Genomic DNA, 54657 nt, shown 5'->3' with positions numbered 1-54657 from the left:
GATCATGTCTATGCTTGCCTTAATGATCTTTTGAAACTGCAGTTGATTAAGAGAAGTCCTTTTATGATGCCTGGCAATGCTATGATTCATGGCAGAAAGCCAGGATATGTTTATGGTAGGGATGAAAAGGCTATTTACAATAAGATTATCAAGCTCATGCCTAAAGAGGTTAGAAGTGCTTACTTGCTTATTTCTCAATCTAATGAAATCTATAATATTGATATGATGAAGGAGCGTTTTAAGGTTACTTATAATCAGATTAAGAGCTGGTTTGATTATAGATTTATCAGTGTTGGTTGGATCAAGGTTGTAACGTATAAACAGCGAAGGTATTATTTTAATAGGACTATGCCTGAGAGTTTTGTGTTGCAGCAAGCTCCTAAATTGCATAAGGATGAAGTTGTTAAGAGTATTCTTGACGTGACCACTCTTGGTAATGGTTTTGAGGAACAGGCAATATTTTATTTTGTGATGTATTTGATGACTCGGTATAACTTGCAGATTCGTTTGAACAAAGATTTTCCAAAGAAGATTCCTTCATGGTTTAATCCTAAGGATATCAAGCGTTATACTGACGAGAAAGAGAAAAGGCTTTGTGATGTTTGGAGGTTTGATTCAGAGCCTATTGATTACTTAGTGTTTTGTTATGATCAATTATTGAAAGTGCCTATCTTTGGTTTTGCTGTTTCTATTAAAAGAGATAAGAAAGGCAAGTATCTTGGAAGTGCTGGTAAGAAGTATGTTACTTCTATGGTTGGCTGTCTTTCTCATAGCAGGAGTCTTGATATGAAGCCTATTCCTATGTCTCATAAGCTTACTCCTGTGCTTATCATGAATAATCCTAATGGCGCTAAATTGTTTGAGTGGGCTAAGCTTACTGGTGTCTTGCTTCTTTGGATGAAAAAGGTTGATCTTCTCAGAGCATTCTGTAATGGTGTTGGCATCAAGTATGAGAAAGACTTGGAGCTTGATAGACTTAGAAGGTTTAGTGAACTCTTTGATAAATACAAAGGACATGAGGATGTTGTTCTTGGAAAGTCCAGTATCAAGAGACTTATTGGCGAGATAGGAGAAAAAGAATTGGAGGCGATATCTGATGAGATTGAAAAGTCATCTACAATATGAAAGAGATTTTTGTAACTTAATGAATGAACAAGGTTTTCATACTGAACGAGTTGCAGCATCTGGCAGACGTAAAGAGTCTGTCTGCGATGCAGTATTATTTACCTTAAACAAAACGTATCTTGTTGAGGTAAAAAGCACAAAGGAAAAAAGCTTTTCTTTAAAGAGAGGTTTGCATGGGCTTTTGCCAGTATGCTCTAAACATAATGTTTTACCATTACTTGCAGTTTACTTCAAGAGCGCTCATTCTTCTAAAGGAAAAGGCAAGTGGTTGTTTAAAATAATTAATGATAATCTGGAAAAGGTGAGTGTTAATGATGGATGTGATGAACTTTAAGCCACAGCTTGTTGGCGATGGAGATGTTGAAGTATTCATTTACAATAATGATGCAGTTGCAGTTGAGCCAAAGATAGATGGGATAAGGATATTGCTTGAAAGAAAAGGCGATGATCTTCGTTTCATTACTCGTAATGGTAAAGACTATTCAAGCAGGTATTTGTCTATTGTTGATAATCTTAGAAAAGGATTGCATATTAATGATGTTGTTCTTGACGGAGAAATTGCAGTTGTTAAAGATGGTAAAGTAATGGGTCCTCACAGAGCCATCTCAAAGAAGTTAGAAAAAGGCGAGAAGCTTGTTTATTTTGTTTTTGATATCTTAGAAGTTGATGGACATGATTTGACTGAATTAGATTATGTCAACAGAAGACTACACATTGGTCTTGTAGTGGAAGAGAATGAAAGCTTGTCTATCATACCAAATACTTTTACAAACACCATTGTTGATGTCCAGAGCTTATACAAGAAATTTATTGAGTCAGGATTTGAAGGAATTGTTGTTAAAAATCTTGAAGAGTACAGACCAAACTCTCGCTTTAACTGGATCAAGCTAAAGCCAATAAGAACAAGAGATGTAAGAATTATTGAGAAGAAGAAAACAAAAGACGAGAAAGCATTTGTCTACAAGTATGTAACAGAAGAGGAAAAGGAAGGCACAGTAATGAGTAAAGATGATTACGAAGTTGGTTCAGTAATCGAGCTCTCTTTTAACAAAGGCAATTTTGAGAAGCTAAGATTTCCAAGAATCGTGAGAGTGAGGGATGATAAGTAAGTTAATAAAAATTTTGAGTGCAAACATAATATAGTCCATCATATGCACAGCCTACTGCCAAAATGGAGTATTTAGATTCTAAGATATTTGCTCTATGTCCTGGACTATCCATCCATGATTCAACATGGGCTTTAGCAATACTGTCTGCATCGCTTGAAACATAACCCATTCCTTCAACATCACCAGTTGGCATTTTTCCTATATTTTCAGCAATGCCATCTGAATACCAACCACCGCCTAATTCTTTATGTACATTATATCCATGTCTTATAGCTCTGTCAGTTGGGTCTTCGCCCTTAAGATTGTCATGTGAAAAGAAATCATTTTCAACCATATCTAAACTATGATCTCTTGCAACAGTAGCTAATTTAGAATCCCATTTTAATGAGGATAATCCTTTTGATCTTCTTTCAGCATTAGTATATTTTAAAATAGCTTTTTCTACATCCATTGTTTTATCAGATATAGGATCAGGATCGACAACCTCTTTGATTTGTTGAGATACCCCTTCAGTGATGGTACTTACACTTTTCTTACTGAACAGACTATCTTCTGAAATTTCATCTGAGATTCCAAAAGGAAATAAATTAGAAAATTTAACCTCATTATATTTCTCAATCGCTTTATCAAAAATAGTATCCTTATGTTGATATCCTTGCCATACTAAAAGTAAAATTAAGATTAGAACTAAATATTTAATCCAGTTTCTTTCTCCTTTATACCAATATCCTATTCTCTTTATGAACTTCCACAGATACTTAATCAAGAAAAATATATTCATCAGAATTAATGCCCCTCCAAGTGGAATAAACCATAAGATAATCTCATTCAACTTATCAATATTAGAGTAAATTATTCCAAATGATACTGATAATATTGCAATCCAAAACAGATTCATGAAGAAATTATTCCAATTAGTGTATTTTCTATGTTGTCTTCGATTTAACCAATATTTTGCTTGATGATATTTACGCTTTGCAAATCTAATAATATTAGTTTCAGTTGCTTGATAAGATTGATGAAGTTTGTTGTGTGATCTGTGCTGTTTTCGTTTACCTCCTTTAAGATTATGAAATAAATTTTTTCTTGGCAATCCAGTGCAGTGATGATCCTCAGGAAGCCTATGTGAGCTACAGTGATGTTGTCCACAAAATTTGCATTTGAAAGGAAGTTCTCTTATCTGAGTATTACATTCATTGCAACGAACCATTTTATTTTTCTCTCTTATTACACTTAGCCTCATGCTCTAATAAGTCCTGTAACTTGTTATATTGCTTACCACAGAATTGGCATCTCCCTTCTCTCGCTACTGCTTCTTCATACAATCTATTTACAGTGATATTATGATGAAATTCTTCTGTAATTTTCTCAGTCATATCTTTCTCTAATTTGATAAAATTGTTGAATAATTCTTTTGCAGGTTTTGATTTTTCGGAGTTTGATGATTGAGGGATTCGCTTTAACCTGCTTTTCAGAGTGGGATGTGTAGAGAATAGACTCCACTTATCATTAAGCATAACTTGTTTTTGAATTTTCTTAGCGTTTTCTTTAGTATACCATGTATGGACATTTTCGTATATATTTACAAAAGCTTGTCCTTGATTTAATAATTGAATCATAGAGTTATATCCAACTTGTGTGAAGTATCCAGTATAACTAGAATAGTTTAACAACCCCTTATGAAAATTTGTAGAACCTGCAACTTTAGATGCTACATAATCAGCTCTATATTCCATTTGCCTGGAATAATAATAATTAATTATTCCAAAGAAGAATCTATAAACTTTGTAAAATAACATAACAACTAAACCAATTATTGCAAAATTCATTATAGGGATTGCATCATACCATGCTTTTCCAAATTCAGATGATTTCTCAAGAGAATAATCAACTCTCCAAAAAAATCCTCCTATAACCGTATCTTTTCCATAAAAATGCCCCATTTCATGTGCTATAATAGATTGGAATTCTTTTTCTGAAAGTGACCTTATAGAAGCAATCCCAATAGAAAGTCTTTTCTTAAAAAAACCACTAACACTTATGCTTGGATCTGCAGTTAAATAAATTTCATCTGGACAGGATACATTAAGTTTTTCAGCAGTTTCTTCCACTAATGCAATTAATTTGGGATGTTCTTTTCTCTTAACAAGCACACCTATTGGTTTATTTTTGATAAACAAAACAAAAATTAAGGGAATTAATCCAATTCCTAAATAAATCAAACCACCTAAATAATACAATATTACATACAACCCAATAAAAAGAGATGTACTCAATAAAAGACCTAAATAAATTTTGAGTTTCAAAATTACTGGAATTTGTATGTCTTCATTTACCATTTTTAATGCTTGTATTTTTTAGGATTTTTTTGATGTCCTTGTTGTTGCTTTTGAAATAAAAAATATCCACCTATAACGATCCCAATCAATACTAAATAAAACAATATTGAGAACATCGAAGAATTATTTATCCAAAATTGTGCATCGTTAAGATTTCTTTCTGCTTCCTTAGTGCTTCCAGAATTAATATTTTGGATTGCTAAATCCATATTCTTTTTAAGACCTATACTTCCAGGAAATGAAAAAACTTTTGGAATACTTTCTGCAGACTGCTCAACTTGACTATATTTTTTTAATACTGCGAGTTTTTCTTGTAAAGGTCCATCAAACAATTCTATTGCTTCCTCAGAGTTCTTTAACGATTCTACTACATCTCCTTTTTCAAGATTCTGATTAGCAAGTTGAACTTTCTCCCTTACAGTATTAAGCTCCACTATATCCTCTCTATCTATATTTAATTCATTTAATTTATTTGAGATTTCATTATATTTCTTAACTGCAATTTTTGCATTATCATGTTCTAAATTATATTTCTCAAAAACAATAGTAGGATCTGCAGTGCATTCTTCATCCAAATGAACAAGTAAATAATTATTTAACTGCTTATCATTCTTGAAAGAAATTGATGAAAGACCTTTTGTAAATTTGTTTATTTTAATCGCATGATCTGGACAAATTTTATCTAACTCATCAACAATTGCAGATTCCACAAGAAGTTTATCAGCAACTGTTTCATCATTCATAAATTCAATAATTTCATTTGTAGTCATAAGGTCAATAGAATCTCTAACATCGTTAAGAATTTCAGTTACACCTTTTGTACTAAGTCCTTCTTCTTTCATTAATGTGAATGCTAGATTTGTTAAAACACCATTAGTCCACCACGATTCATATGTTTCTGTTCCATATGTATTCAAGATAGCACTATTAATAATTCCTCTCAGAAGATTTATTTGAATTAAATCATCATCCCCGACAGCAATTATTCCTGTTTTAAAATAAACAGTTCCGTCTTCATAAGAAACAAGGGCATTATCTCCATCAAGAACTTTATCATTATTACTTACAAAAGTAACATAATACTTACTTGGAGAATTTAGATTAAGCCTAGTTGAAATTTTACTTAATGTTGGTTCTAAAGCTTTAATATTTCTCTCAATTAAACTTTGATATACTTTAGGTCCTTCAACCTCAATTAAATCTGACTTATATGAAAAAAGTCCTGTCTTCTTGGATGATATCTGAAATTCGTACTCAACTGTTGTAATCTCATCTTCTTCAATGTTTGTTATTTGGTGTTCAGTGTATCCAGAAGGACAAATATCTAGGTTTTCTAATTGATCTGAAATACTTTTATAATTTCCCCATCCATCTATTGTAAATATTGGTTCAGGATAGATTGGCTGAGGTATTACAATTTTATAATCTTGATAGTTTGGATAGTCAAGTGTTCTCCAATCATCTTCAGGACTACTATCATAAGAAGCAACATAACTACTCGCTGAAGTAGGGGTACACACATATACTTCTTTTTCATATCCTGATTCTTTGTAATAAGGATATTCAAAAAAATAATTTTCTTGATATCTAACTGTTGTATGATCTGGTAATTTTGCAGTAAATCCTATTTCATAAGGTTCATTATACTCTATTTCTTTGGTTTTTACAACATAAATGTCTGATCCGAGATATTCTGAATCATAAGTCCCAGTTATTGCTCCGTCTGAATCATAAAATTTTACATTATCATAATCCTGAGGAACTAATAAAGTCATCTCTTGAGATTCTAAATAATAACCATAATCCACTGCAGCACCATATTGGTATTTGTATGTTGTTTTTCCATCTTCATCAATAATGAATATATCTCTTTCTACATCTGCTAAAACAACATTAGAGAATAAGAATAAAGAGATTAAAGTAATTATCAATAATTTTGATTTCATTTTCTATCACCCCTGAAATATTTTTCATAATTTTCATTCAGCCAAAACTGGTTTTGTCTGCCTACTTTCTTGTATCTTACAATTCCTTCGTGAACCATTTTAAGAAGATGAACTTGAGCAGTATTCCATGATACATTAGCTTCTGCAGCTATATCTTCCGTTGTTGAATGCCAATCTGCTTTTTTTAGATATTCTAGTATTTTTTCTCGTGTTTTCATTTTAATCCCCCTTCAACTATGATATGTCATAAGACATATATTAAATATGTTATATAAATATTTCGAGATTCAAACCAAAACATTTATATACTTCTGTTTACTTTTATACTCATATGCTTACAAAAGTAAACGATATGGATTTGAGAATATTAAACTTGTTCACGAAAGGCTATGATAAAGAGTATTATATCAGAGAGGTCGAGAAGCTTCTTGAGGTCAGCTCTAGAACTGCCCTTGTAACGCTTGCTAAGCTTGAAAAGAAGGGCATTTTAGAGTCAAAGACCAAGGGTAAGATCAAGACTTATTCTATAAAGAAATCTGGATTATCAAGGGAATATTTTGTTTTAACAGAGCAGTATAAGAGAATCCAGTTCTTAGAAAAGAATCACTTGATTAAGGAAATTCTTGAAAAAGCAGAGGATTACCTGCATGGCATAGTCATATTATTTGGAAGCTATGCTAAAGGAATCCAGAAAGATGATTCTGATCTTGATCTATTCATAGTGGGCAAGTATGATGAGGATAAGATCAAGGAAGTTGGCAAAAAGTACGGAATTGATATAAACATCAAGAGTTATCCTATGAACCTTTTTGAAAAGGAAATTGGTAGCGATATCCTACTAAAAGAAGTCGTAGGAAATCATATAATAATAAAAGATGTAGAAGGATTTGTCTGGAGGGTTGCAAAATGGATCAAATAAAATGGTGTCTAAACCAAAAGAAAGGAATTGAGCTTGTCGAACCAAGCGATAATCTTAGAGATGCTTATCTCATTAAGTCAGAGGAAGCATTGGAAACATTAAGATCAACAAAAGTAAGAGACTGGCAATTGACCACTGCTTATTATACTATCTATCATGGAATCTATTCTCTTTTGATGAAGATGGGAGTTAAGTGTGAGATTCATTCCTGCACAATAGAATTTACGAAGAGATATCTCAAAGATCATTTCACGCCAGAAGATTTTGAGCTCTTAGACAAAGCATTTTCTGCAAGGATTGACTCGCAGTATTATGTTAATCGAGAAGTCCCTGACCAGAACTATAATCTTATCATGAAAAAAGCTCCTGCTTTCCTGGTCAAATGCAAGAATATTGTTTTAGAACAAAAAGAGATAGAAAAGATTAGAGAGCAAATCAAGGCTATGCAGTAAAAATGGTTCATTATCTTATTGAATTTCGGTTTCATGGAAAAGCAAAATATGAGATTAAGAAACTCATACATGAAGTTAATCGTAAATTCAGATTAAGAACCAAAAGAGCTATCCCTCACATAACTCTTGCAGGACCTTTCTCAACAAATGATGAGAAAAAATTGATTGGTGATTTTAACAGGCTTTGTTCAAATAGTCCTTTGATTAATTTTGAGATAAGCGGTTTTAGCGCATTTGAAAATAGCAAAGTGATATTCTTAGACGTTGCTCCAAGCAAAGAGCTTGACGAGTTCAGATGGAATCTTTCAAGAAAACTTCAATCTTATTGCAACTTAAAACCTTTTGATTATGAAAGAGAGTTTGCGTTTCATTCCACTATTGCGATGAATTTGCCTGAACAAAAATTTCAAAGCATAAAAAAATATATCAAGAAAAAACCAAAACTACATTTTAAGCATGTAATGGTTAGAGCTACTCTTCTAAAAGGTGGATTCATATTAAGAGAATATGACTTCTTATTGAGAAGACCTTTGGTTCGAAGGCTTGCAAAAGACAAGAGAGTCTACTCTCAAACAGTTGAGTTATTAAAGGCTCATTTTGAAGATAAGTTTAATCCAAATGATTTCGTTAATCAGTCTCTAAAAGCAAATGATAAGTCTATTATTGCAAAGATTAAAGACTTTTTTAGTAAGCCGAAAGTTTTTGTAACTTCTGACTTGCATCTTGACCATACTAATATTATCAAGTATTGTCAAAGACCATTTCTTAGCACAGAAGAAATGAATAAGACGCTCATCAATAATTGGAATAATACAATTGGGAAAAAAGACTTAGTTTATTTCTTGGGTGATCTTGCTTTTGGTACTGGAAGCAATTCAACAGATTACTGGCTTAATCAACTAAATGGTAAAGTAATATTCATAAAAGGAAATCATGACAGATCAAAAAAAATAGAGTTCCATGAAAATTATATCTTGGAATACAAAGGATTCAAATTTTACCTTACGCATACTCCTGAAAATGTTCCAAAGGATTGGAAAGATTGGGCTATTTGTGGGCATCATCACAATAACCATCCAGAGACTTATCCTTTCATCAATAAGAAAACTAAGCGAATAAATGTTTCTGTTGAATTGACAAAATATAAGCCAGTAGAACTGGACAGCATAATAGAAGAAATAAAAGAGTAACAATCGTTACAATCATTTTAACACTCCGCCATTATAGGAATCTTATAAAAATCTTTTACGTTTTGGTGGAATATTGTTCTTTTAGTTTTGTTAAGCCGAACACTCCGTCTCCTACTCTCATGAATACGTTGTGTGTGTCTCTTAGCATTACTGCTATTACTGTTCTTTCTGGTGTTTTGCCTTTTGTCGCTTTGATCTTGAGTATCTCTTTTGTCAAGTCTGTGTAGTGCATTGGCTTTTTTTGTTCTAGCAAAATCTTTTTTGCTAGGTTGTAAAATGAGTCCTTCTTTTCCATCCTTATCAAACCTCCAGTTTTGATGTGTTGATACTCTAAGAGGTTTATAAACACCGTCGAGATTCAATCTAGCCTTTGGAATCGCTAGATTTGTCTGTAGGAAACAAGTAAGAAACATACTTCTTATTCAAAGAATATTTCTTATTCAAAAACTCTAGAGTATCAAGATCTTTTTTAGAATAAGTTAGAGATGAGGCAACCTGCTTAGAAAAATCCCTATTGCCCTTCATCTCCTGCAAGAGAAAAAAACAATAACCATCGCTTCGTTTAGAACAATTACCAACTGCAGGACAATCAATGCAACGAAGAAGCAAATGAAGATTTGAAGAGTTTTTTCCATGCTTTAAGTTCTTTAGTCCATTGGCAAGACTTTTCTTCTTAGATGAAATCTTTCCCCCTTTTCTTCGATCTTCTAAAGTAAAAGTGTATGATTTATCTTTGAAGTTGTCAAGTCTATTCATTTATACATTGCCTCTTTTACATCAAGAAGTTTTTCCATGAAAGGTACAAAATGAGCCATAGCTGTTTTACTATCTTTGTCTTGCATCTTTGTATAATCATTGACAAAGTCTGAGATGAAATTATCAAACTCTTCAACTGTTGGCAATTCTCTTGCTTTCATAACAGAATAAATCATCTTAGCACTAAACAATTCACACTTTTGATATGGCTCTTTTGTTTTAAACATACAAGGAAAAGTAACCTTGCACTTGTCACAAGTCTTTATTCCTTGCGAATATTTGCCATTCTTCATTGCGTTAAGTCTTGCAGAAAGGGTTCTTTTTAGTGACCTTGTCTTTCCACCTTTAACTCTATCTTCATGTGTTAGTACATGAATTTTTCCTTTAAAATTCTTCATATTGTTTTCCATTGTTTAACCTCCGTTTTCGCCTGTTAGAACTATCAGAAAATGTGTTTTTTGTCTGTTCGTTTCAACAATTATTCGTTTATGCCATCTTCTTTGACAATTAGAACTTCCTCGCTTAACAGACTCAACACAAGGATATTTATTCTCAGCCCGTCTTAATGCACTCATTAGCTGTTTAGTAGTCATTCTTCTAAGAGCAGGCATAGTAGAATAATCAAAAATAAGATGTTCTGAACCAAGATAATCTACAAGCAAATCAAAACATTTCATACAAATATTGTAACTGTTTTGCATTTCAACAAAATTAGTGCATCTTGGATTAATGCAGGGATGCGTTTTTCTAGCAACATAATTCTTTTCATACATTTCATATTCAATACTCATTTTTTTAATCCTCCAAATCTAACATTTTTTGATGTTCTGTGTCTTTTTCATCAGAGACATATTCTTCTGTTACAATCAGTTCTTCACATGTACTTTCTGACATGTCATTTTCGTCATAATAAGTACTAGAATTGTCTGGTTCATCATCAATATCCTCACCATAATCCTCAAAATCAATAATAAAAGGTATAATTTTATGATCTTGATAGATTTGTTTAGCATGATCTGACTCTAACCATGCCTGTAACAACATGGTAATATTAGTAATATTAACAGGTAGTGCTAGGTTGTTACTGGTCAAATGTATAGGTCGAAGCATGACTGTACGTTTATTGACATACTGATCTTTGTAGATTTCTATCTTATTTTTGTCTGCTAGTTTTCCACACCAGTCACGAATAGTCTTGACTGAACCTATCTTCAAAGCTTTCTGTGCTTTATGTCTAAGGACCCAATCAAAATACTTTTCCTGAAAACCCATTATTTTTATTTCTTCTTTGTGCTTCCCGACATTTTCTTCAACATACTCTAATAATCGTTGAAGTCTGTGATCTATGCCAGAATAGGTTAAATTGACAAGATCAGCAAATATTTTCAGAGCATTGATGAAGTCAGCTGGTTCTGCATAAATAAACTTCATATCACTAACATACTTAGATTTTCTTTGCAGTTGATGAAGCCAGGCATTAGCTCTGGTCAATGACATGATCCTTTTTACATCTCGCTTAACTCTGTCTTTTCTAGTGTCAAATATTTCTTTTCCATCAACTTTTTGAGACAATACTTTGCTGTAAGGAATAATTACTTGCACTTCTTGATCAAGCAATGAGATAGAAGTAGCTATCCATGAATCTTCCTGCTTATTCTTTTCAAGATAATATTCTTCATCACTAGCCTTATCTAAGACATCGTCAACAACAATCTTATTCTTCTCCCTGTAGCCTCTGATTGGAGCAATTACATATCTTGTCTCCATCTCTTCATCTGACTCTGTTTCTGTTGTTGCATAAAGCAGTGTCTTTTGTTTTTGCTCGTTACGAATAGCTGTTTTAAAACCAGTTTTAGCATCTTTCTTTAATGTGCAGGTTCCACCTTCTGCAAGTTGCTTGAATGTTTCTACTATGCTTGAATTTGCTCCACCTTCACGATGTTTATTGATTTCAGAAAACGCAATGACCTTCTTATCTTTAACATCATCCTCTAAACTAGGACTTGTCAGTCTTGTTCCTTTCATAACATCATCTTTAGGAAAATGAGCAAGAACCGTATCCATAACATTATCTTTTCCAGAACTGCTATTCCCTTTCAAAGCACAACTGCAGTGGTCTCTTGCATCTCGTAAATAACCTGATGCAGCAACAATAAAAACAGCTAATTTCTCCTTATGATCTAGCTTATGCCTTTTATCTAATTCAGCATGAATGTGTTTTAAGAGTTCAGGAGATTCAAATCTAGGATCAATTCTTGCATTAATCTTTTGATGCTCAGCTAAAACTTCAGGATCATTCATTTCCTTTATGATCTTATTTAATGCTTCACTCATTTTGATTCCCTCACTAAAGTCTTCACTTTTCCTGTCTTAAAATGAGGAACATTTTCAAGAGCAATCAACACATTACCTGAAGCAATTTGAGGGTCACACTGAAACTTAGAAATAAGATGATGTCTAATCTTATGCATGGACTTTTCAGTGTATTTCACAAGATCATCATCAAAAATATGAATGTGATAACCTTTAGATCCCGTTGAATAAGCCTTGTAAGTAAAACCATAATTGTCGAGCTCATCACAAATCTTATTCAATCGTTCTTCAGAAATATTATCATCCATGTCAAGAATGATCTCGCAAGGTAAGACTTGTCTACAGTTAGCTTTGTTTAAGAACTGAATTCCTTTGTCAGACTTCATTAATTCATTAACTGTTTGTCTCTTGCTAAACTTCTTTTCCTCTCCTCGTGCATAGCCCCATGCAACCTTAAAATCTCCATACTTATTAGCAAGATTCACAAGCCTTGTAGAACTTTCTGTGGTGGCAGTTTCAGCAATCTTATCCATTATGAACTACCTCCATCCTGATAACTCTTGATAACGGAATCAGATCTTTATCATCTAATACAATTGAGAAATCATCTTGTGATGTTGCAATGCCTTCTCGCCAGGCTATTTTTTCTCCATCATCGAAGAATACTTTTACCTTCTTGCCTTTCATTTTTTTCCAACGCTCCATCAAATTTCATCTTTATTCACTCTCCAGAACAATCAAACGATTGTTTGTAATCTCATCAACTATGATTCTAAAGCCGACTCTTGTCTGCTTCACATTATTGAATCTGAGAAATGAAAGGAAATGTTTAGGTATAGGCAACTGGTAAGTTTTTGTTTTGCCTTTGATACATTTGTATATTCTTCTTGGTGGCATTTGAAAACCATCAAGGTTATCAAGCCAAAAACCCAGTTTCACTTGCTGATCTTCAACAACTGGTTCAGGAACTTGATAATCAATATCACTTAGATGAGCATGTCCAATGATGCTCGGGATATTGTAGCAGATACTTTCTCCTGCATTGATCAGGGTTTTCTTGAATGGATGTTTGTACAGTATCTGTTTTGGTTTGATTTGTCTCATTTTTGCATTAGTTAGGTATTATTAAGAATTGTTAGTTTTTTTCTTAATAATATTTACTATAAATCACAAAACCTAACGATACATGACAAGATTTATATATTAGTAAAAAATAACTAAGTCCAATGGAAAAGAAATATAACCTACTAGAACTCCTCAAAGAAAACCAAGAAGGAGACCCAGACTATGTAGAAAGCTGTCTCATGAGCCTAACTTCTCTAGAAAGAAAAATAGTCTTTATCCTACAGCAAGCAAATGAACCAATCAAAGTATCAGAAATAAGAAACAGAATGATAGAAGCAGAGATAAACAATATGAGCAAAAACTCAGAGAAAGCCAAGAAAATAGAGAAGATCAAAAAACAAATCTCAGGAAGACACAAGATGCTAGCAGAAGTGGACAAGATACTAGATGCCCAATTGCCTAGCTTCAAAACAATAGAAACAACACTTGAACAAATGCAAAATGACAATATTGTAATTGCCAAAACAACAGGTGGAGAACTATCAAAAAATTACTGGTTTATCCACCCTCAAATAAGATCACAGATGATTAAAGCAAACAAGAACCTCAAAAAAGAACAAAATGAAAGACTCTTTGGGAAACAATTCGCAAAGCTTATTCCAGTATGATTACTAATATTACCAAAACAATTACTAAAAAAGAAGATGAAGACAATGGACAAAAACATGCCTTATAATGCTAAAACGGGAAGAATACGACTAATAGCTCGACTTGAAAACAGTAAAGCCAGAATGAATTTCTGGTGTTTTTCTTTGTTTTCGTCGATAAATACTATCAATTCCTTATTCTAATTCTACCAGTTTGTCTATGTAGTCTTTTAGACCTATTTAAATCTTTTCGACTGGACTCTAGTTTCCATTACAAATCTTCATTCTGGCATAATTCTACTAAAATAATATTAAGATAAAAATAGAATTATATTTCTTAGGAGAAAGCGTGTGATGATTTCGCTTTATGTATGTCTGCGTCTTTCCCTAATTGTATAGTGTTTTGATGAATCGAACTAGATGGCACTATGCAAAAATGAACAAGGAGGAAAAAATAAGATGAAAGTGATAAAACATTTTGTGCAAGAGTTTGGGGTAAGATCTATTAAGCCTCGAAAGATGGGGAACCAGTATGCTTTTTATGTTCCCACAATAGATGCTGCCAATTTTTTTGGTAAGGAGTTGGAAGTTTTTCCACTAAGGTATATTGATGAGAATGAAGAGCTTGGTCTTGTGTTCTATCTTGATATGCCTGATGATTATTTCTATAAGCCGTATAGTGTGTATAAGTTGAAGCGACCATACAAGTTAGCTGATGGTGAGCCTAAGATGACGTATAGTTACTATGTGCCTATCCCTAATAAGATGCTGTCTGATATTGGTATTGAGAATGGTGTTCCAAGAATCATTGAGATGAAAGGTGGTTATCTTCCTGATGGTAAGAAGGTCATCTTGATTCAGAGAAAAAAAGTCAGAACAGAAAAGAGGTGGTGATAATATGGATCCAAAATATGAGAATGACTTGATAAGCATCACCATTTCAAGAAAGAAATTGAGTGAGCTTCAGTATCTTATTGATGAGATGCAGTTTCATCTTGGTAAGATAATTGAGGACAAGAAGTTTGAACCTGTTCTTAAACAATTTAGTGATTTGGAGTGGCAAGTTCAGGAATATAATAATCTAAAATCAATGAAAGCTAAAGCGGAATCTTTTGCTCAATTTTTGAAAAGATAATAAGGTTTGATCATGATGAAATCAAAGAAGGCGAAGGTATATTTTGATGATGGTGAGAAGATCTCTTATCGTGAGGGTGTAGTCTCTTGTGATGATGAGTTTTCTATTACTCTTGATCATCGTCATGTTATCCCTAAAAGTAGGATTGTCCGGATGGAGGTTTTAGAGGATGGTCTTTACTGAAGGGGAACGTTCATCGTACCTTGTCGGATTATGTAATAAGTATGGTGACTTTAAGGTTGCTAAAGGTTTTGTCCGAGGAGACAAAAAAACGTTTACTAAGCGAAAGAATGTGCTTGAGTTGTGGCAGTCAGATGAAGGTATGAAGTTTTTAGGTGTTGCTAATTGCCGTCAGATTCTCAACTCCGAGATAATTCTTGATATGGATGAAGATGCATCTGAAAAACGAATGAATGATATCTGTGATGAGCTTGATACGTATGGTTTTTTGTATAAGGCATATTTTAGTGGTTCAAAAGGGTATCACATTCACATTTTTGAGAATTCTTTGATGAAGTATTCTCATGTTTCTCGTCAGAAGATTAGAGGTTATTTGATTTCTAAGTTTAAGTGTGATCCTCATATGGCTTCTGATAATGTGTTGATTGCTCTTGAGGATACTGAGCATTTCAAGACTGGACAACCAAAGACATTGTTGAGGGAGTCGAGATGAGTGAGGCATTAAAACGATTGGTCTTTGAGCTTGATGATCCTGATGTGGTTGCAGAGTATAAGAGGATTAATGCAGTTCTTGATATGAAGTTCTTTTCTGATGAACTCTTAAAAGAGATTCATCTTGAACTTGACAAAAGACATAAGCTTGATCATAAGGAGAAACTTGGTGTGTTTATTGTTGCAATATCTTCTTATCTGAAAGATCCTAAAGATCATTGCAGTTGTGCATTGAAAGGTAATAGTTCTGCAGGAAAGGATAGTTGTGTAGATACTGTTCTTTCACATATCCCTAAAGATGATTGGATTAAAGTGACTAGAGCAACAACTGCGACTCTTGAGGATGATGTTAAGGATAAGCGAATCATTGCTTTTTCTGAGATCAATAAGAATCGTGAGCGTGGTGCTAATGCTGAGATTGTCGAGACGTTTAAGCAGATGGCTGAAGGTGGAACAACTACTTTAAAGAAAGATGCAAAGACTGGTTTTAAGACAGCGATTAGAACTGATCAAGAACAGAAGACATTAATCTATGGGACAACAGAGACTGAAAGTGATGAAGAGCTTGAGACAAGATATGTTATCATTCCAATAACAGGATATAAAGAGAAGAATAAGATTGTCATTTCTGATACGTTGAAAAAAGCAAGGGATGTCTCTTATTATCTTGCAAAGACTATCGATGAGGAATCTTGGATTGCAACTTCTATCTCTTTACTTGATAAGGATTGTTACGTTATATTACCATTTACTGATGTTCTTGATAAAGAAGTTTCAGGTAAAGAAATTTTTGATACGACAAAAGACAGAGTCAAAAGAGATGTGAAAAGAATAATTTCTCTTACTCGTGCTATTACCTGGCTTTATCAAAAACAGCGTGTGACAAAGACCATCAACAATGTGACTTTTATCTATGCTGAGCCAAGTGATTTCTTGAATGCATTGATTATATTTAGTGATTTTATCAACTTGACGTATTCAGGAATAGATCATCGTTTGCAAAGACTCTTAGATTATGCCAAAGAGAATATTGGTAATCATTGTGCTGATATCAGTAATCTTGGTTTTGAGGATCATTATTGTAATTGGATTCTTAGGCATAAGGCACAGCAAGATCTTGGCATTAGTTCTGTCAATACGATTAAGCGTTGGATTGCAGAATTAAAAGATAAGGATAAGATTGATGTCTACTACAATGCTATGATCACAAATAAGGCTTTCTTGTTTAGACCTATCAATTCACCTATCAGTAGCCTAGCCATACCTGTTAAGGTAAAAGAGATTGATAGTGTATTGACAGATTGGTTGAATAGTAAAGAAGCAAAAGAAATCTATGAAGGAAAAGAGATTGCACCTTATGTTCTTGATTTTGTTGATTATGATAAGGAAACTCATACCTTTAGTGATGAAAATGATATGTCAAGGTTGACAGGTAGCAATCTTGTTGTGGAAGAAGAGTTCATCTGTGATGATGAAGCAAAAAACGAAGTGAGTAAATTCGATTATCAGAAGGTTCTAACAGTCGAAAAGGAGGATAAAAATGAATGAAGATAAAAAACAATTATTTGGTGGTAAACCACACAAACTTACAAAAGAAGACAGAATAAAAGGAGGAAAGACAGTTACCTTAAAACGGATTCTTTCTGCAAGACTTAATTCAATGAAGTCTGGAAAGTATGCAACTAAAGCGATAAAGGTGTGTTCTCTTTGCAAGGTCACTGCAGTATGTCCTTACAGGGTAAAGAGTGATGAGCCTTGCAGACTCTTTTCTACAAGGATGATATATTCTATCATGAAGTCTAAAGGCTTTGCAACTATTGAAGAGTTTGATTTGTATATCTCTGACTTCTTGGATTCTTATATGAAAACGTATAGTAATGATCCTGAGGTTTCAGCATTGGCAGGTCAGAAGTTTCTTATCATGATGCTTGAACTTCAAGAGGCAATGAGTCGATGAGTAGACTTGACAACTTCAATGGAAACATTCACTTGCTTACTTTTGAGGATCAAGTCAAAGGTGGTAAGATGTCAAGTGCAAAGAAGACAAAATCAAATGGAGTAAAAAATTTGAAACATGGCAAGTATTCTTCTAATCTTCATCTGCTTCTTCGTTGCATTGATTGCCCTGCAATTGGTGAGTGTTCTAAAAGAAGTGATGGTTATTGTTTTTTTCTTTTGCAGAAGATGAAGGGCAATAGGGATTTTTCTAAGCAGGTTGCCTCTTCTCTTACTTATTCTAAAAAAGATCTTGATACTTTAGAGTTTTTGAATAAGAAATATTCTTTGAATAAGAAGTATGTTTCTTTCTTGTTTCCTACAGACGAATCTAGCGATTCCAATGGCTAGATTGTATCTCGACGGTGTTTATAAATCTCTTAGAGCATCTTCTGTATTAAATAAGATAACTTATACAGGAGGTAAAAAACATGAAAGATACAAAAGTACAGAAAGGATCTTTTTACGATATGGCATACAAAGTACTCAAAGAACAGAAGAAACCTATGCACTATGTAGATTTGACAAAAGAGATACTCAAGACAAAATCAAGCAAAGGAAAAACACCAGAAAGAACAGTCATCGCAGTACTCATGAGAGATACACATAATGTGTTTGTAAGAATGGGAGATGGAGTGTTTGGACTTACTAAATTGAAAGAGAGTTATGAACAAGTTTCAGCTTAATTATACTCTGAGATGTACGATTATATCGTACAATTGAAGCGTCGACAATTTGTCGATATTTCCTATTTAAAGGAAATTGTGTTTTTTTAGAGTATATGTTAATGCGAATTATTAATATATGATTCGCATATTTGTCTACTTTTGAACTGTTAAGTATTTCCAAATAGTTGAGTTTATTTTTGTAATCATATGTTTATGAAAGTAAACGATTGAACTGTCCGGAAAAATCGGATAGTTGAGATGTCGACAATTTGTCGATATCTCTTATTTGAAGAAATTGTGAATTGTACACAATTTGTGTACAGTTGAAAGGGGGTACAATTTGTACCTACTCTTATGTTCTTCCTAAAAAGCCTATTTTTAGGGATTAAAGTGCTATTTTTGTGATTTTTTCACAAAATCTTTAGTTTAATAATGAATTTTGGTCATTTATACTTAATGTAATTGGAATTTTAACTGATCAGTCAGATTATCAAAAGGTTCGTAATTACTGGAAATGGCTTAAAAATAAGCTAAAAAAGGAAGAAAGTGAGTTGGTTAGTAATACTAACCAGTTGAAATTAGAAGATGTAGATGGGAAAAAGTACAAAATCTTTATGTAAATTCTTAAATCAGAGTTTATTGAACTAACTTATTTAATTCGTTAATTATCCAAACCATACCTTCAGTATCAAGACAACAATATTTCAAAAGATGTTTTCTTAATTCAGAATTATCTTGATCTTTATTTTTAATATGTGTGTAGAAATATTGAGCACTGGCATCTCCACCATTATTTATTTCTAAATCAGAATAACCTTTGCCAGTTATTGCAGGTAATACCTTTTTTATAGAGTATTTGCCTTTTTGTTTTGGATTGTAATAATAATAGTTTTGAAATGGTAATGCTAAATCAATTATTCTATCTAAAACATTTTGAATCCAAGCCTTATTTTCTGGAAAGTCTTCAGCTAGTTTCTTCAATACATTAATCTCAAATGTTTTGTTAAATACAATCACAGTTCCTGATCCTTGAATCTGTTCTTTGAGATTGATGAATAATTTTAATCGTGGATCTTCTTTTCCATCTGCCAAATATTCAAAATGCTCTACGTTTCCATCATTATGTTGAATGTGTAATGAATATTGAAAAGGGATTTTTTGCCAAGGTCTTGATTTATCATAAATAGGTACTGCGGTATCAAATGTTTCAAAATCAAGATGAAAAAGGGGATAAGTTAGTGAATTCAAAAAATGTTTTATGTGGTCTTTTGAAAGATAAATTTTATTTTTTAAAGTTGATTGAAGTATAACTTCATCTTTTGGTTTTAATATTATCTCTTCAGGAATTTCTTTCATGTCTTCAAACCCTTCTTCAAATAGTTTCCAATATTGCCTCCAATTAGTTAATTGTAAAACATTGTTTTCGGGTAACATTTTCCAACATTCTGATTTTAATGGACATTCTCGTGGTTTATTACAATTCATAGAAATAACAAATTCAGGCAAACGTTCTTTATTGATTACTTCTATATATTTGCTAGAATTTTCTTCAATCTTACTTACTTGATTAACTTCATTAGTTACCTCTTCAATACTGCACAAATCTTTAGAATTGATTTCTCCTTTTTTGATAAATTCTTTATTTAGATGAAGAACAAAAACTTTTTCTATTTTTAATCCTGCCTTTTCACACACATATTTTTGAAATGCTAAGTCAGGGATGTGTTCTTTTTTTACTTCTGTACTTGCTTTAATTTCGTATAAGTTCCAACCTGTTTTAGTTGGTTCAATTATGTCTGCTTTAAGATATAGTTTTTCAAATTGAAATGCAGCTTCAAAAATAGTTTTTCTTTCATCAATTAGCTTTATTGTTTTTTGGATGTTCTCAGGATATTTTATATCTTTAAGATCAATTGAATTAGAAAATATCTGTTTGACATATTTCTCAAATTCTCTTCCTTGTTCAAATTTCTGCTGATCTGCAATGGATGGTTTTGGAAGTTCTTTTCTTTCTGATAGCCAAAGCAACTTAGGACATTGCAAACCATTCATAAATAAGGATTTTGTTAGTAATTTTTCTGTCATTAATAATGTAATAATTTGGTTATTTGAATAATTTTCGGTTTTTTAACCACAAAGTTTATTAATGTATTAAACTTGTACTTATATTGTGGTTAAATATATATAAAGATGTACTTACATCAAATGTATGGAAAAAGATATGGTTGATGCAATTTCATTATTAAAATCAAGTGAATATAGGTTTAAAATAGTTAAAGTAATTGGAAACAAGACTATTATGCCTTCAGAAATTGCCGAACAGACCAGTATCCGTTTGAATCATGTAAGTACATTCTTAAAAGAGTTGAAATCACACGGAATTGTTGAATGCTTAAATGAGGACAACAAAAAAGGTCGCTTATATGAATTAACGGAGTTAGGAAAAAATGCAATCAGTAAGCTTACAAATGGATAAACCAATCAAATATAAGGATGAGACTTGGGACTTTAGGACTTCCTTTACTAAATATAGTAATCATGGATTTCACACATACCCTGCAATGATGATTCCTCAAGTCGCAAAAAGATTAATAGAAATGTATGGGGGTGATAAGTCTGTGATTCTAGATCCGTTTATGGGGTCAGGAACTGCTTTACTTGAAGCAACACTACATACTAATTTTAAAAAGTCTTATGGGATAGATATAAATCCCTTAGCCTTGCTTATTTCAAAGGTCAAAACTACTCCTATTAATCCAGTGAAATTAGATTCTGCTTTTCAAAATTTAATGAAAAAGATCAACTCAATTGATGACAAATCAAATATTTCAAAACCAAATTTTTTTAATATAGAGTTTTGGTTTAAAGAAGATGTGATAACAGATCTTGCTGTTATTAAAGAGTGTATTAATTCAATTAAAGATAAAGATATAAGAGATTTTTTCTTAATTGCTTTTTCTGAAACTGTTAGAAATGTTTCTTACACTAGAAATAGAGAATTCAAATTATATAGGATGAATCAAAAGATGATGGATGATCATAATCCTAATACTATCGAGGAATTTCATAAAAAAGCAACAAAAAATATTGTTCAAATGAAGGAATACTGGTCACAATATAACGATAAATGTGAAATAAATATACTTGCAGAAGATACAAGATTAAAAACATCCATCCCCGATAATTCGGTTGATTTAATAGTAACCTCTCCTCCATATGGAGATAGTAGAACAACTGTTGCTTATGGTCAATTTTCAAGATTAGCTTTGCAATGGTTGGGTTATGACAAAGAGACAGTAATCAACATAGATAAAGTAAGTTTGGGGGGAAAGCCAACCAAAGACTTATTACATGATCTAAATTCCCCTACATTAACGAAAATAATTAATAAAATTAGTTCAATTGATCCAAAAAGAGCAAGAGATGTTCTGAGTTTTTATATTGATTTTGACTTGTGTGTAAAAGAGTTAGATAGAATCATGAAAAAAGGATCTCATTTATGTTTTGTTGTTGGGAATAGAACAGTAAAAGGTGTTCAAATTCCTACAGATGAAATTATTATTGAATTATTCAAAGCTCAGAATTCGTATGATCACATTAATACTTTTATTCGAAATATTCCTCATAAAAGGATGCCTAAATTAAATAGTCCAACAAATAAATCTGGAAACCATGCAGTAACTATGAATGAGGAATGGATTGTTATTTTAGAGAAGAACTAAAATGGAAAAGCGTATTCTTCATCTCACTTTGCTTAGAAAATGGTTTGAAAAAATTGCTTCTGGTGAAAAAACTAAAGAGTATAGAGAGATAAAACCTTATTGGATTAAACGTTTAGAGAATAAAACTTATGATGAGATTTGGTTCAAAAATGGTTATAATAAAGATGCACCATTTATGAGGGTTGAATGGAGGGGCTTGAAAAAAGAAAAAGGAGAATTTTCCATACATTTGGGGAAAATTTTAGAAATTAAAAACTTTAAATGATTACATTAAGACTTCTTTATCTTCATAAAGATCAGCAATATATCTTTCATTTAATCTGAATCCAGTTCCATGATTTCTTGCAATTCCTGAGGGTTTAAGGTGCATTCTAAATTCTACAACCATTTTTCCTTCATCAATTAATTCTGCAAACTTTTCTGAACTTAAATCAGATAATAAATAAGCAACATTGTAATTAAAATATTCAAATTCGTCTTCTCTTTTTTCAGAGTCTGCTAGAACAATTAAAAGATTTGTTGCTAATTTTTTCTCGAGTTTCTTTTGAATATTTTCAAATGAATAAGACCACACAATTTCTTCTTCTCCATCCTTTACATGAACAATATTGATTTTTTCTGCTTCTTCATCAACTTTTAACGTGAAACCCTGATTATTAATAGTTCCTACCTTCATAGTGATTTTTAATCCGACTCTTCCATCTTTATCTTTATAGCCATACTTTTTAAGAAGTTCTGCATCTGAATATTTTTTATATCTTGGTTCAAAAGTAAATAATGTGATATTGGAAGAACAATTTTTTCTTTGTGCTTTAAGCTCTACAACTTTCCCTCTAAATTTCAAATCACCATGAGGATTATTATTTTCAACAATGCCTAATTCTGTTTCTAGAGTTTTACCAATTCCTGTGTCTGCATTTCTTAAAGTTTTGATATATCCTTTATCATTAATTTTTTGCAGTTCTGCTTTTACATCAATTTCCACTAAATCATCTGTACTCATAGAGATGATTCATACTACAAATTATATATATGAATACCACAAGATAAATACATTTTAAATACAACTATTTTTAAAAAACTTTATATATTATAACATTGTTAAACTTAGTATAACAATGTCAGCGCAAATGGAAGTGGATACGAGTTTTGTAGCAAAAGCGATTAAATCTAGAAATAGCTATATGCTGTGGATTCCAAAAACAGAAGCTGAGTTTCTAAATATAGACAAAGGTTCTTTTGTGAAAATTGGTATAAAGAAAGTTAAACAAAAAAATAAATAAGAGGTGTTATGAATATGAGTGATGTTGATACTGCATTAGATGCTTTGGAGAGTCAAGTATTGTTGTATAGATATTCGGTTAGAAGAGAAAATCCAAAGTTGGATGAAAAAGAACTTAGAGTTCTAATGAGAAAAAAAGTTAATAGTAAATTTCAAAAAGAAAGTAAAAAAATTATGAAAGATATCTTACAATCTCACTTCGACCTTCTGAACTGAATTCATAAAAGCTGATAGATGAACTCTATCTTCAATATATTTTTCATGGATTTTTTGATCAATATAATTTCTTTCAAGTTCTCCAGTTTTATTCAATGCCTGAAAATTATATGCCATTGCAATCTCTCTAAAATTAACATTGTTTCTTAAAGAAAAATATTCTGTTAAGAATTCTGTTGCAGATTTCTCAGTCCATTGACGTTGTTCATGATCATTTAATATGGCACCAACTTCATCTACGTAAATACCTATTTTATTTATGCTCTTTTTTCTTTCATCATTAAATATATTTCCAGCTAAATAAGGTTTTACTGAACGACAAGTTATGTCTGCATTTAACATTCTAAAAGCCATCTGTGTAGGAAGTTTAAATCCTCCAAACACGTCATTGACATTAACAAACATTATTAATTTATTATCTGGAAGAATTTTAGATGCTTGCCTATAGAAAACCATATTGTGTGCTTCCATAGGTGTTGCTCCATTAATCATGATTCCTTGAAAATAAACATCTGAAGAAATAGAATTTAATAATCTTTTTTCTTCATCAAGATCCATGTGAGGATGTAATGTTAAAAAATAAGTTTGTTCCTCAGTCATGTGTTTTTTAGTTTCTTTTATTACATCGATACATTCTTCAGCCGTCCATTTTGGCGAGAGAGGTATTGAAACATGAGGGGTGTTAGTTTTTGCTAAAGCTATTGACATACTTAAAATATCTTCATTATTAAAAACATCCCAATGTTTTAGAGGCATAAGGTGATTAACAACTACCACCTTATCAGAATTACTTAGTTGTTTTTTAAGAAAATCAATTTCGTAGTCAAACACATCGACACCATAAAATTTTTTACCTGTGAGTCTACTTTCTGTTAATTGTTTTATATGAAGAAATTTTTGTCTTGGTTTAAATTCTCTATCATACATAAAAGTCCATATTTTAATTGGTGGACCTGAAAGAGTAGTTCCCGCATTAGTTTCAAGAATTTTTTCAATTCTTTCTAATGTTTGATTATATGCAGAACATCTTGTTTTAAAGGTTCCTGCGGTAGTATTAACAATTTTGTATTTCATTTCATTATTTGATGATCCTAATCCTATTTGTGTAATTTTATGCATTTGTAGTTACCTCCACTGTTGCTAATTGCTTAAGTATTATGTCTGGTCTTGAAAGATGATATGTTTTTTTTCGATTATCTTTTGGATCAGAAGTTACTTCTAACCATCCAGTTGCTTTGAGTCTTGATAAAACGACAGCGACAACTTCTCTTTTATTCTCTTCTAATATTTCTTGGCATTCTGCCATTGTGAATCCTCTGCTTTCAAAAGCACTCCATAATTGTGAAAATTTTATTTGCATCCATTTCGGAATTGGTTCTGCCATATTATAATCCCCCATTTCTTAATACATAACCAAATAGTATACGTAACTTATTTATATATTTTGTGGTTTTTTAGCTTAAAATACTCCAACAAACAACGCTTTCGGAGTTTTTTCCAAAAATTCTTCACTTTTTTTGTACAATTATTTCATGCATTTCTCTTATTCTTTTTTCTGTAATCATCTCATCGCTTAACAATAAGTCTCTGATGAATTGAGATAGAGAATGATATCCTTTGCATTCTTTTCTTAGTTGTATTAATTCGTATTGTCTTGCCGTTACTCTGAAATTGATGAATCTTGTTCTTTTCATTTATACTCCTCCAAACTTGTAGAGGAATTGACAGAATTAAAATTATTTTTTTAAGAATTGGTCCTTTTGTACTTCATCATCAGATATGTCAAATTTCTTCAAGATATTGCTAATGTCTTGATCTGAATGATTTATCGGGCTGAGTTTTAACTGAATTCTCCTTCCTAATTTTGCAGTTAATATTATCTCACTATACTTCATATGATTTCCTTTAGATTTATCTTCTCTCAATAAATTATGAATTGCTAAATTTCTTCTTTTATTAAAATCAGTAATCAAATTAACCATCTCTTTGTCAATTAAGTTAAGAATAAAACAAAGCTCTTTATAATTGTGAAGATAATTATTTTTTGTAAATAACATTTTGAATTTTATTTTTGCTCTTTTTTCATTATCTGTTTCATCTCCAAAATGTTCTACTATTTCTCTACCTTGCTCATCTTTTTTATGCTTTGATAAATCAATTCCGAATCCATCAAGACCTTCTTTTTTAAAAATATGTAATTTAATACGGTATTTCAAGTATAATTCAATCACATTATGTATTAAAGATAAGGCTTCAATAAAACATCTTTTTTCTATTGCTCTTTCAATTAAATCTTCAATTACATGCTCGTTAATCTGATCATCAAACTTAAATAAATCTTCCTCTTCAGGAATATCTTTGAACATGTCAACTTCTCTTTCTTCTTCATAACCACAATTATCACAAGTAAATTGATGTCCATGTCCTGCAAGCCAATCCATATATTGCCCTTCACTCATTCTAGATATATCATCAGATGGAACTAAATAACCATCACCTTCAGGACATTTAGGACAAGGATTTTTTAATTTAGCTTCCTCTTCCATCATTTCAACATGTAAATTACTAGCATGACCCATATGATGCTTGTAAAATTGTTTTATTAATAAATAATTGTATTTATTTATCTTCCCTCACTCTTAATATCTTAGGAAATCTTAGTTTGTAGCCACCATCGTCTTTTTCGTATTTCAAATCATAACCAACTTCCACAACTTGACCATTACCAATATCTAACTGTGAGCTTGCTGTTGCTATTTGTTTTTCTCCTTCTGCTAGTGTGTATATCCATCCTCTATTGTCTTTTCTTTCTTTTCGACTGATTACTTCAAGATCAACGGTCTTCAAAGGTTTCTTTTTTAGCCAGTTATATCTTGATCCTGGATGATATGGACTGCAGTTCTTTACTACTATTCCTTCCATTCCTTTTTCTATCATTTTCTTGTAGAACTCTTGTATGTCTACTATTGTATTTGTGCCAAAGAAAGGAACGTGAGAAAGATGATCATTCTCCTCAATCAACAATCCGAGATGTTGTTTACGAGTAAGCAATGGATCTTTATACAGGAAATGTTCCCCTATCTGTAACACATCAAAGACAAAGTAAACAAATTTCTGTCCTTTAGGTAATTTCTTCTGTAATACTGCGTTTGAACTCAATACTTTTCCATCTTGAACTACTGCCATTTCTCCATCTAAGATCATGTTATTTCCATGTATTCCTTTTATTATCTCAGAACCTATATCTCCAAATCTTTGTGTCCATTCTGCTCCACTTCTTGCAAAGAATTGTATGCTATCCTCTCGCTTCAAACACAAAATACGAACCCCATCAATTTTTGGTTCTACAAATACTCCGTCGTTGTTGTAGAGGAATATTCCTAGGTCGCCTTCTCCTACTAATTGTGGTTTAAATTTCGTCAGATCTATCATTTTTGGTAACCTCCTTAAGCTCGGAATTAAGTAGCTTTAAAACCCATTTTCCGCTACCTTGTGACGAGTGTGAACTCTTGAAATAAACAGCCAGCAAAGAACCAACATTAAACTCTCTGGCTTTCTCAATTATTCCATGCAGTCCTCTCATTTTGAATTTCTCTTCAGCCGTACTTTTTACTTCCACAAGGAAAGTCTTTGTCTTACTAAACAAAACAACATCACAGACAGAATATTTTCTTCGTCCTGATGCAGCTACTCTTTCTGTATGAAAACCTCGTTCCTTCATGAGATTACAAAAATCTCTTTCATATTGCAGATGACTCTTCAGTCTCATTTAGTCTTACCTCCACTTGTTTTTTTACAAGATCATGAGCTTTACATTTACCAACAATCACATCTTCATGGTTCTCATATCTCTCAAGAAGAATAGTCTCTTCGTGCAAGTCTTTGATTTGTTTATCCTTGTGATACTGTATTCCCATTGCATTACAATACGCAATTATCCTCTCTACTTTTTTAGCATATAACAACAAACATCCTGTCTGTCTTGCCCAATCAAAAAGTTTGATTCCCATTGGATTATTCATAATTAACACAGGCTTCAAAGAATTAAATTGAGGAATCTTTCTCATATCATATGAGAAACCTTGAGACATACAACCAATCATAGAAGTGATGTACTTTTTTCCAGCCATACCAAGATATTTTCCTTTCTTATCTCGCTTAATAGAAACAGCATAACCCATGATAGGAACATCCATGATATCATCATAGACATAAATCAGATAATCTATTGGATCATTATCAAACTTCCACACATCAACTAATCGTTTACCTTTCTCATCAGTATATTTATGGATATGATCCTTATTAAACCATGAAGGAATCTTCTTAGGAAAATCAGCATTAAGACGAACCTGTAATTTATATCTCTTGATTAAGTACATTACAAAGTAAAATATTGCTTGTTCTTCAAACGCAAATCCAAGAGTACTATTATCTAGAATACTCCTAACAACCTCTTTTTGATGTATCTTTGGTACTAATTCAGCGATGAGGTTCTCTGGTCTTGATGGATTATAGTAATATCTTCTTTGCTTATAGGAAAAGACTTTTACCCAAGAGACTGAAGCAAGTCTGTACACAAACCACGATTTGATGACTTCTTCTTCAATCTTGTACTTCTCTTTTAAGACATCTATTGGATAGATCTCATTAGACTGAATAATATCCAAGTAGGCAGTCCTTACCTGTTTTGGCATAAGATCAAGGACCTTTATCCGTATAGCTTCTTCATCCTTGCCATAGACATATCCTGGCTTTCTGCCATGGATCATCTCAGTTGCAGGAATACTAAACTCACTTCTATTGATCTTTCCAGCAGTAAACAATTCCCTGATACACTGATACGTATAATCCCAGTTAGCATAATCCTCTAAAGTAGGATAATCCTTTAATTGATAGAAGACTTCTGCTAAAGTAAGTCCTGACCTGTTATTTTGAAATATCTCAAATACTTTGGCTTTGATGCCTACAAGAAGATCTTCTGTATCAATGGACTTATTGAATGATTCTATCTTTCGTCTGATGTCTTCTTCAGAAAGACCGTACACGAAAGACCTTGAGCACATCCTGTTCTTGGACTGGACTTTGTCAGTACTCTTGACGATAAGCTCGTTTTTTAGAAGTTGTTTTAAATAACTGGATACGTGATGCTTTTGCAGAGGAGTATCCTTGAATTCTTCTGCTATCTCACTTGATATTACAGCCCGTTTTCTTACTATGAATTTGTAGATCTTATACGTAAAAGATCCAGTGTTCATCATAAGATTTTGTCCAGTCATCTTTTTTCCTACCTCATTATTAACTTGGTAGAATTAGATGGTTAAATACTTAGTTCGTGATGTTAGACATACCTTTTTCCTAAAACGAAAACTATATCAACATCAAGCGAATTATTTAAATAAGGCGTTGAATATGACTAATTATTAGTTTTTTTATTTCTTTTTGTTATAATATCTACCAGCCGCAAAATTAAACCTGCAAAGATAATGGCTATAGGAATTTGGTAAACATATGCTTCGTTATCTTTTGTTATTGCTACTACCAGTCCAATTATGCTGGCAATTGCATAGGCCCAATAAAAGTAGCGAAACGTTTTTTGTCGCATCCCGTCTTTTGTGTTTTTGATAATATGGTCTTCTTTTATTGTTTTTTTCATTGAAGTGAATAGTATTATGCTTGACCAGATAATGCCTCCTAGTGTGGCATGCACGCCTAATAAAAACAAAAGCAAGTAGCCTAGAGGTTCTACGGAAGCGTTTTCAAGACTTATTAGAATATGAATGCCTGCGTTTGTGATAAGCGAAGGAATAATTATTTTTTTTGCTAATTCATATTTTTTTCTACTACTTATGAAAAATCAATAGGTGTAGCCATTTCTTTTGTTTTTGTTATTATTTTTACATGTTTGTTTTCTTTAGCAAGAATTTATATAGTTCTTTATATTTAGTCAACAACATGAAATCATTTACAAAATATTTATATTTTAACACGGAAAAACGTTATGATTTTTTGAATATTACTGCTGATGTAGAAGATGCGGTGCGAGAATCAGGTGTGCAGGAAGGTTTAGTTTTAGTCAATCCCATGCATATTACTGCAGCTGTTTATGTGAATGATGCAGAGGATGGTCTTTTGGAGGATTTTTCTGTATGGCTTGAAAAACTTGCTCCTTATGGTCTTGATTATAAACATCATCAAACTGGTGAGGATAATGCGGATGCGCATCTAAAACGGCAACTCATGGGTCATCAAGTAACGATGGCTATAACGAATGGTAAATTAGACTTGGGAACGTGGGAGCAATTATATTATGCTGAATTTGATGGTCAGCGAAAAAAACGTGTTATCGTTAAAATCCTTGGAGAGTAAATAATCCTTTATGCCATGTCATTCTTTTATTGTTTTGTAGTTCTTCTTGTCTATTGTATGGTTGGTCGTAGAGTATTTGCTTCCATGTTGGTTGCATAATTCCGCTAACCCTTGGTTTATCATCGATAAGATAATCTCCTCGCACAAGAGTTTTGTCTTTAGTAATAATCATTCTTCTCACCCAGAACATACCGAGATGTTCTTTGACCCATTGTTTTTTTCCGTGTTCACAATAATCGTTTAAAATATTTGGACTCGTGCATATGTAGACGTCATTTCCTTGATGTAAGAGCCGTTCAATTCCTTCGACTGCTCCTGGTAATTCTTCAAGTTCTGCAAAGAATTTTTTATCTTGGCTTATTGCTTTAATATCTTCAATATATTTTTTATCGTAATGTTCTTCAATTTGGTGGCTAGTCATCGCTTCTCGCGAAACAAATGGCCGTTGGGGAAATTTTAAAAGCCATTTTTCGTTGTATTTTCCAACATAGTCTGCAAGGACGCCGTCCATGTCAACTAAATAAGTTCCTTTGGGCATGTTGTGTTTCATACTATACTGACGCGCACAGTAACTTTTTTATATGACTATTAATTTAAAATTATTAATGTCGTTTGAAGAATTAAAATTATTTGGCTTAACGGGCTATGAGATTAAGGTGTATGAAACGCTAGTAAAACAGGGCAAGTCTTCTGCTAGAGAGCTTTTCAAAATTTACAACAGTGCCTTTAACAGCTATTTATCCTAATTTAAAACTTCTTGAAGAGAAGGGCTTAATAAAGTCTTTTGGGGCTGATGTGAAGCGTTATGAAGTCATTGCTCCTCGTATTGCCTTAAAACATCTTGCAGAAAAGCAATCAGCAAATCTTTTTGTGTTGCAAGACAAACTTGCTCCAAAATTGCATCGTTTAAAAGAACAACGACTCGTTAAAGAGCCCGACCCCGTCGAGCTTTTTTCAGGAGCAAAAGCCTCCCTAGATCTTTCTTTCTCATTACTAGAACAAGCAAAATCCTCTTTTTACGTTGTTGGTTGGGGATTTAGAAAACAAAAATCTTTACATCGAGCAGTAAAACTTTTTCGTTTGCTCGGAGAAAAAAATATTAATGCGCGAATAATTTTTGGTGATGATAATCAAAGAACTCGATTTCTCGCCAGCAAATGTGTTGAGTTTGGTGTGCAGGCTCGTTTTTATCCTTTGGAAAACTTCTCTTTAGTTATGGCGGATAATGCCCAGTGTAAGGTGACGTTAAAAAGAAAAGACCTGTCTGAGCAAGTAAATATGCATATTTCTGACGCAGATCTTGTTAGTGCTTTTAGCCATTATGCGCTCATGTTATGGGAAAAATCTTCTCTTTTTGAGTAAATCTTTACAAATATTTTTATAGCAGCTTATCTTTAGATTCTTCATGGAGGAGGTTTTGCCGCCCGGCTATGAAGAAAGTATTCCTAAGTATAAAGAGTATAGACGAAAGCTTAATTTGAGTCCTAGTGCGCTTGATTTACTGAAGATACGGTATTTAAAGCGAGATGCAGATGGTAATATTGTTGAAGATCCTGTTGGTATGTTTTTTCGCGTTGCTAAAAATATTGCGCAAGCCGATAAAAAATATGGTGGGAATGTTGTTGGTGTTCAAAGTATTTTTTTTGATCATTTAGTGGAGATGGATTTTGTTCCTGCATCGCCAATTTTGATGAATGCAGGTAATACGTTACAATTTTTATGTTCTGATCATGCTCTTGATGTGCCTGATTCTGTTGAGGAAATTTTCGATGTTTTAAAACTTGGTGCAACCATTCAACAACACGGCGGTGGTGTTGGTTTTAGTTTTTCAAAAATTCGTCCGCGAAAAGATTCTGTTTCAGGAATGAAAAATGTTGCGTTTGGTCCTATGAGTGTGATGAAAATTTTTGATACCTCATTTAGTGCTATTATTCAGGGCGGTCGTCGTAGTGGTGCGAACATGGCTGTTCTTCATATTTCTCATCCCGATGTGATGTCATTTATTGAGGCGAAACATGATTTACAAGCTCTTCAAAATTTTAATCTCTCTGTTGCATTAACCGATGAGTTTATGCATGCAGTTAAAGAAGAGAAAGATTTTTCTTTAATTAATCCTCGAAATGGTGAAGTAGTACGAACTATTCCTGCTAAACTATTATTTGATGCTATTGTTGAGCAATCCTGGCAAACAGGGGATCCTGGTGTTGTTTTTATTGATGAGATGAATAGAAAATATCCGTTTAAAGAAAAAAAGGTGCTTTGTACGGGTTCTTGTGGACAGTATGAACTAGAATCCTTTGAAGGAGTTCCTTATGTTCATCTTAATTTGCCTAAAAGTCTTATTGTGGTTGGTGGAAAATATGTTTTTGATGAACAAAAACTTCGACGAATTGTTCGTAACGCGGTTCACTTTTTAGATAATTGTGTTGACATGCATAAACATCCAACACCCATCTTAGAAACAAAGTCAAAAGCGAGAAGAAAAATTGGTTTAGGCGTATTAGGTTTTGCTGACGTACTTTTTAAAATGGAAATTTCTTATGGTTCTAAGGAATCTTTAGAAGTTATTAGAACTATGATGGCAATTATTAAAGAGGAGTCTAGAAATGCGTCACACGCGCTTGCGCTTCAGCGAGGTTCATTTACTGATTTTAAAGATTCAACTCATAAAAAGCAGATGCGTAATGCAACAATCACTTCTATTGCGCCAACAGGCAGTACGAGTATTATTGCGCACACGTCGCAATCTATTGAGCCAGTATATGCGTTTTCTTTCACAACAAAGACTAGTGAAGGTGAGCAATTTACTATTCTTAATGAGGCGTTTAAAGAAGCAATTGACGCGTTACCTGTTGATAGGACTGCTAAAATTCAGTTGCAATTTGTTGATTCAGTCCAAAAGATTTCTTGGCTTGATGAAGCGTTTAAAAGGGTGTATCGGACAGCTATGGATATCGCGCCCGAAGAACACTTAATGGTTATGGCGACATTTCAGGAGTTTGTTGATAATTCTATTTCAAAAACAATTAATTTGCCCAATCAAGCAACAAGAGATGATGTTGCAGCAATTATTATGAAAGCACATACTTTACATTGCAAAGGCATAACGTTATATCGTGATGGTTGTAGAGCCGATCAAGCGTTAGCAACAAAAAAACAGACTCGTCTTTCTGCTTTTGAAGACGAAGAAGATACGTAATGTGTAGTCTAACTGTTCAAGTATCTATATTCGAATATTTCTATTTTAGTCACATTAATTATTTAAAGAAATACTATTCACAATGCTAGATGTAGTGTGTAAGGTAAAGCGAAGACACTACATATAGTGTTTAACATGGGTGTGTATATGGATTTAAAAAAAAATTCGGGAAGTAATTTACAGAGGAAAACAACAGACGTGGAGCTAGTAACTACGCTCAAAGCAGAAGGCGTACCACTTACAACAAAAGCAGCTGATATTCTTAATAATTCAACGTATCTTAAGGAGATGGGTCTTATTATTTTTATGGACCGCTACGCAATTAAAGATCTTCGAGAAAATATTACTGTTGGAGACCTCGTTGTTGCCGTTTCAAAAGATCATCCTAAATATCCAAAAAAAGACTTAGGTATTATTGTTGCAGACAAAGGTAATGAGTGGGCTATTCGTATGATTACTGGTGTTTATGTTGATGATAAAAATCCTTTGCTCGTAAGCAAACTACAATGCGATAAACCTATAGAGAGTATTTATGATGCCTATGGGCGTGTGGGTCGAGCAGTTGCAAGTGTTGAAGAGGATAAAGATTTGTATGAGAAAAAATTCACCCGAGCATTACTCAAAGGATATATTCAACCTGCTGGACGAATTATGGCTGGTGCTAATGTTGATGAAACGGGTAAATACACGTCAAACTTAACGCTCTATAATTGTTATGTTATTCCGTCTCCTGGTGATTCTCGAGAGTCTATTATCAAAGACACACTCTATCAAATGGTAGAAATTTTTAGTCGTGGCGGTGGTGTCGGTATTAATCTATCTACGCTTCGACCGCGGTACGCGTATATCAAAGGCGTGAATGGAAAGTCTAGTGGTTCTGTGTCCTGGGGAAATTTATATTCGAATGCAACAGGTCTTATTGAGCAAGGCGGCTCTCGTCGTGGCGCGCTCATGCTCATGCTTGCTGATTGGCATCCTGATGTTGAGGAATTTATTAGTTCCAAGCACCAAATTGGTTTTTTAGATAATGCAAATATTTCAGTACTCGTGTCTAACGAATTTATGCAAGCTGTGAAAGATGATGCAGATTGGCCTTTAGAATTTCCCGATATTGCAGACGCAGAAACCAAAAAGAAATATGATACGGAGTGGGATGGCGATTTACTTGGCTGGAAAGCTAAGGGGTATAAAACCGCTGTGCATAAAACTGTTCGTGCAAAAGAATTATGGCATAAACTCATTGGCTCTGCTTGGAAGAGTGCCGAGCCTGGTATCGTGTTCTCTGGTCGCTACAACGATTTAAGTAATTCTTATTATTACAACAATATTATTTGCACTAATCCGTGTGGTGAGCAAGGTCTTCCTGCGTGGGGAGTGTGTAATTTAGGTCATTTAGCGCTTAATAATTTCGTGTATAAAACTGGTGATGATGCTGTTGGTCCGGTGTATGAGTTTGATTGGGACGCATTAGAAGAGTCAACAGCAACGCTTACTCGGTTTCTTGATAACGTTATTGATTTAACACCGTATATTTTTGAAGAAAATAAAGAAAACCAACTTGCTGAGCGTCGTGTTGGTTGTGGAACACTCGGTCTTGCTGAAGTTCTTATTCGTCTTCGTTTGCGATTTGGGAGTAAAGCTGCAAGCGAGTTTGTTGACAAGCTCTACAAAAAAATCACCACCATTGCATATCTCGCTTCTAGTGAGTTGGCTAAAGAGAAGGGTTCTTTTGCTTATTTTGATAAGGAAAAATTCTTGGAAAGTGGTTTTATGAAAACAATGCCGCAGGAGGTGCGTGATGCCGTGCAAAAAAATGGTATTCGCAATGTGACGTTAACAACGCAAGCACCGACAGGAACAGTTGGTTCTATGGTGGGAACATCTACTGGTATTGAGCCGTTTTATGCGTTTAAGTATTATCAACAAAGTCGCCTTGGTTTTCACGAGGTGGAAATCGACCTTGCTAAAGAGTACAAAAAAGGTGATGATGGCAGTTTACCTGAGTTCTTTGTGAGCGCTATGGATCTTGCGCCGGAAGACCATGTAGAAATTCAAGCAACCATTCAAAAATGGACTGACTCTTCTATTTCAAAGACGGCTAACGTGCCAGGTAACTTTACGGTTGAGCAGACGATGAAGTTGTATGAATATGCGTTTGATCTTGGTTGTAAGGGCGTGACTATTTATCGTGATGGTTCTCGTGACGAGCAAATTTTAACAACTGATGCTAAGACTGAGGAGAAGAATGCTGCGCATAAAGGTTCTTCTTCGCAAGCGCCAGAAACAAAAGAAACGCAGGAGTCTGTTAAGCCGAACCCAGAAACGCAGGAGTCTGTTAAGCCGAACCCAGAAACGCAGGACACTGTTATTTATGGCTCTGAGGTTGGCGAGCGTTGCCCAATATGTAAGAAAGGCACCATGGCTAAGATTGGTGGTTGCACAGAATGTGATGCTGGTTGTGGCTTTAAAGGCGGCTGTGATATGAAATGAAATTTCATTGAGTAACCCAGGCAAGACTTGTTTTGCCGCGGCTGTGATATGAAATAAATATGTTTCTTTGATATTTTTTTTCTATTTCTTTTTTTTTAATCGTTTATTTTATAACTTGATGGTCATTTGTCTTGTTGTATGTTAGTTCCTTTTCGTTTATTACCCAACGATGATTCGTTTCCTTTAGATGCAATTGTTGCGATGCTGGACTGGAAGCATGAATTGTATAAATCTGATGAAGCGTTTATGAAACAGCATGATCATCGGCGTTGTGATGTTATTCCAGTATTTTCTTTAGATGATGCGTTGTATGTGCCTAAACGATTGGGTGTGTCAGAAAAGCCACCTTACTCTGGAATGAAGATATCTACACAAGATTTGTTTATGGATTTATCTCCTGCAAAGCTTACAACAATGCCTCGTTCTGTGGTTTCTGCTGATACGTTTTTGTATGGTCTTATTCCTTGGATTCCAGAAGCAAAAGATGTGTTTAGAGAAAAAGAGAATCTCACTCATAAAGATGTGAAAGAAATGGTGGAGTGTGGTGTGGAATTAAGCAAACAACACGTGTTTCATCTTGATTTAAATTTTGGAAATGTGGTGAAGGCTGATCGTATATATTTTGTTGATCCTTCTATTGCAACGCCGCATGTTCGTCCAGAGCATGATTATTTTAATGAGCGGATGATACAATATCATTGGGCTCCAGAAGTATTGCGTGGTGGTTTTGTTTCTGAGAAGAGTTCTGTGTTTAGTCTTGCCAAGACCATTAAGTTTTGTTATAAATCGATGGATGTTAAACTTGATAGGTTGTTAGGGGCGTGTTCTGCACAGAATCCTGCGTATCGTCCTTCGTTTACTGAGCTTGCAAGTGAAGTTGACCGACTATAATATTTAGATGGTGGTCTGTTTACACGTAGTGTGAACTTCGACAATTTTAGATTGTCGTTTTGTTAAGCTTTGCTTGACTTACAACGATTTCTTAAATCGTTGTTTGTTGTTCTTTTGCTTTTGCTTCTTCAGTACTTTTTCGCTCGATGCCGCGAATATAATATTCTTCTTTTTGACTAAGTAGCCATAAATAATCAGAGAGTCTGTTTACAAAAATACGTGTGTGCTCGTTATGATGCTCGACGTGAAGTAGTCGTCGTTCTAATCGTCTTGCAATGGTTCGTGCAAGTTCTAATTGTGCTGAACTTGGGGATTCGCCCGGGATAAACCAATTGTCAATATCGTTGTATTTTTCTAGTTCGTTAATGTCTTCTTCGATGCGGGTAATATTTTCTGTGTTAATGTTTCGTTTCAGTTTTGGAAAGTCTTCTTGTAGCGTTGCTACTTCTGCGCCGATAACAAAGAGTGCGTGTTGAAGATTTAATAATTCTTCTTTAATGCCTGGGGCGACCACATGGGCTCGCGCTACGCCAATTGCAGCGTTTAGTTCGTCTACTGTTCCTGCTACTTCTAAAATAGGGCTTGTTTTTTCTACTTGGTGCCCAAAAAGTATATTTGTTTTCCCTTTATCGCCGATTTTTGTTGTTATTGCCGTTTATACCGCCTCACATGCGTTTTTTCATTCCACAGGAAAAACACTAGGGATAGTGTTTCACACATTTCCTGTCCACTATATGTAGTGTATGGTTTTTTCTCTTTGTCATTTAAATATATTTATGTGCAAAAAAATATGGTGTTACAGAATATTGTTTTCTATTACATATATTCCACTCGTTACATAATGGGCTTCGTCCAGAATAATTTGGTATACTGCCTTGAAGATTTTTTTAGACAAACAAATTTTACGCTTTTACAGCGTAAAATAGTGTTGTGTTATGCTCAAAAAGAGCATGACAGCATGAGCAACACTTGTGTTGCGAGTTCATTTGTTGATAAATTCTTTTGAGCAGAGCGAGAATAATTCTTCGCAGTATACAAATGTATTCCTTTCCGGACAAAGCCCATATGATACAAATCTATAAAAAGAGTTGTGGCTTCTAAGACGGTATGAAAGGCGCGTTATCTTCTTTTGAACTCAGACACGTGGTGCGCGAGCTACAATTCCTCGTTGGCGCTAAAATTGAGAAGGTGTTTCAGCAGGAAAAACCAACTGATGATTTTCTCTTTAGTTTGCACGTCTCAGGTAAGGGCAAGCAATTACTCTATGTTGCTCTTCCTCGCTTGCTTTGCGTAAGTTCTTTTAAGCCCGTGTTTCCTGATGCGCCACCTGGTTTTTGCACGAGTCTGCGAAGAAAAATTACCAACGCGCGTATTACTGCTATAGAGCAGCATCATTTTGAAAAGATTATCAAGATAACACTAAGCACTAAGCACGGCTCAAGTAATTTGATTATGGAGTTTATTCCGCCGGGTAACATGCTCCTTACCACAGAAGATAATAAAATTCTCTCTGTTCTACATGCTAAAATTTGGAGTGAGGAGCGCAAGCTCTTACCGGGCAAGCAATATTCGTTTCCTCCTGAGCAGCTTGATCCAAGTTTGCTTTCCAGACCACAGTTTGCTGAGTTATTACAGGGCAGCACCAAGGAGTCTGTGGTAAAGTCGCTAGCTATTGATTGTAGTCTTGGCGGGCTGTATGCTGAAGAAGTCACGCATCAGGCTGGCGTAGAGAAATCAAAAGCTCCTCGCGCGCTTTCTGAAGCTGATGTTGAACAGTTGTATGATGCACTGCATGACCTATTTGTAGCCCCGACAACACCGTTTATTTTTAATCATGAAGCATTTCCCATTCTGCTTAAAGACGTTGCTGGCGGGGTTGCAAAGGAGCCTTCGTTTAACGAGGCTATTGCAAAAGTTGCGCTTGCCAGTCTTACTAAGCAAGAAGAAGTGGATGCAAATAAAGATGCAACACAAAAGCTTTCTAAAACAGAGACGGTTATTAAAAAGCAAGAGCAAATGCTTGTGGGTTTACAGCAAAAAGAAATCGACAACCAAAAAAAAGGCGAGCTTATCTACACGCATTATGCAGAAATTAAGGTCTTGCTGGATAAAATTACTGATCTTCGCAAACTCGCTTCGTGGGATGAAATTGAGGCGATGTGTGAGGATATTGACTTGGTTGAAAAAGTGGATAAAAACACGGGAACCATTTACATTAATGTTGACTAACTAAGGATTGATAACAATGAATATGTTACTTAAACGCTACGAGCAATTGGGTGAGTCGTTTGCTCCCGAAGACGTGTTAGTAAGGCCTGCGTTGCGAGTGAACACGCTAAAAATATCTTCTGTTGACTTGTATCATAAACTTTCTCAAAAAGGCGTGAAGCTTGAGCCTATTTCTTTTTTGCCTGATGCGTTTTTTTATGAAGCGCCGTTTTCTTTAGCATCAACGATTGAGTATCTTTCTGGGTTGTTTTATTTGCAAGAAGCAGCAAGCCAACTCCCTGCGAGGGTATTATTGAGTGATTGGTCAGAAACTGACCGTCAGAACCCTCAAAAGCAGAATGCTGTCTTGCCGACCGCTGATTCGCCGTCCCCTGCAGAATTGCCTGTGGCAATTCTTGACATGTGCGCTGCTCCTGGTTCAAAGACAACGCAACTTGCAGCTTTAACAAACGACAAAATTCCTATTATTGCACTTGATAATAATATGCCTCGAATTGATGCGCTGAAAAGTAATTTGGAGCGTTTAGAAATTTCTTCTGTGTCGGTCTTTAAAAAAGATGCGCAGTTTGCTGATGATTTGGCATTGTTGTTTGATTATGTGTTATTAGATGCTCCTTGCTCGGGTAATTTTTGTGTTGAAGAAGATTTTTTTAAAGCTCGCTCACCGCAGGATTTTAAGGAGCGAGGAAATTTACAAAAAGAATTGTTAAAATCTGCTTACCGGGCCCTTAAATCAGGAGGAACATTAGTGTATTCAACCTGTTCTCTTGAACCTGAAGAAGATGAGTTTATTGTGAATTGGTTTTTAAATCGTTATGAAGATATGATTTTACTTCCAATGAATTTAAATATTGGTGATGAAGGCTATAATTATATATTTGGTGAAGAATTATCATCTAATATGAATCTGACTAGAAGGTTTTGGCCACATAAAACAGGTATGCAAGGATTTTTTATTGCTAAACTACAGAAAAAATGAGACCTCGGCAAACAGAAACAAAAAAACGAAGCGTGTTAAAAACATTTACGTGGAGAATTATTGCTTCTTTAACAACTATTAGTTTAGTTTATGTTTTTAGTAATGATGCTGCAGTTGCAGGGATGGTTGGTCTTTTAGAATTTATTTTCAAATTATTTTTATACTATGGTCATGAGCGAGTTTGGCAAAGATTTCGTGTACGGAGTCTTCAAAAAGTCAGCATTTTTAAAAGTCTTTCCTGGCGTTTCATTGCATCAGTTCTTACAACAAGTCTTGCATTAATTTTTGGTCTTGGTCTAGAAACATCTTTAATTATAGGTTCACTCGAACTCTTCATTAAACTCTTGACTTATTACATTCATGAGCTACTATGGGTAAAAATTTCTTGGGGTTATGAAAAAGACAAACGAAAGTCCACTCTAAAATACGCAGATTAATCTTTGATTTTTAAAGAAACACTTATAAGATGCTTCTCGTTTTCGCTTTTCTATGAGTAATGATAGCTTCACGGAACACAATGGGTTTATTTCTCGAGAGGATAAGCTTAACCTTCTTGGATTAAAAGAAAATAAAGTATTATGGCTTACAGGTCTTTCAGGATCTGGAAAATCAACGATTTCTGTTGCCACGCAAAAAGCACTCCATGATTTGGGAATTCTCACTGCTTCAATTGATGGTGATAACACTCGAAGAGGTATCAACAATGACTTAAGTCTTTCTCCTGCAGGCAGAGATGAAAATATTCGTCGATTTAGCCACATGGCAAAAATGGCGTACAACAATGGCTTGTATGTTTTAGTTTCTGCAATTAGTCCTTATAAGGAAAAAAGAGCTTTTGCTCGTTCACTTATTCCTCCCAATGATTTTATTGAAATTTACGTTAATACTCCTTTGGAAGTTTGTATTCAGAGAGATACTAAAGGCTTATATGCTAGAGCTGCAAAGGGCGAGATTAAAGATCTGACTGGTTTTCATGATTCTGCGCCTTATGAACCTCCTACGAATCCTGAGATTGAATTAAGTCCTCATATTTGTTCAGTTGATGAGTGTGTTAATCAAATAATCCAGTATCTTAATTTGCGAAAAAACTAAGGAGCATACTTTATGGCTCGAAGAAGTAAAAGAGGTAAGAAGAAAGATTTTTTTGATAAGGTAGATGAATCTCTCTTAACTACATGCGCGCCTTCTTGTAAACATTTTCCTGACTGTGGCGGTTGTCGTTTTCAACATATTAAATACAGTGACCAATTACAAATAAAGAAAGATTATCTAAACGACTTGTTTGGCAGAGATGTTGAATTAGAGTCTGCACCAAATGAGCTAGAATATAGAAATCGCATGGACTTCGTCTATGCATTCGAAAAACTTGGTCTTCGAAAAAGAGGAAATTTTCGAGAAGTTGTTGAAATAAATGAATGCCTTCTTTTGCCAAAAACCGCTCGAGATATTATAACAAAAGTTAAATCTCTTCTAGCTGAGCATGCCATTCCTTCCTATGATTTTCTAGAACATTCTGGCTTTCTTCGTTACGTCACTATTCGTTTTGCACCTAACACAAACGAATCAATGCTTATCTTCACTTCAACTACGCCAAATTCTCAACAAGAAAAAGAATTGCGCGCAATCTTTGACACATTAGAATCGCAAGTAACAAGCATATATTGGCTTATCAATGATGAAATAACTGATGTATCAATTCCTCCTGTTCCTCCAAAGCTTATTTTGGGCAAAGAGTATATCACTGAAGAACTAGAGGGTATTACGTTATCGTATTCGCCGTGGAGTTTTTTTCAGGCAAATACTATTGTTGCAGCGCAGATGTTTGCTGAAATTAAAAAGCACGTGCACGGTAATACTATTGACTTGTGTTGTGGGGTGGGTGCTATCACGCTCTTTGTTGCAGACCAAGCAAGTTCAATTATTGGTATTGAAGAAGTAGAGCAGGCTGTTACGCTGGCAAAGAAAAACGCTCAACAAAACAACAAGAAAGTGGTATTCTTTGCTGCTCCCATGAAGCAATTTGCTGATTTTGCGCCGCTTGAGGTGGATACGATTATTGTTGATCCTCCGCGTTCTGGTTTGGAGCGAAAAATGGTGGAGAAACTTTTAGCTGTTGAGCCTAAAACGATTATTTACATGTCTTGTAATCCAAAGACGCAAAAAACAGATCTCGAGTACATTCCAAAAGACTTGTACGAAGAAGTCTTCTTGCAAGGCTGGGATATGTTCGCTCAAACTCCTCACGTTGAAACCTTGCTTGTTCTGAAGCGAAAGTCTGTTTGAAGTTTGAGCGGACACTAGGAATGACAATGACGCCGTGTTTCCGCAAACAAATCACGTTGAAACACTTTTGGTTCTCAAACACCTTGTTCAGTAAAAACAAAAGGCAGACTGGCTGAATGCTTTAAATTCTCCAACCGGTCACAATTTGTGACCTCTAGAGTTTGTGTATGTTATGAACTATTGAATGTTTCTTTCAAAAAGCTGAAACTAAAAAATAAAATTGATCTTAACGACAATTGCATAAGTATCAAGGTATTATTTTTTTGATTTCGTTAGTAAACCGTATTGCTCGTTGAAGAGATGTTTTCGCTTTAGCCTTAATTACTAGCTCTTCAGTTTTATAGGTGAAAATTGCTCGTTTTCCTTTTTCAAAGAAATAATCTTCCATAAGCAAATCAGCTTTTTGTTTGCCTAATATTTCAGAAGCTTCTTCTAAACTTTCAACAAAATCCTCGATTAATTTTTTTTGCAGTTTGCCATTAAGATAGAAAAAATGTATCATTGCATCAAACGTTAGCGCGTGAATAGACTTATCCGATTTTATCTTAATACCTTCACTTTCAAGCAAAGCCCTTGCCATATAAAACATAGAATAATATGAAGCGTTTACAACCCATAAAAATCCATCAAAATCAGGATAGCCCATATAAGACTGCATGTCTTTATGTGTTGACAGATCATATAATGCGTTAGCGCTTGTTAAAGATTTTTTAGCATTGGCTAAAAAGAAATCAACAAATTCACTTTATTGTTTAGTTTTTATAGTTCCTTCTTCAAGAAACATTTTTACTCTTGACTTAATTTCTTTTAACTTCTTTTCATCTAACAACGTCACGCCCGTCCTTTCTTGATTAATTTGTAGAATAATTCAGCGCCATACAAAATGATGTGTTTATTCAAAACTTCTGTCATGACATTCTTATCTTCTCTTGGAGCAAGCATTTCATAAACACTCTCAAAGGATAGTATCAGTGTGTGTATGGGTAGCGGGTGATTTCTTGTAATGGTGTGTAGATATCGCTCAGCTTGTTCTATGTCTTCTGTATGTTCAATGATGAGTAGTACATCTAAGTCTCTTGGTTTTGCATTTGTTACAGTAGAACCAAAAATTAAAGCGACAAAATAGCCATAAGGAAACTCTTTGATAATATCTTCTCTGAGTAAAGAAATGCTTTTATTTTTATCAAGTAACTCTTTACATCTCAGATGTTCAATATATGCTAATTCTTGATGATTTTCTTTAACATTTAACATATACTTATCGTCATCAGGAATAATTAATTTTTGTTTGATTAATTCTTTACTGGAACGATACGCAAGGGCTTGATGCATGTCTAATTCTTTTCCTACTTGTCTAAGGCTAAACCTCGTGGGGATCTTTGATACAAAGAGCTTCATAATCCGTAGTTGTGTTTTAGTTAACATTATATACTTTTTAGTATTCAAGTGAATACTATTTAGTATAAATATGTTTCGGTTAACATATTTCTTGTTTTTCATGTGCAAGCGGTGCAAGAAGTAAATACTCGCTCCTCCACTCATGTTTTCTATTCGAGCTTCTTTATATGCTTCGCAAGGAATTGTCCAGTGAAATCTTTAAGAGTTCGTTAAGTGTGCCGATTCCAATTGCTTTTTCGCTCTTTAGAACTCCTGAGGGTATGGAAACGTCTTGTTCAGTAAAAACAAATGGCAGACTGGCTGAATGCTTTAAATTCTGTAACCGGTCACAATTTGTGACCTCCCGAGTTCCATTTCTTGAGCAGTAATTTAGAACACAAAATCTTCTAGAAATTTATTTCTTTTTTGTTAAGTTTTGAGATTTTTCAACTAACATATCAAAATCTGATTGAAATAAATTATCTTGAATAATTCTATATTTTTCAAACTCTGTTTCTGCATGTTGTTTTGCAATCTCTTGGGTTATGTTTCCCATATTTTGTAGTATGTCTCGTTCATCAAATGCTAAGAATGCGTCCAGTCTTTTTGCCCAATCTTCCATGGTCATAGGAATTTTTCTTTTTGCTCTTTCTTCAGCTAAATCAAGATATGCTGAAACTATTCTACTTAAAGACTCTAACTCTTCTTTTTTTAAGTAATTTTTAGCAATAGCAACATCGGTTTTGATGATTTTTCCATCAGGAGCATTTTTCCATGTTGTAAGACCCATATGATCTTTTTTAGCATCAGATCTTTTCATAATAAGCTCAGGAGCAGTATGTTTATGAATTGCATAATGTAGTTTATTTTGAACTTTAGCAAAGAATTCTTTTGTAGTCAAAGCATGCGTATCATAATCAAGGCTTGTAGCATAAATGTCTGTGATTTTTTGATAGAACTGTCTTTCACTAAGTCTTATTTCTCTAATTTCTTCTAAAAGTTCAGTAAAATAATTCTCATTAAGAAATGAGCCATGTTCTAATCTCTTTTTGTCTAGAACATATCCTTTGATAGCAAATTGTTTTAAAATCTTAGTTGCCCATATTCTAAATTGGGTTGCTCGTTTTGAGTTTACTCGATACCCTACGCTAATAATTGCATCTAGATTGTAGAACTCAACAGTTCTGGTGACTTGTCGGTTCCCTTCTTGTTGAACTATCCGGAATTTCCGGATAGTTGCTTTATCATCTAATTCTTCAGATTGGAATATGTTCTTTAGGTGTTCATTTATGGTTCTAACATCTACATCAAACAGTTTAGCCATCATTTTTTGAGATAGCCAAACGTTCTCATCGGCGTATTTAACTTCGATAGCATCTTCTTTTTGTTGTGATTGAAATATTAAAAATTCGGCGGTACTGTTTCGTATAATCAAATCTTTTACCATATATGTTGAATAGAAAGAAGTTCTAATTTATATATCTCTCGAGGAATTGTCCAGTGTAATATCTAGAAATCCATCAAGGACGATGCCGTTGATGCTGTTTGCTTGTAGTTCTTTGTTGATTGAATAAGGTTATTATTTGAGGAGATGTTAATGAACGTACGTTGTTTTGTTGCTTAAAATCAGTATCATCCGTCCAAATGATTGAGTTACGGGTGCCTAAACCTGCAGCTATGAAGACAACATCATCTGGATCAATAGATGCCCTGACTTGTTTGGCTTCTTGCAGGTGTTTGATGATGATGATGTTATCAGGAATTAATGTAATATAGGTTAATAGTATTTGAATAAGTTTTGTGTAGTCGTTAGGACTCATTCCTGATTTTTTTATGACAAGTTCTTCGTATTTTCTTATTTCGTGAAGTGCTATTTCTGGATAGAAGAATTTCCATCCTGATTCTATAAGTACTTTTCTTGTAGCAGCATTTCTAATAAGTGCAGATAAAAGAATGTTCGTATCTAAAATACACTTCATTTCAGTCTTAGTTTATGTGCAACGTCAGAATCAATTTTTTTTGAAATCTCTTTTATATCTTGAGTAGTGAGTTTGTTTTTTTTAGTTAATTCGTCTACTAGTTCAAGAGTGCTTATTTTTTCAGCGATTGTTTTTCTAATAACTTCACTCCATCTAATCTCTGAATGTTTCTTCATTTTTGTATGTAATTCTTCTGGTATTGCCAAGGTCACATTTACCATATCATTTCACCTTATGTGTAAATATGTGTTTACACATATTTAAATGTTCTGTAAATGAACTTATTTTCACCTCGCGTATGTTCTTAACACTGTTGATGGCGCGTGTTTCTTTTTTATACCTCGCGAGCCTTTGTCCAGTGTTTGTTATTTTCCCGAAAACTTTTCGGAATTTTTTTCGTTGATTTCTTTAAGCACTTCTTTTATTTTTGCTAGTGGTGATAACCATGGGTTTAACAAATAAAAAAGAAGAGCAGCTTCGAAAGATGCCGCTTATTGACACAAAGTTTAGAAAGAGTAAAGATGGGAAGTACATTGTGCACACAACGACCATCACAACGATTCGACCAACAGCGTATTTTGAAAAAATAACTGCTAGTGAAGGTTCAGTTGATGATGTTGAAGTGCAAAACACGCTTGCTGACGATCCAATGGTCGTTGAAGGCGAAGATCTTGCTTAAGGGCAAGGTCTTTTTTTGTTTTTTTGCTCTTTTTTGTTTTTCTTTTTTTTCTTTGAAAAGAGTTATTTTTACTAAGCTTTTTAAAGGACATCTTTATTTTATGATTTATGAAAATCTTACTCACGGGAATAGCAGGTTTTATTGGTTCTCACGCTGCTAAAACTCTTATTGAAGAAGGTCATGAGGTTATTGGATTAGATAACTTAAATGATTATTATGATGTTTCTCTAAAAGAAGCAAGACTAAAAAATCTTGTTCCAAAAGAAGTTATTTTTGTTAAAGGAGATATTTTGGATAAAGAATTGTTAGATTCTCTTGCTCAAGAACATTCTTTTGATGTGATAATTCATTTAGCAGCGCAAGCAGGTGTGCGTTATAGTCTGGAAAATCCCGATACTTATATTCAAACAAATGTTCAAGGAACAAATAATATTTTCGAATTAGCAAGAAAATATGATATCAAACGAGCGGTATATGCGTCTTCTTCGAGTGTTTATGGTGGAAATGATAAGATTCCATTCTCAGAGACTGATTCTGTTGATAATCCCATATCTTTGTATGCAGCCACTAAAAAAGCTAATGAGCTTCAAGCAAATGTTTATAGTCATTTATTTGGTCTAACGACTATAGGTCTTAGGTTTTTTACAGTCTATGGTCTTTGGGGGCGTCCTGATATGGCTTTGTTTAAATTTACCAAGGGAATAAATGAAGAAAAATCTATAGATGTTTATAACAAAGGCAATATGAAAAGGGATTTTACTTATGTTAAAGATATCGTTGATGGTATCGTTTCAACTATTGATGCAGAACTAACCGGATTTAATGTTTTTAATTTAGGAAGAGGAGAGTCTGTTAATTTAATGGATTTTATTGGTGAAATAGAATCAAACTTAGATAAAAAAGCTAAATTAGAGTTTCTTCCAATGCAACCAGGAGATGTTCCAGAAACCTTTTCCGATGTTTCAAAAGCTAAACAATTATTAAACTATAACCCTTCAGTATCTATAAAAGAAGGTGTAAATGAGTTCGTGAATTGGTATTTGTCTTATTTTGAAAAATAACGTTTTTATTTCATTAAGTTTTTAAAGTTATTATTAGTTGGTGTTTATATGGGTTTAAAATCATCTTATCAAGAGTTATTTCAGGGCGCCGGAATAATTCTTTTTATGTCTTTTCTCAGTTATGTTTTTATGTTTGTGTTCAAAATGATCGGATCTCGTTATTTTGGTCCTGAAGATTGGGGTTATTTTGAATTTGGAGTCACTATTTTAGGGTTCATGTTTATATTTTCGTTGATTGGTATTCATAGCAGTATTCCTCGGTATGTTTCGGATTATATTTCAAAGAAAGATTCAAAATCTCTTTCTTCGTTTATTGGTTTTTCTTCTATTGTTCCTTTGGTTATATCTTTGGTATTTACGGCTTTGTTTTTTCTAACGATTCCTTTTTTAAAAGATATTTTTAGTTTCAACTCTATGAGTGTTTATGTGTTAACTTTTGTTTTTCTTTCTCTTCCTTTTAGGGTTTTAGAAATAGTTCTTTCAAATATTCTCTCAGGCTACAAACGAATGCTTTATTGTCAGTGGAGTACTGTTTTAAAGCCTTTTATTCTTATTGTTGGTGTTGGTCTAATAATTTATTTTAATTTGTCTTTATTTTATCTTTTGTTATTATATTTTATTTCCATAGTGCTTTCCTTTATTTTAAACTTTTTTTTGACGAAAAGAATAGATGTTCCCTTCTCTCTTTTTAAACAATCCCAAACTAAAGAATGGTTTAACTTTTCAATTCCTTTATTTGTGTCTGGTTTTTTGATGTATCTTATAGGTTGGAGCGACAATATTATTATTGGCATATTCTTGTCTGCGGAATTATTAGGAATATATGCTATCGCTTATTCGACTGCTTCTTTATTAAAATTTGTTCAACTTGCTTTTTCGAGGATAGCTTCGCCTTTATTTATGGAACTTCATAATAAAAAGAGCGAAGACTTGGGTTTTTTATATACTAAATCTCAAAAGTGGGTTCTTTTGTTTTCTTTGCCTTTTATTTTGTTGTTGATATTTTTCTCAAAGAAAATTCTTTTTATTTTATTCGGGGCTGAATATGTTGTTGGTTCTGCTGCTTTGTCGATTATTTCTTTGGGTTTCTTAATTAATTTGTATACTGGTTTAAATGAAGTGATTGTTCATGTGTATAAAAAAACTAAACATATTGCTAAAGTTAATATTTTTATAGCCATTCTAAACATTGTTCTAAACGTTTTGTTAATACCGTATATTGGAATAACTGGTGCTGCCATATCTTCAGCTATATGTCTCTCTTTGCAAAATATTTTGTTTTATCTTTATGCTAGAAGACTTTATCCGTTATTTATTGATCACAAGTCTAATTTTAAATTAATAATAATCTCTCTTTTAGGAATAATTGTTCTAAAGATTTTTTCTTTGGTTTGGGATAACAATTATTTATTGGTTTTCTTATTCCTTTTATTGTTGTGTTTATACTTTATTCTTATTTTTATTCTTAAGTTTCTAGATAAAGATGATTTAGATACGCTATCTAAACTAGAGCGTAAATATGGTAAGAGCGTACCTTCATTGTCTAAGTTGTTAAGAATGTTGTTTAAATTATTTTCTCGCTAAAACAAGCCAAGACGCATTTTTTTTGTTATCAAAGAATTTGTCAAGTTTGATTATTAAAAGTCCAAAAAGGAATATTGTTGCGTATTTAATTTTAGAAATTAGTTTATTTTGTTTGTGAAGTTTGTAAAGGGTGAATTTTATTTTGTTAGTGATACCATTTGAAAATGGCTTTACACATGTTATTTTAAAACCTTGTTTTTGAAGTTTTTTTATTATCTCTTGCTTTTCATATTTTCCGCTTTTTCTTCCATATTCTTTAGATCTTATTTTGCTGTTAGGTGTAACTAAAAGTAATGTTCCTTTGTTTCGTAATGATTGATAAAAATTCTCAAATATTTTGTTGTCTTCTTCACCAACATAGTGTGTGCTGGCTAGTGCAAATATTAGGTCATATTTATTTTCTTTTTTATATTTAATCATATCTTCTTTTCTAAATATTATTTTTTTACTTTTTACTTTGTTGTTTATTAGCTTACACTTATCAACATTTTCTTGTTCGTAATCTATAGCATCAATTTCTTTGATATCATATTTTTTATCTATATAGAATGAGTAGAATCCTTGACCGCATCCTGCGTCCAGTATAGTTGAATTTTGTTTTATATTTTGTTTTAATAATTTTTTAATTACTTGAAAATCTAGTCTTCTTCCAAGAGATGGATCTCCAAATAGTTTGGTGATTATGTTTGGCTTGTTTATTAAATTCCATTCTTTTCTAAACATCTTTTTATCTCTCGTGGCAATATTACTTCTATTTTTTCTTTTTTGATTAGTTTGATTGTTTTTTCAAGTTCTTCTAGTGATTGTTTTCCTTTTACTAGCAGAGCATGAGGGTGGCCATAACAGGTTATTATTTTATTTTTGTTCTTGTTTTTTAATATTTTGTTTCTTACTTTGCTGTCGAATCCTGTGAAATCAAGCTTGTTTATTATTAAATCATATTCTCTAATAACCTTAAACCCTATTTTGTTAATTATTTGTCTATATTTTGATATTGGTCTTTTGGATATGTATGGTCTTCTTTTTGTTGGTTTTCCTTCTTTTTCTATTTTTTTTAAACCAATTGCTATTCCCAGTAGATTAAATGGTAAATTATGTGGTGGAACAAATGTCATGATTTTTTCTTTAATAACTGATTCCAGAAGTCTTTTAGATTTTTTTAAATCACTTATTATTTCTTTATTAGTTAATGAATCTAGAGCGTTATGTTTATATGAGTGAGATGCTATTTCATGTCCTTTTGAGTGTATTTTTTTTATTTGTTTTTTACTTGAGTAAGGCAATTTATTTCCTTCAGCTATTGTTCCGAGAGTTGCAAAACAGACTTTTACATCGTATTTATTTAGTAATTCAAGAAGTTTTTCTGTATTGGTATAGTCGTCCAGCCCCCATTTTTGAGGGTTTGTGCACATGTCTGCTCCTTGTTGTAATTCATAATCAAAATAAATAACAACTTTTAATTTACTCATCTTTTTATACCTACATATTCTGTTGTTTCTCCAAACTTATGAAATGTTTTTCCCATTTTTTGAGATGCTTTCAATATTGGTTTTCTAAGATAATAAAATAAATTAGGGATTCTGAATATTTTTTTGTAATTTAGTAAAAGTAGTCTGTTTATTGCTTTATCAAAACCATAATTTTTGCATGAGATGGTTTTAAAACCTTCTCTTTCAAACATTTTTCGTATTTTTTTTGTTGAGATATTTTTTTGGTACACCATTGGGTCTTTAAGAAGATGTTTTTTGACCTTAGACATAATCCATCTTGAAACAACATTTGGGCTGTAGCTGTTTGGAACAGTTATTACAACTTTACCTCCTTTCTTAAGTGATTTTTTTGCTTGTTTGATTATTCTTCTTTGTTCTCTTTGTTTGAAGTGTTCTATCACGCCAAATGACATGTATACATCGAATTCTTCTTTGTATTCTAATCTTAGTATGTCGCCAACTACAAAACTATTTGGATTACCAATTTTTGTTTTTTTCGAATAGTCTTGACACTCTTTAATTAAATCTTTTGAAAAATCCAAACCATATATTTTATAACCTTCTGAAAGTAGTGGAAAAACAACTTTTCCAGGTCCGCAACCCGCTTCTAATATTTTATCTTTTTTGTTTACATATTTAGTTATGTGTTTTAATTTATTTATATCTAAATTTATTTTTGCATCTGAGAAAGCGTTAGCCCAATAGGTATGATTATTTTTGACCATTTAAATCTCTCTTACTAATTGTTTGTATTTTTCTCTAACATAATTATAGGTAAATTCTTCAGGAAGATTATTCTTTGCCTTTTTTATTTTTTTATTTAACATTATATTAAGAAGTTCTTTATCTGTTTTAAAGGTGTATTGTGCTAATCTATCTATATTTACTATATCTCTAGCGATTATTGGACATCCACACAGGTATGCTTCAGTTACTGCTTTTGGAAAACCTTCAAAATATGAGGGAAATAAGAAGATGTCTGAAGAAGCCATATATTCAAATACTTTTTCCTGATCTAATCTTCCAAGGATACTTGTATTTTTGTATTTGTTTATTGTTTTGGAGTAATTATCTTTATCTGCTCCGATGAATACAAAGTTATATTTTTGTTGTATTGTTTTATTTTCTAATATGTTTATGATACTTTGAAACCCTTTTCCCTTGGTGAAATTACCTACGAAAAGAACGTTTTTTTTGGTCTTGCTTAGACCTTTAAGGTTTTTGTTAGCTTTAGGAATGTTTATTTTCATTGGTTGCATTACTATTTCTATCTTTTTTTTATTAAATCCTTGTTTGATAAGGTTTATTTTTGTTTCTTCACTCATAGTGATTATTTTTGTTGCTTTCTTCAAAAAGTGTTTAGCAATTATGTTTGTAAGTATGTATGTTCCGAGTTTGTTAAAGAATGTTTTTTTATGTTTATATGCTTCAAAAGGATTTCCTGCAAATCTTACTATTGATTTAATTCCAAACTTCTTAGCAACAATGACCGTTATAACTCCTTCAAACTCTTCTCGGTATATATTCATAAGAATGTCAGGTTTTTCTTTTTTGCAAAATCTAGATAAATTTATTTTGTGTCGAAGAATTCTTAAGAAAATATTTTTTGGTTTAATCTTTGTGTAGTTTCTGAACTTTAGGTCTTTTTCAATTTCTTTTTGAGTATTTGGATCATATCCTACTAGATAAACTTCGTTTTCTTCAGAGATTATTTTTGATATGCCATATATATTTCCTTTTTTCTTTGTTAATGGCTTTAGTCCTGCTAAAATTCCAATTTTCATTTTTTTATTTTTGATTTGAGTGCTTGAAAAACTTGTTCTTTTGCATCTTCAACTCCATTTCCAACATATATTTCACTATACTTAATTCTGTGTTTTTTGTATAAATCACGCATATTGTCATAATATTCTTTCATTTCTGTTGTTGTTCTTTGTTGTTTTCTTTTTCTAATTGATTCATATTCATCAACTAATAAAAATATGTGTGTTGGTCTTGGCATAATCCCAACCAAAATATTTTCAGTTAATAGGAATCTATCCCTATTTTCTTCAACAAGTAGGTCATATGGACAATGATCCAATAGTAAGTGTTTTTTTCTATTTGATAATTTTTCTTTGAAAAAATACATTATGGTAAATTCTAAACTCATCCCGACATTTGCAACCCAGTGATATATTTTTCTAAGGATCTTTTTTTTCTTACTAACTCTTTTCTTTTTGACTTCAGTTTTTCTAGAATAAACATATTTTGGAGGTTTAAATGGAAGTCTTCCGTGTGGGATATAATCTTTACCTATGTGCCTAACATTAAATGCTCCTAGTTCTTCATTTAATCTTGGCAGAATTGCTCTGCTAACTGTTGTTTTACCCACTCCATCAATTCCCACAAGACAGTAAAATTGTTTTTTCATTTTGTATATTTTATCCTTTTTATTTGCTTAGAAAGCCACCCTCTTGGTCTCTGAACTAGATATATAAACCTTGTGAAATGTCTCCAAAAGAAGTTTGGAACCCAGATTCCTTTTCTAAGTTTTCTTTTTTTAAGAATTCTAAACCCAATATCTTTTCCATTTATTTTAGTGTGGGTTTCATATTCGTAGTGTGCGTGATAGGTATTATTATATTTTTTAAACATATTTGATGATATTTTTTTGTATCCTTTATTTTCAAGTGTTTTTGTTACTTTGGTTTCTTTTTCAGAAAACACTAGATCTATATCTTCGCAAACATGAGGCCAAAGTATGTCGTCTTTATAGAAACTCCAGTTAAGTTCAGCTCCAAGATCTTTTGTGAGTTGTTTTAGTTCTTCTTTTAATATTCTTTTAAGGTTTATTTTTCTTTTTAACCTTTTTATTTCATATCCGCAAGCTATATTCAAATACAGAGTTCTTAGTGGTCTTTTTCGCTTGAAAAGTGGCTCTTTTATTTTTCTAAGTGATATAATTCTATAAATGTTCATTAATGTGGTTAGGTAAATATTTGATTTTCCAAAATATCCTTTGTTAAATTCTTCTTCTAAATTTTTTATATATCTCCAATTGTATTGAATTATTGTTGTCGGTTTTAAACCTCCTAAATATAGGGTGTTTAGAAATCTTGCTGTTTGAATTAAGTTATTTGTATTTTCGCTTCGACTACCTAAATCAATAGGAACTATGCCTTTTTTGCTAATTATAAAATTTTCTGTAGCTGCTGCAAAAATCTTTCTATTATAAAAAAAATAGTCGCTCTCTATTTGAGACAGTATTTTGTTTGATACCTTAATTTTTTCTTTTTTGATTTCCTTTCTTAAATTTCCAAGCGTCTTTTTATCTTTATAGTTTTCTTGAACTATTCTAAATATCTTACCTAATGTGCCAAATTGGTGTAATAAGTCTTCCTTATCTTTTATTTTTCCCAAAATGTATTTGTTTAAGGGTTTACCTTCTATTTTTTCAATAATTATTGCATTTTCTTTCTTGTTATACTCTATTGATTTGTACTTGTGGTTTGATAGTTTTTTTTTATCTAGAAGTTTGTTTATTTCATTTATTGTTTTGTGTTCTCTTTCTACTAAAATATTTTTTTTATTGTCATATATTTTCTGAATAAACTTTTTTCCTTCGCTTTCTACTTCTGAAATGGTGGAATGTCTTTTCTTGAATACTTTTATTGTTTTATAATTTTCCATTTTCCATTTTATTTACTAGTAATTTGTTTTGATAATTCATTATTTGTTGTTTAATTCTATTAATTAATTTGTTCTCTTTTAATTTCCTTTCATGAATTAATATTTTTCTCATCTCCAGAATTAGTTTTTTCTCATCTATTTTTTGATTGTTTTCTTTTTCATAACCTTTAATAAATGCTCTTTTACATTGTTCCATTATTTTATTTGATATAAATAGTTTGATTATTGGATTAATAAGATGAAAATTTATTATCATTTTTGATATGTCTTCGTAAGGGTCTCCTTTAAAACCCTGGGGATCGAATAAAAATATTTTATTGTGAGAAAACCGAATATTGTGTGAACTTAAATCTGCATGTAAGATGGTGGTTTTGTTTTTGTTGTTGTAGTTTTGTTTATGTAACCTGGATATTAGGCTTCCCAGTCGGTATATTTCTTTTTCAACAGGCAACTTTGTTATTCGACTTAATACTATTGATCTATAAAACTCTTTTGAAGGAATAAATTTCTGAATAAAAATATTGTTATGCCTATCGATGATTGTTATTTGAGGAGTTATTATGGTGCTTTGATTTGCTTCTCTTAATTTCTCTATTACATTTATTTCGTTAAGCATGGCTGTTGATAATGACCATCTTTTTTGATATGTTATATTTTTTCTTTGGATAAATTTTTTTGCAAGTAAATTATTTTTATTTGTTTTTACTTTGTATATTATTGACGCATAACCTTTATGGAATAATTTGATTGATAAAACTTCTTCCTTGACAAGGTTATTTATTTGTTTTTTTATTTCATTCATTTTTCAATAATAGTTATCATAC

The 54657-nt window shown here is 32.9% G+C and carries 69 protein-coding genes (1 of these 69 only partly in view); 34 read left to right on the top strand and 35 right to left on the bottom strand.

Annotated features, from left to right (window positions below):
- The 3 genes in view from K9M74_01275 to K9M74_01265 are tightly spaced (each overlapping or abutting the next) and all read left to right on the top strand, a layout consistent with a single transcriptional unit that may run on beyond the window.
- Positions 1-1125: the 3' portion of a hypothetical protein gene (locus K9M74_01275; GenBank protein ID MCF7798514.1), read on the top strand. 186 nt of this gene lie to the left of the window's left edge; only the last 1125 of its 1311 coding nucleotides appear in the window; its start codon lies beyond the left edge, outside the window; it ends in the stop codon at positions 1123-1125.
- Positions 1097-1459, top strand: a complete 363-nt coding sequence (locus K9M74_01270; GenBank protein MCF7798513.1) for a hypothetical protein — start codon at positions 1097-1099, stop codon at positions 1457-1459. The genes K9M74_01275 and K9M74_01270 overlap by 29 nt, the downstream gene beginning before the upstream one ends.
- The gene (locus tag K9M74_01265) at positions 1437-2234 is read left to right on the top strand and encodes a hypothetical protein (protein ID MCF7798512.1); all 798 of its coding nucleotides are present in this window, start codon (positions 1437-1439) and stop codon (positions 2232-2234) included. Before K9M74_01270 ends, K9M74_01265 begins: the two co-directional genes overlap by 23 nt.
- 1 nt (position 2235) lies before the next feature.
- Here K9M74_01265 and K9M74_01260 read toward each other — a convergent pair whose 3' ends face one another.
- Genes K9M74_01260 through K9M74_01245 form a run of 4 tightly spaced genes read right to left on the bottom strand, consistent with a single transcriptional unit; the run spans position 2236 to position 6737 of the window.
- Positions 2236-3444 carry a hypothetical protein gene (locus K9M74_01260; GenBank protein MCF7798511.1) on the bottom strand — a complete coding sequence of 403 codons (1209 nt, stop codon included), beginning with the start codon at positions 3442-3444 and terminating at the stop codon, positions 2236-2238.
- A gap of 1 nt (position 3445) precedes the next feature.
- Entirely contained in the window at positions 3446-4573 is a 1128-nt protein-coding gene (locus tag K9M74_01255) for a M48 family metalloprotease (GenBank protein MCF7798510.1), read from the bottom strand.
- 2 nt (positions 4574-4575) lie between these two features.
- Complete coding sequence (locus tag K9M74_01250; protein MCF7798509.1) at positions 4576-6504, bottom strand: hypothetical protein; 1929 nt, start codon at positions 6502-6504, stop codon at positions 4576-4578.
- Positions 6505-6515: 11 nt separating this feature from the next.
- Positions 6516-6737: a winged helix-turn-helix domain-containing protein gene (locus tag K9M74_01245; protein MCF7798508.1), complete on the bottom strand. Its 222-nt coding sequence runs from the start codon at positions 6735-6737 to the stop codon at positions 6516-6518.
- A gap of 113 nt (positions 6738-6850) precedes the next feature.
- Here K9M74_01245 and K9M74_01240 point away from each other — a divergent pair, with 113 nt between their 5' ends.
- The 3 genes from K9M74_01240 to K9M74_01230 are packed head-to-tail and all read left to right on the top strand — an operon-like array spanning position 6851 to position 9080.
- A complete protein-coding gene (locus tag K9M74_01240) occupies positions 6851-7438 on the top strand; it encodes a nucleotidyltransferase domain-containing protein (protein MCF7798507.1) in 588 nt (195 codons plus the stop codon).
- Positions 7426-7890: a hypothetical protein gene (locus tag K9M74_01235; GenBank protein MCF7798506.1), complete on the top strand. Its 465-nt coding sequence runs from the start codon at positions 7426-7428 to the stop codon at positions 7888-7890. The genes K9M74_01240 and K9M74_01235 overlap by 13 nt, the downstream gene beginning before the upstream one ends.
- A gap of 2 nt (positions 7891-7892) precedes the next feature.
- Positions 7893-9080 (top strand): 2'-5' RNA ligase family protein, encoded by a 1188-nt coding sequence (locus K9M74_01230; protein MCF7798505.1) that lies wholly within the window; start codon positions 7893-7895, stop codon positions 9078-9080.
- Positions 9081-9135: 55 nt separating this feature from the next.
- On the opposite strand, the gene K9M74_01225 is transcribed toward K9M74_01230, so the two are convergent.
- From K9M74_01225 to K9M74_01190, 8 genes are all read right to left on the bottom strand, one after another.
- Positions 9136-9375, bottom strand: coding sequence for a winged helix-turn-helix domain-containing protein (locus tag K9M74_01225; protein MCF7798504.1), 240 nt, complete (start codon positions 9373-9375; stop codon positions 9136-9138).
- A gap of 68 nt (positions 9376-9443) precedes the next feature.
- A complete protein-coding gene (locus tag K9M74_01220; GenBank protein MCF7798503.1) occupies positions 9444-9836 on the bottom strand; it encodes a hypothetical protein in 393 nt (130 codons plus the stop codon).
- Positions 9833-10246 (bottom strand): hypothetical protein, encoded by a 414-nt coding sequence (locus K9M74_01215; GenBank protein MCF7798502.1) that lies wholly within the window; start codon positions 10244-10246, stop codon positions 9833-9835. The genes K9M74_01220 and K9M74_01215 overlap by 4 nt, the downstream gene beginning before the upstream one ends.
- A gap of 3 nt (positions 10247-10249) precedes the next feature.
- A complete protein-coding gene (locus K9M74_01210) occupies positions 10250-10627 on the bottom strand; it encodes a hypothetical protein (GenBank protein MCF7798501.1) in 378 nt (125 codons plus the stop codon).
- 4 nt (positions 10628-10631) lie between these two features.
- Positions 10632-12170, bottom strand: coding sequence for a hypothetical protein (locus K9M74_01205; protein MCF7798500.1), 1539 nt, complete (start codon positions 12168-12170; stop codon positions 10632-10634).
- Positions 12167-12682, bottom strand: coding sequence for a hypothetical protein (locus tag K9M74_01200; protein MCF7798499.1), 516 nt, complete (start codon positions 12680-12682; stop codon positions 12167-12169). Before K9M74_01200 ends, K9M74_01205 begins: the two co-directional genes overlap by 4 nt.
- Entirely contained in the window at positions 12675-12854 is a 180-nt protein-coding gene (locus K9M74_01195; GenBank protein MCF7798498.1) for a hypothetical protein, read from the bottom strand. Before K9M74_01195 ends, K9M74_01200 begins: the two co-directional genes overlap by 8 nt.
- A gap of 12 nt (positions 12855-12866) precedes the next feature.
- Positions 12867-13253, bottom strand: a complete 387-nt coding sequence (locus tag K9M74_01190; GenBank protein ID MCF7798497.1) for a hypothetical protein — start codon at positions 13251-13253, stop codon at positions 12867-12869.
- 122 nt (positions 13254-13375) lie between these two features.
- Here K9M74_01190 and K9M74_01185 point away from each other — a divergent pair, with 122 nt between their 5' ends.
- The 9 genes from K9M74_01185 (at position 13376) to K9M74_01145 (ending at position 18349) form a co-directional block, all read left to right on the top strand.
- Complete coding sequence (locus K9M74_01185; protein MCF7798496.1) at positions 13376-13882, top strand: hypothetical protein; 507 nt, start codon at positions 13376-13378, stop codon at positions 13880-13882.
- Positions 13883-14320: 438 nt separating this feature from the next.
- Positions 14321-14755, top strand: coding sequence for a hypothetical protein (locus K9M74_01180; GenBank protein ID MCF7798495.1), 435 nt, complete (start codon positions 14321-14323; stop codon positions 14753-14755).
- Between the two features lie 4 nt (positions 14756-14759).
- A complete protein-coding gene (locus K9M74_01175; GenBank protein MCF7798494.1) occupies positions 14760-14996 on the top strand; it encodes a hypothetical protein in 237 nt (78 codons plus the stop codon).
- Between the two features lie 12 nt (positions 14997-15008).
- Positions 15009-15179, top strand: a complete 171-nt coding sequence (locus tag K9M74_01170; GenBank protein MCF7798493.1) for a hypothetical protein — start codon at positions 15009-15011, stop codon at positions 15177-15179.
- On the top strand, positions 15166-15669 hold the full coding sequence (locus K9M74_01165; GenBank protein MCF7798492.1) for a hypothetical protein: 504 nt from the start codon (positions 15166-15168) through the stop codon (positions 15667-15669). The genes K9M74_01170 and K9M74_01165 overlap by 14 nt, the downstream gene beginning before the upstream one ends.
- A complete protein-coding gene (locus K9M74_01160) occupies positions 15666-17216 on the top strand; it encodes a hypothetical protein (GenBank protein MCF7798491.1) in 1551 nt (516 codons plus the stop codon). Before K9M74_01165 ends, K9M74_01160 begins: the two co-directional genes overlap by 4 nt.
- Positions 17209-17625, top strand: a complete 417-nt coding sequence (locus K9M74_01155; GenBank protein MCF7798490.1) for a hypothetical protein — start codon at positions 17209-17211, stop codon at positions 17623-17625. Before K9M74_01160 ends, K9M74_01155 begins: the two co-directional genes overlap by 8 nt.
- Positions 17622-18014 (top strand): hypothetical protein, encoded by a 393-nt coding sequence (locus K9M74_01150; protein ID MCF7798489.1) that lies wholly within the window; start codon positions 17622-17624, stop codon positions 18012-18014. The genes K9M74_01155 and K9M74_01150 overlap by 4 nt, the downstream gene beginning before the upstream one ends.
- A gap of 80 nt (positions 18015-18094) precedes the next feature.
- Complete coding sequence (locus tag K9M74_01145; protein MCF7798488.1) at positions 18095-18349, top strand: winged helix-turn-helix domain-containing protein; 255 nt, start codon at positions 18095-18097, stop codon at positions 18347-18349.
- Positions 18350-18967: 618 nt separating this feature from the next.
- On the opposite strand, the gene K9M74_01140 is transcribed toward K9M74_01145, so the two are convergent.
- Entirely contained in the window at positions 18968-20416 is a 1449-nt protein-coding gene (locus K9M74_01140; GenBank protein ID MCF7798487.1) for a DUF2779 domain-containing protein, read from the bottom strand.
- Between the two features lie 124 nt (positions 20417-20540).
- Here K9M74_01140 and K9M74_01135 point away from each other — a divergent pair, with 124 nt between their 5' ends.
- Genes K9M74_01135 through K9M74_01125 form a run of 3 tightly spaced genes read left to right on the top strand, consistent with a single transcriptional unit; the run spans position 20541 to position 22318 of the window.
- Positions 20541-20807: a MarR family transcriptional regulator gene (locus tag K9M74_01135; protein ID MCF7798486.1), complete on the top strand. Its 267-nt coding sequence runs from the start codon at positions 20541-20543 to the stop codon at positions 20805-20807.
- On the top strand, positions 20779-22053 hold the full coding sequence (locus tag K9M74_01130; GenBank protein ID MCF7798485.1) for a site-specific DNA-methyltransferase: 1275 nt from the start codon (positions 20779-20781) through the stop codon (positions 22051-22053). Before K9M74_01135 ends, K9M74_01130 begins: the two co-directional genes overlap by 29 nt.
- Position 22054: 1 nt before the next feature.
- Positions 22055-22318 (top strand): ASCH domain-containing protein, encoded by a 264-nt coding sequence (locus tag K9M74_01125; GenBank protein ID MCF7798484.1) that lies wholly within the window; start codon positions 22055-22057, stop codon positions 22316-22318.
- Here the strand turns inward: K9M74_01125 and K9M74_01120 are convergent, their stop codons facing one another.
- Entirely contained in the window at positions 22319-23056 is a 738-nt protein-coding gene (locus K9M74_01120; protein ID MCF7798483.1) for a hypothetical protein, read from the bottom strand. It lies immediately after the preceding gene.
- Between the two features lie 127 nt (positions 23057-23183).
- On the opposite strand from K9M74_01120, the gene K9M74_01115 reads away from it, so the two are divergent.
- Both K9M74_01115 and K9M74_01110 read left to right on the top strand, forming a co-directional pair.
- The gene (locus K9M74_01115; GenBank protein MCF7798482.1) at positions 23184-23336 is read left to right on the top strand and encodes a hypothetical protein; all 153 of its coding nucleotides are present in this window, start codon (positions 23184-23186) and stop codon (positions 23334-23336) included.
- Between the two features lie 14 nt (positions 23337-23350).
- Positions 23351-23551 carry a hypothetical protein gene (locus K9M74_01110; GenBank protein MCF7798481.1) on the top strand — a complete coding sequence of 67 codons (201 nt, stop codon included), beginning with the start codon at positions 23351-23353 and terminating at the stop codon, positions 23549-23551.
- Here K9M74_01110 and K9M74_01105 read toward each other — a convergent pair.
- The 7 genes from K9M74_01105 to K9M74_01075 all read right to left on the bottom strand — a co-directional run bounded on the left by K9M74_01105 (position 23522) and on the right by K9M74_01075 (position 29207).
- Positions 23522-24670 (bottom strand): hypothetical protein, encoded by a 1149-nt coding sequence (locus K9M74_01105; GenBank protein ID MCF7798480.1) that lies wholly within the window; start codon positions 24668-24670, stop codon positions 23522-23524. The genes K9M74_01110 and K9M74_01105 overlap by 30 nt on opposite strands.
- On the bottom strand, positions 24663-24935 hold the full coding sequence (locus tag K9M74_01100) for a hypothetical protein (GenBank protein MCF7798479.1): 273 nt from the start codon (positions 24933-24935) through the stop codon (positions 24663-24665). Before K9M74_01100 ends, K9M74_01105 begins: the two co-directional genes overlap by 8 nt.
- Before the next feature lie 352 nt (positions 24936-25287).
- Positions 25288-26130 (bottom strand): hypothetical protein, encoded by an 843-nt coding sequence (locus K9M74_01095; protein ID MCF7798478.1) that lies wholly within the window; start codon positions 26128-26130, stop codon positions 25288-25290.
- Between the two features lie 40 nt (positions 26131-26170).
- Positions 26171-26983 (bottom strand): hypothetical protein, encoded by an 813-nt coding sequence (locus K9M74_01090; GenBank protein ID MCF7798477.1) that lies wholly within the window; start codon positions 26981-26983, stop codon positions 26171-26173.
- Positions 26961-27320, bottom strand: a complete 360-nt coding sequence (locus K9M74_01085; protein ID MCF7798476.1) for a hypothetical protein — start codon at positions 27318-27320, stop codon at positions 26961-26963. Before K9M74_01085 ends, K9M74_01090 begins: the two co-directional genes overlap by 23 nt.
- Complete coding sequence (locus K9M74_01080; protein MCF7798475.1) at positions 27292-28830, bottom strand: hypothetical protein; 1539 nt, start codon at positions 28828-28830, stop codon at positions 27292-27294. Before K9M74_01080 ends, K9M74_01085 begins: the two co-directional genes overlap by 29 nt.
- 137 nt (positions 28831-28967) lie before the next feature.
- Positions 28968-29207, bottom strand: coding sequence for a hypothetical protein (locus tag K9M74_01075; GenBank protein MCF7798474.1), 240 nt, complete (start codon positions 29205-29207; stop codon positions 28968-28970).
- A 299-nt stretch (positions 29208-29506) separates the two neighbouring features.
- Between K9M74_01075 and K9M74_01070 the strand changes: the two genes are divergently transcribed.
- Positions 29507-29920, top strand: a complete 414-nt coding sequence (locus tag K9M74_01070) for a secondary thiamine-phosphate synthase enzyme YjbQ (GenBank protein ID MCF7798473.1) — start codon at positions 29507-29509, stop codon at positions 29918-29920.
- Here K9M74_01070 and K9M74_01065 read toward each other — a convergent pair.
- The gene (locus tag K9M74_01065; protein ID MCF7798472.1) at positions 29901-30470 is read right to left on the bottom strand and encodes a 5'-3'-deoxyribonucleotidase; all 570 of its coding nucleotides are present in this window, start codon (positions 30468-30470) and stop codon (positions 29901-29903) included. The genes K9M74_01070 and K9M74_01065 overlap by 20 nt on opposite strands.
- A gap of 55 nt (positions 30471-30525) precedes the next feature.
- Between K9M74_01065 and K9M74_01060 the strand changes: the two genes are divergently transcribed.
- The 5 genes from K9M74_01060 (at position 30526) to K9M74_01040 (ending at position 36500) form a co-directional block, all read left to right on the top strand.
- Entirely contained in the window at positions 30526-30666 is a 141-nt protein-coding gene (locus K9M74_01060) for a helix-turn-helix domain-containing protein (GenBank protein ID MCF7798471.1), read from the top strand.
- Entirely contained in the window at positions 30641-31282 is a 642-nt protein-coding gene (locus K9M74_01055) for a hypothetical protein (protein MCF7798470.1), read from the top strand. Before K9M74_01060 ends, K9M74_01055 begins: the two co-directional genes overlap by 26 nt.
- Before the next feature lie 43 nt (positions 31283-31325).
- Positions 31326-33119 carry an adenosylcobalamin-dependent ribonucleoside-diphosphate reductase gene (locus tag K9M74_01050; GenBank protein ID MCF7798469.1) on the top strand — a complete coding sequence of 598 codons (1794 nt, stop codon included), beginning with the start codon at positions 31326-31328 and terminating at the stop codon, positions 33117-33119.
- Between the two features lie 288 nt (positions 33120-33407).
- Complete coding sequence (locus K9M74_01045) at positions 33408-35609, top strand: adenosylcobalamin-dependent ribonucleoside-diphosphate reductase (protein ID MCF7798468.1); 2202 nt, start codon at positions 33408-33410, stop codon at positions 35607-35609.
- A gap of 138 nt (positions 35610-35747) precedes the next feature.
- Positions 35748-36500, top strand: a complete 753-nt coding sequence (locus tag K9M74_01040) for a hypothetical protein (protein MCF7798467.1) — start codon at positions 35748-35750, stop codon at positions 36498-36500.
- Between the two features lie 91 nt (positions 36501-36591).
- On the opposite strand, the gene K9M74_01035 is transcribed toward K9M74_01040, so the two are convergent.
- Entirely contained in the window at positions 36592-37149 is a 558-nt protein-coding gene (locus K9M74_01035) for a cob(I)yrinic acid a,c-diamide adenosyltransferase (GenBank protein ID MCF7798466.1), read from the bottom strand.
- A 458-nt stretch (positions 37150-37607) separates the two neighbouring features.
- On the opposite strand from K9M74_01035, the gene K9M74_01030 reads away from it, so the two are divergent.
- From K9M74_01030 to rlmD, 5 genes are read left to right on the top strand one after another with little or no spacing between them, the layout of a single operon-like run.
- Positions 37608-38729, top strand: a complete 1122-nt coding sequence (locus tag K9M74_01030) for an NFACT family protein (protein ID MCF7798465.1) — start codon at positions 37608-37610, stop codon at positions 38727-38729.
- A gap of 16 nt (positions 38730-38745) precedes the next feature.
- Positions 38746-39708: an RsmB/NOP family class I SAM-dependent RNA methyltransferase gene (locus K9M74_01025; protein MCF7798464.1), complete on the top strand. Its 963-nt coding sequence runs from the start codon at positions 38746-38748 to the stop codon at positions 39706-39708.
- Positions 39705-40145: a DUF2061 domain-containing protein gene (locus K9M74_01020; protein ID MCF7798463.1), complete on the top strand. Its 441-nt coding sequence runs from the start codon at positions 39705-39707 to the stop codon at positions 40143-40145. The genes K9M74_01025 and K9M74_01020 overlap by 4 nt, the downstream gene beginning before the upstream one ends.
- 52 nt (positions 40146-40197) lie before the next feature.
- The gene (gene cysC / locus K9M74_01015; protein MCF7798462.1) at positions 40198-40800 is read left to right on the top strand and encodes an adenylyl-sulfate kinase; all 603 of its coding nucleotides are present in this window, start codon (positions 40198-40200) and stop codon (positions 40798-40800) included.
- A 12-nt stretch (positions 40801-40812) separates the two neighbouring features.
- Complete coding sequence (gene rlmD / locus K9M74_01010) at positions 40813-41991, top strand: 23S rRNA (uracil(1939)-C(5))-methyltransferase RlmD (GenBank protein MCF7798461.1); 1179 nt, start codon at positions 40813-40815, stop codon at positions 41989-41991.
- A 247-nt stretch (positions 41992-42238) separates the two neighbouring features.
- Here the strand turns inward: rlmD and K9M74_01005 are convergent, their stop codons facing one another.
- From K9M74_01005 to K9M74_00985, 5 genes are all read right to left on the bottom strand, one after another.
- Positions 42239-42649 carry a hypothetical protein gene (locus tag K9M74_01005; GenBank protein MCF7798460.1) on the bottom strand — a complete coding sequence of 137 codons (411 nt, stop codon included), beginning with the start codon at positions 42647-42649 and terminating at the stop codon, positions 42239-42241.
- Between the two features lie 173 nt (positions 42650-42822).
- A complete protein-coding gene (locus K9M74_01000; GenBank protein ID MCF7798459.1) occupies positions 42823-43389 on the bottom strand; it encodes a hypothetical protein in 567 nt (188 codons plus the stop codon).
- Positions 43390-43783: 394 nt separating this feature from the next.
- A complete protein-coding gene (locus K9M74_00995; protein MCF7798458.1) occupies positions 43784-44815 on the bottom strand; it encodes a virulence RhuM family protein in 1032 nt (343 codons plus the stop codon).
- Positions 44816-44888: 73 nt separating this feature from the next.
- Complete coding sequence (locus K9M74_00990; GenBank protein MCF7798457.1) at positions 44889-45347, bottom strand: hypothetical protein; 459 nt, start codon at positions 45345-45347, stop codon at positions 44889-44891.
- On the bottom strand, positions 45344-45547 hold the full coding sequence (locus K9M74_00985) for a hypothetical protein (GenBank protein MCF7798456.1): 204 nt from the start codon (positions 45545-45547) through the stop codon (positions 45344-45346). The genes K9M74_00990 and K9M74_00985 overlap by 4 nt, the downstream gene beginning before the upstream one ends.
- A 245-nt stretch (positions 45548-45792) precedes the next feature.
- Between K9M74_00985 and K9M74_00980 the strand changes: the two genes are divergently transcribed.
- From K9M74_00980 to K9M74_00970, 3 genes are all read left to right on the top strand, one after another.
- Positions 45793-46026, top strand: coding sequence for a hypothetical protein (locus tag K9M74_00980; protein ID MCF7798455.1), 234 nt, complete (start codon positions 45793-45795; stop codon positions 46024-46026).
- Positions 46027-46133: 107 nt separating this feature from the next.
- Entirely contained in the window at positions 46134-47087 is a 954-nt protein-coding gene (locus tag K9M74_00975; protein ID MCF7798454.1) for a GDP-mannose 4,6-dehydratase, read from the top strand.
- Positions 47088-47135: 48 nt separating this feature from the next.
- Entirely contained in the window at positions 47136-48671 is a 1536-nt protein-coding gene (locus tag K9M74_00970) for a flippase (GenBank protein ID MCF7798453.1), read from the top strand.
- On the opposite strand, the gene K9M74_00965 is transcribed toward K9M74_00970, so the two are convergent.
- Genes K9M74_00965 through K9M74_00935 form a run of 7 tightly spaced genes read right to left on the bottom strand, consistent with a single transcriptional unit; the run spans position 48657 to position 54635 of the window.
- Positions 48657-49394, bottom strand: a complete 738-nt coding sequence (locus K9M74_00965; GenBank protein ID MCF7798452.1) for a class I SAM-dependent methyltransferase — start codon at positions 49392-49394, stop codon at positions 48657-48659. The two genes, K9M74_00970 and K9M74_00965, sit on opposite strands and share 15 nt — an antisense overlap.
- The gene (locus K9M74_00960) at positions 49370-50140 is read right to left on the bottom strand and encodes a polysaccharide deacetylase family protein (GenBank protein ID MCF7798451.1); all 771 of its coding nucleotides are present in this window, start codon (positions 50138-50140) and stop codon (positions 49370-49372) included. The genes K9M74_00965 and K9M74_00960 overlap by 25 nt, the downstream gene beginning before the upstream one ends.
- Positions 50137-50886 carry a class I SAM-dependent methyltransferase gene (locus K9M74_00955; GenBank protein MCF7798450.1) on the bottom strand — a complete coding sequence of 250 codons (750 nt, stop codon included), beginning with the start codon at positions 50884-50886 and terminating at the stop codon, positions 50137-50139. Before K9M74_00955 ends, K9M74_00960 begins: the two co-directional genes overlap by 4 nt.
- Positions 50887-51945, bottom strand: coding sequence for a glycosyltransferase (locus K9M74_00950; protein ID MCF7798449.1), 1059 nt, complete (start codon positions 51943-51945; stop codon positions 50887-50889).
- Complete coding sequence (locus K9M74_00945; GenBank protein ID MCF7798448.1) at positions 51942-52574, bottom strand: AAA family ATPase; 633 nt, start codon at positions 52572-52574, stop codon at positions 51942-51944. The genes K9M74_00950 and K9M74_00945 overlap by 4 nt, the downstream gene beginning before the upstream one ends.
- Entirely contained in the window at positions 52571-53833 is a 1263-nt protein-coding gene (locus K9M74_00940) for a hypothetical protein (GenBank protein MCF7798447.1), read from the bottom strand. Before K9M74_00940 ends, K9M74_00945 begins: the two co-directional genes overlap by 4 nt.
- Positions 53820-54635 (bottom strand): hypothetical protein, encoded by an 816-nt coding sequence (locus K9M74_00935; protein ID MCF7798446.1) that lies wholly within the window; start codon positions 54633-54635, stop codon positions 53820-53822. The genes K9M74_00940 and K9M74_00935 overlap by 14 nt, the downstream gene beginning before the upstream one ends.
- Positions 54636-54657 lie beyond the last annotated feature (22 nt).

The organism is Candidatus Woesearchaeota archaeon (genome assembly GCA_021734105.1).
In the GTDB taxonomy this organism is placed as follows: Archaea; Nanobdellota; Nanobdellia; order Woesearchaeales; family SKGA01; genus SKGA01.
The sequence above is the reverse complement of the archived record's forward strand: the minus strand, read 5'-3'. Positions and strand labels throughout refer to the sequence as shown.

What these genes read in the sequence shown, in the direction of transcription:
- K9M74_01270 (MCF7798513.1), top strand. Translation starts at nt 1,097, where the DNA reads ATGAGATTGAAAAGTCATCTACAATATGAAAGAGATTTTTGTAACTTA.
- K9M74_01265 (MCF7798512.1), top strand. Translation starts at nt 1,437, where the DNA reads ATGATGGATGTGATGAACTTTAAGCCACAGCTTGTTGGCGATGGAGAT.
- K9M74_01260 (MCF7798511.1), bottom strand. Translation starts at nt 3,444, where the DNA reads ATGGTTCGTTGCAATGAATGTAATACTCAGATAAGAGAACTTCCTTTC.
- K9M74_01255 (MCF7798510.1), bottom strand. Translation starts at nt 4,573, where the DNA reads ATGGTAAATGAAGACATACAAATTCCAGTAATTTTGAAACTCAAAATT.
- K9M74_01245 (MCF7798508.1), bottom strand. Translation starts at nt 6,737, where the DNA reads ATGAAAACACGAGAAAAAATACTAGAATATCTAAAAAAAGCAGATTGG.
- K9M74_01240 (MCF7798507.1), top strand. Translation starts at nt 6,851, where the DNA reads ATGCTTACAAAAGTAAACGATATGGATTTGAGAATATTAAACTTGTTC.
- K9M74_01235 (MCF7798506.1), top strand. Translation starts at nt 7,426, where the DNA reads ATGGATCAAATAAAATGGTGTCTAAACCAAAAGAAAGGAATTGAGCTT.
- K9M74_01230 (MCF7798505.1), top strand. Translation starts at nt 7,893, where the DNA reads ATGGTTCATTATCTTATTGAATTTCGGTTTCATGGAAAAGCAAAATAT.
- K9M74_01225 (MCF7798504.1), bottom strand. Translation starts at nt 9,375, where the DNA reads ATGGAAAAGAAGGACTCATTTTACAACCTAGCAAAAAAGATTTTGCTA.
- K9M74_01220 (MCF7798503.1), bottom strand. Translation starts at nt 9,836, where the DNA reads ATGAATAGACTTGACAACTTCAAAGATAAATCATACACTTTTACTTTA.
- K9M74_01215 (MCF7798502.1), bottom strand. Translation starts at nt 10,246, where the DNA reads ATGGAAAACAATATGAAGAATTTTAAAGGAAAAATTCATGTACTAACA.
- K9M74_01210 (MCF7798501.1), bottom strand. Translation starts at nt 10,627, where the DNA reads ATGAGTATTGAATATGAAATGTATGAAAAGAATTATGTTGCTAGAAAA.
- K9M74_01205 (MCF7798500.1), bottom strand. Translation starts at nt 12,170, where the DNA reads ATGAGTGAAGCATTAAATAAGATCATAAAGGAAATGAATGATCCTGAA.
- K9M74_01200 (MCF7798499.1), bottom strand. Translation starts at nt 12,682, where the DNA reads ATGGATAAGATTGCTGAAACTGCCACCACAGAAAGTTCTACAAGGCTT.
- K9M74_01195 (MCF7798498.1), bottom strand. Translation starts at nt 12,854, where the DNA reads ATGGAGCGTTGGAAAAAAATGAAAGGCAAGAAGGTAAAAGTATTCTTC.
- K9M74_01190 (MCF7798497.1), bottom strand. Translation starts at nt 13,253, where the DNA reads ATGAGACAAATCAAACCAAAACAGATACTGTACAAACATCCATTCAAG.
- K9M74_01185 (MCF7798496.1), top strand. Translation starts at nt 13,376, where the DNA reads ATGGAAAAGAAATATAACCTACTAGAACTCCTCAAAGAAAACCAAGAA.
- K9M74_01180 (MCF7798495.1), top strand. Translation starts at nt 14,321, where the DNA reads ATGAAAGTGATAAAACATTTTGTGCAAGAGTTTGGGGTAAGATCTATT.
- K9M74_01175 (MCF7798494.1), top strand. Translation starts at nt 14,760, where the DNA reads ATGGATCCAAAATATGAGAATGACTTGATAAGCATCACCATTTCAAGA.
- K9M74_01170 (MCF7798493.1), top strand. Translation starts at nt 15,009, where the DNA reads ATGATGAAATCAAAGAAGGCGAAGGTATATTTTGATGATGGTGAGAAG.
- K9M74_01165 (MCF7798492.1), top strand. Translation starts at nt 15,166, where the DNA reads ATGGTCTTTACTGAAGGGGAACGTTCATCGTACCTTGTCGGATTATGT.
- K9M74_01160 (MCF7798491.1), top strand. Translation starts at nt 15,666, where the DNA reads ATGAGTGAGGCATTAAAACGATTGGTCTTTGAGCTTGATGATCCTGAT.
- K9M74_01155 (MCF7798490.1), top strand. Translation starts at nt 17,209, where the DNA reads ATGAATGAAGATAAAAAACAATTATTTGGTGGTAAACCACACAAACTT.
- K9M74_01150 (MCF7798489.1), top strand. Translation starts at nt 17,622, where the DNA reads ATGAGTAGACTTGACAACTTCAATGGAAACATTCACTTGCTTACTTTT.
- K9M74_01145 (MCF7798488.1), top strand. Translation starts at nt 18,095, where the DNA reads ATGAAAGATACAAAAGTACAGAAAGGATCTTTTTACGATATGGCATAC.
- K9M74_01140 (MCF7798487.1), bottom strand. Translation starts at nt 20,416, where the DNA reads ATGACAGAAAAATTACTAACAAAATCCTTATTTATGAATGGTTTGCAA.
- K9M74_01135 (MCF7798486.1), top strand. Translation starts at nt 20,541, where the DNA reads ATGGAAAAAGATATGGTTGATGCAATTTCATTATTAAAATCAAGTGAA.
- K9M74_01130 (MCF7798485.1), top strand. Translation starts at nt 20,779, where the DNA reads ATGCAATCAGTAAGCTTACAAATGGATAAACCAATCAAATATAAGGAT.
- K9M74_01125 (MCF7798484.1), top strand. Translation starts at nt 22,055, where the DNA reads ATGGAAAAGCGTATTCTTCATCTCACTTTGCTTAGAAAATGGTTTGAA.
- K9M74_01120 (MCF7798483.1), bottom strand. Translation starts at nt 23,056, where the DNA reads ATGAGTACAGATGATTTAGTGGAAATTGATGTAAAAGCAGAACTGCAA.
- K9M74_01115 (MCF7798482.1), top strand. Translation starts at nt 23,184, where the DNA reads ATGGAAGTGGATACGAGTTTTGTAGCAAAAGCGATTAAATCTAGAAAT.
- K9M74_01110 (MCF7798481.1), top strand. Translation starts at nt 23,351, where the DNA reads ATGAGTGATGTTGATACTGCATTAGATGCTTTGGAGAGTCAAGTATTG.
- K9M74_01105 (MCF7798480.1), bottom strand. Translation starts at nt 24,670, where the DNA reads ATGCATAAAATTACACAAATAGGATTAGGATCATCAAATAATGAAATG.
- K9M74_01100 (MCF7798479.1), bottom strand. Translation starts at nt 24,935, where the DNA reads ATGGCAGAACCAATTCCGAAATGGATGCAAATAAAATTTTCACAATTA.
- K9M74_01095 (MCF7798478.1), bottom strand. Translation starts at nt 26,130, where the DNA reads ATGGGTCATGCTAGTAATTTACATGTTGAAATGATGGAAGAGGAAGCT.
- K9M74_01090 (MCF7798477.1), bottom strand. Translation starts at nt 26,983, where the DNA reads ATGATAGATCTGACGAAATTTAAACCACAATTAGTAGGAGAAGGCGAC.
- K9M74_01085 (MCF7798476.1), bottom strand. Translation starts at nt 27,320, where the DNA reads ATGAGACTGAAGAGTCATCTGCAATATGAAAGAGATTTTTGTAATCTC.
- K9M74_01080 (MCF7798475.1), bottom strand. Translation starts at nt 28,830, where the DNA reads ATGACTGGACAAAATCTTATGATGAACACTGGATCTTTTACGTATAAG.
- K9M74_01075 (MCF7798474.1), bottom strand. Translation starts at nt 29,207, where the DNA reads ATGAAAAAAACAATAAAAGAAGACCATATTATCAAAAACACAAAAGAC.
- K9M74_01070 (MCF7798473.1), top strand. Translation starts at nt 29,507, where the DNA reads ATGAAATCATTTACAAAATATTTATATTTTAACACGGAAAAACGTTAT.
- K9M74_01065 (MCF7798472.1), bottom strand. Translation starts at nt 30,470, where the DNA reads ATGAAACACAACATGCCCAAAGGAACTTATTTAGTTGACATGGACGGC.
- K9M74_01060 (MCF7798471.1), top strand. Translation starts at nt 30,526, where the DNA reads ATGTCGTTTGAAGAATTAAAATTATTTGGCTTAACGGGCTATGAGATT.
- K9M74_01050 (MCF7798469.1), top strand. Translation starts at nt 31,326, where the DNA reads ATGGAGGAGGTTTTGCCGCCCGGCTATGAAGAAAGTATTCCTAAGTAT.
- K9M74_01045 (MCF7798468.1), top strand. Translation starts at nt 33,408, where the DNA reads ATGGGTCTTATTATTTTTATGGACCGCTACGCAATTAAAGATCTTCGA.
- K9M74_01040 (MCF7798467.1), top strand. Translation starts at nt 35,748, where the DNA reads ATGTTAGTTCCTTTTCGTTTATTACCCAACGATGATTCGTTTCCTTTA.
- K9M74_01030 (MCF7798465.1), top strand. Translation starts at nt 37,608, where the DNA reads ATGAAAGGCGCGTTATCTTCTTTTGAACTCAGACACGTGGTGCGCGAG.
- K9M74_01025 (MCF7798464.1), top strand. Translation starts at nt 38,746, where the DNA reads ATGAATATGTTACTTAAACGCTACGAGCAATTGGGTGAGTCGTTTGCT.
- K9M74_01020 (MCF7798463.1), top strand. Translation starts at nt 39,705, where the DNA reads ATGAGACCTCGGCAAACAGAAACAAAAAAACGAAGCGTGTTAAAAACA.
- cysC (MCF7798462.1), top strand. Translation starts at nt 40,198, where the DNA reads ATGAGTAATGATAGCTTCACGGAACACAATGGGTTTATTTCTCGAGAG.
- rlmD (MCF7798461.1), top strand. Translation starts at nt 40,813, where the DNA reads ATGGCTCGAAGAAGTAAAAGAGGTAAGAAGAAAGATTTTTTTGATAAG.
- K9M74_01005 (MCF7798460.1), bottom strand. Translation starts at nt 42,649, where the DNA reads ATGCAGTCTTATATGGGCTATCCTGATTTTGATGGATTTTTATGGGTT.
- K9M74_01000 (MCF7798459.1), bottom strand. Translation starts at nt 43,389, where the DNA reads ATGAAGCTCTTTGTATCAAAGATCCCCACGAGGTTTAGCCTTAGACAA.
- K9M74_00995 (MCF7798458.1), bottom strand. Translation starts at nt 44,815, where the DNA reads ATGGTAAAAGATTTGATTATACGAAACAGTACCGCCGAATTTTTAATA.
- K9M74_00990 (MCF7798457.1), bottom strand. Translation starts at nt 45,347, where the DNA reads ATGAAGTGTATTTTAGATACGAACATTCTTTTATCTGCACTTATTAGA.
- K9M74_00980 (MCF7798455.1), top strand. Translation starts at nt 45,793, where the DNA reads ATGGGTTTAACAAATAAAAAAGAAGAGCAGCTTCGAAAGATGCCGCTT.
- K9M74_00975 (MCF7798454.1), top strand. Translation starts at nt 46,134, where the DNA reads ATGAAAATCTTACTCACGGGAATAGCAGGTTTTATTGGTTCTCACGCT.
- K9M74_00970 (MCF7798453.1), top strand. Translation starts at nt 47,136, where the DNA reads ATGGGTTTAAAATCATCTTATCAAGAGTTATTTCAGGGCGCCGGAATA.
- K9M74_00965 (MCF7798452.1), bottom strand. Translation starts at nt 49,394, where the DNA reads ATGTTTAGAAAAGAATGGAATTTAATAAACAAGCCAAACATAATCACC.
- K9M74_00960 (MCF7798451.1), bottom strand. Translation starts at nt 50,140, where the DNA reads ATGAGTAAATTAAAAGTTGTTATTTATTTTGATTATGAATTACAACAA.
- K9M74_00955 (MCF7798450.1), bottom strand. Translation starts at nt 50,886, where the DNA reads ATGGTCAAAAATAATCATACCTATTGGGCTAACGCTTTCTCAGATGCA.
- K9M74_00950 (MCF7798449.1), bottom strand. Translation starts at nt 51,945, where the DNA reads ATGAAAATTGGAATTTTAGCAGGACTAAAGCCATTAACAAAGAAAAAA.
- K9M74_00945 (MCF7798448.1), bottom strand. Translation starts at nt 52,574, where the DNA reads ATGAAAAAACAATTTTACTGTCTTGTGGGAATTGATGGAGTGGGTAAA.
- K9M74_00940 (MCF7798447.1), bottom strand. Translation starts at nt 53,833, where the DNA reads ATGGAAAATTATAAAACAATAAAAGTATTCAAGAAAAGACATTCCACC.
- K9M74_00935 (MCF7798446.1), bottom strand. Translation starts at nt 54,635, where the DNA reads ATGAATGAAATAAAAAAACAAATAAATAACCTTGTCAAGGAAGAAGTT.